The sequence below is a fragment of the Microcoleus sp. B4-C1 genome (genome assembly GCF_036705285.1).
Taxonomy (GTDB): Bacteria; Cyanobacteriota; Cyanobacteriia; order Cyanobacteriales; family Microcoleaceae; genus Microcoleus.
Genome location: NZ_JAUBUC010000014.1, coordinates 1 through 57671, shown reverse-complemented (window position 1 = coordinate 57671; position 57671 = coordinate 1). Strand labels below are relative to the sequence as shown.

Below are 57671 nucleotides of genomic sequence, written 5' to 3'. Positions count from 1 at the left end.
TAAATAGGCCATGACAGTTTCGCTGAGGGGACGCTGAAAAATCCCTTGCTGCTGCTGCCGTTTTGCTTGATAAGTAAAGCCGGCTACAAATACAATACCGTAGGAAATTAGCAGCGAAGCGGCGATAATTGCTAATTGCCTAGGTGGCGAAATACCTGCCGCTAGCATGGGAATTTCGTCTGTTGGGGCGATGTTGAAAGCAATGATCATCGCGCCGATTAAAGTAGCGCCGATATCTGCTAAAGTTGGGTTAATATTAGGTTCGCTGTCGCTGTCGGAACTTTGATAGCGATCGCCACTCAAGAAACCGTTGGCCAGGGCTACTCCTAACGCAAACGGCAGGCCTTCAAAGATGATTTTCCCCAAAGTTTCTTGCAGCGGAGTCTCCGGAGTAATTTCCCTGAGCAAAAACAGGACAAAAGCCGCGCAGACAATGCCAATGGCGATCGCTTCTACGGTATCGATTGCAGCATCTAGCCAGCGGATGTCCTTAGTTTTGCGAAAACCTTCTGTGCGAGTCAGCAAGAAAACGACGATAAAGGTAGTTGCGATCGCGATCGACATTTCCGCTGGTTTAGTATACGAACCAATCCACCAAACCTCCATCGTATAAAGCAGCGGAATCCCGAACAAAAAGCCACCCGATGCACCTCGAATGATGTCGTTTAGTTCATTTAACCACTGATTTTTACGCTGTTTTTTTCTCTGGTTCATTTTTCAGTTAAAAGGCCAATTAAAAATTATACAAAATTTCCCGTGCTTATAAATCTCTTTGCCAAATCTTGATAGTATTTTCATCACTTCCACTAACCAGAGTCTGCCCATCCGGGCTAAAAGCCACAGAGTAAACTCCCCATGAATGCCCCAAGAGACTGCAAATTTTATCTCTGGTATCGAGATTCCAAAGTTCGATAATACCAGGTTCCGTACTATCCTCTTCGCTGCCAGAATCCCACCCGCCACTTGCTAAAATTTTCCCATCAGGGCTAAAAGCTAAGCAGAAGTCCCCCATTGAATTTTTCGCAAGAGTATAGATTTCTATTCCCGTGTAGAGATTCCACAGCTTAATAGTTCCCACACAGTGCAAAGTCGCAAAAGTTTCTCCATCGGGGCTAACAGCGATCGCATAAACAGTACCCATACCCTCCTGCCAATTCTTGGTCCAGATTTCATCTCCAGTGGTTAAATTAAAAGCTACTGCACTTAGAGAAACATAATCATCTGCACTGCTACTAAGTAGAATCTTTCCGTCAGGGCTGAATAAAATAGCCAAACTATAAAATACTTCTACTGGCCACTTTAAAGTCCGAATTTCTTCTCCATTTCTAAGGTTCCAAAGTTTGATAGTTGTGTCTTCACTGGCACTTGCCAGAGTCTTCCCGTCGGGGCTGATAACTACAGAAGTAATTATGTCTGAATGTCCGGTGATGGTGTAAATTTCCTCTTTAGTGCTGAGATTCCAAAGCTTGATAGTTTTGTCCTTACTGCCACTAGCAAGAGTTTGTCCATCAGGGGCGAGGGCAATGGATGTAACCCCTTGTGAATGTCCCGATAAAGTGTGAATTTCTTGCCCTGTGTTGAGGTTCCACAGCTTAATTGTGCTATCAGAACTTCCGCTAACTACAGTCTGTCCGTCTGGAGTGATGACAACAGAAGTTACCGAGCTTGAATGTCCGTGAAGGGTGTGTACGCATTGCCAGTTAGTTTGAAGCATTTGATATTACTCCTAGCATTCATCCAGCAACCACATTTTTACTGATTGTTTTCAATGCCATTAAAGTGCAAGCTGAATCTCGGAAGATTCTCCCCAAGCTTCGTTGACAACAATCAGTTTTCCTTGACTATCCGCCCCTAATTGTTGATTGGCATTAAGTAATTCAATTCCATAAATAGTACCGTCTGGGGCAATATCCACATTCATTTGCTCGCTAACCTGGATAGTTTTTACCTGTGCGGTTTTTTCTTGCAGGTATATATAAGCTACGTTGTATCTCGGATCGTAAGTCAGTTTCACGGGAACCTCCTGCTAAAAAAAATTGACAATTACAGCGCTCATCATCCAGTCTTCGTCTTCCTTAGCTGCGATCGCCTCTACTTTCTTCATAGCATAAACTTTTCCCTGCCACTCAGCATTGAAGGAAAAGTTACGCCTAAATCTGGTTCTGCCAAATTGAGCCGGAAAAGTTGTGCCACTTTCAACAGTAGCAATTACTTCTGCCTCAGTTGCACCTCGCTCAATCAATCGCGATCGAGCATGGGGATGTAATCTAACGCTCACGTTGCTATTACCTCCTTTTTGCCTCTTTATTTTTGCACTAACTTAATTCACCACAGCCGCGCATCAGCATCAAAATAAAGGCATGAGTGTCCAACAACAACCTGATTCCATGTACTCCTTAAACTCTTCTAGCGGTTCGTCAAAATCATCGGACATCCAAACCATTCCTTTAGCACTCCCAGCTTTGGATGACCAGCGCTTCTTATTAGCTGGCGGTATTCCTACCCATTTTACAACAGGCTGGTTATCTTGAGTAATCGCCACTTCTTCGCCTCTCATCGCCACTTCGATTAATTCCAGAAGTTTTTCTTTAGCCTCAATAATGTCTACTTGATACATATTTCGTGCCTCCTTACTATCAATTTATAACATCACAATTCTAACTCAATTAAACAAATCCTCTTCCTCCAAATCAACAGACTGTAATTCCATATCACCAGACTGCAACTGAGCCGGAGTAGCAGGAATCGCTGCAATTATTGCATCAATTACCTTCGCCACCGGAATAATCTCCATCCCCAACTCCGGCACCGGTTGATTCTTAGGAATAATCGCCCTTTTGAAACCCAATTTCGCCGCTTCCCTCAGCCGCAACTCTAATTGGGAAACCGGCCGCACCTGTCCCCCCAAACCCACTTCCCCAAGCAAAACAGTGCGCGCATCAACCACCCGATCGCGAAAACTGGCCACAACGGCGATCGCAACTGCCAAATCCGCCGCCGGTTCATCCACCTTCAACCCACCCACCGTCGCCAAAATCACATCTAATTTAGATAAAGGAATCCCCACCCTTTTCTCCAAAACAGCTAAAATTTGCTGCAATCTAGCATTGTCCACGCCAGTAGTAGTGCGGCGCGGCGAACCGAAACTTGCAGGGCTGACTAATGCTTGAATCTCCACTAAAATCGGTCGAGTTCCTTCGCAAGTAACAGTCGTCGAAGTACCCGGAGAAAATTCATCTCTATTGCCTAAAAATAACTCCGACGGATTATCTACTTCTCGCAAACCGTTGGCTACCATTTCAAAAACACCGATTTCGTGAGTCGCGCCAAAACGGTTTTTCATCGATCGCAAAAGTCGATGAGAAGCAAAGCGATCGCCCTCAAAATACAGTACAGTATCTACCAAATGTTCCAAAACCCTCGGCCCCGCCAAAGCTCCATCTTTCGTAACGTGACCGACAATAAATAAAGTAATATTTTCCCTTTTCGCCACCTGCATCAAAGCAGATGTACATTCCCGCACCTGAGCCACCGAACCGGGCGCCGATGTTAAACTAGCAAAATAAATAGTTTGGATGCTGTCAATCACCGCCACATTCGGTTTCAGCGCTTCCAACTCCCGCAAAACAACTTCTAAATCCGTCTCTGGAAGCAAATAGAAATTCTCCGCTGAATTGTCCTCCGAATCCTTTTTAGCTTCCCCGTTACTGCCAGATTTATGCCCGCCGTTGCTTGACAATTCAACCGGATTAGCCACCCCCAAACGCTGCGATCGCAACTTCACCTGCTGGCCGGACTCCTCCGCACTGACATACAGTATCCGATCCTTGCGGGCCAACATATTCGCCACCTGCAACAGCAGCGTCGATTTCCCGATTCCCGGTTCCCCCCCAATCAACACCAGCGAGCCCGGAACAATCCCGCCTCCCAAAACTCGATCGAGTTCCCCGTAACCAGAAGGCCAGCGAGACTGAGTTTGGTCAGCAATCTGCGATAATCTGAAAGATACCCTTGGTTGACCCTTCGACTTATCAGGGGGCGAACCGCCCACTGTCTTAGTTGTCACCCCAGTTAAACCAGCCCGCGGCACACCAGCAGTAGGTTGTTCTAACTGCTCGTCAAAAGAATCCCACTTCTGACAGCTAGGACATCTGCCAAAATATTGTGGTGAATCATACCCGCATTCCCGACAAATATATTGTATTCGAGGCTTAGGCATTGTTTACTATGATAAATAGTCACCCTAACATTTAGAAAAGTCTGATTTAAAGCAATTATCAAGCTTTCAGACCGATCGCCGCCCATGATTCAATTTGTGTCCTCTATGATAGGGTACAAAAAAATAACATTATCTGAAATGTAACTTAAGGAGTGCTCGGTAACTTGGAAAACCATAAAGAAAAAATTCTGGTAGTCGATGACGAAGCCAGTATCCGCCGCATTCTGGAGACTCGCCTTTCCATGATTGGCTACGATGTCGTCACCGCTGCTGACGGCGAAGAAGCTCTCGAAACATTCCGCAACACCGAACCCGACTTAGTGGTTTTGGACGTGATGATGCCGAAGCTAGACGGTTACGGCGTCTGTCAGGAGTTGCGAAAAGAGTCAGACGTACCCATCATCATGCTAACTGCTTTGGGAGACGTAGCCGATCGCATCACCGGTTTAGAATTGGGCGCCGACGATTACGTCGTCAAACCTTTCTCTCCCAAAGAACTAGAAGCCCGTATCCGTTCGGTATTGCGCCGGGTTGACAAAAACGGCGCATCGGGAATTCCCAGTTCTGGAGTCATCCACGTCACCAACATTAGGATTGACACCAACAAGCGCCAAGTTTACAAAGGCGACGAACGAATTCGCCTCACGGGCATGGAATTCAGCCTGTTAGAACTGCTTGTCAGCCGTTCTGGAGAGCCTTTTTCGCGATCGGAAATTTTGCAGGAAGTCTGGGGATACACGCCAGAACGCCACGTAGACACCCGCGTAGTGGACGTTCACATCTCGCGGCTGAGGGCAAAGTTGGAAGACGACCCCAGCAATCCCGAATTAATTCTCACCGCCCGCGGCACCGGCTATCTCTTCCAGCGAATTGTCGAAATTGGGGAAGTAGGATAAAGTCAGTTGGCAGTTGGCAGTTGGCATTACTTAAATTACCAACTACCAATTACCAATGACTAATGACTAATGACTAATGACTAATGACTAATGACTAATGACTAAATCTGATCCCAATAAAGTTTTGCGGCAATTGCCCTTAGTTGCAGGAGGGTTAGCAGGTACGCTGCTAATGGTAAACCGGTTGCTGACAGAGCAAATTACAGATTCTCAAGCTCGATCGGACGCTTTGGGAGTAATTATCAGCGCTTTGCTGATTTTAACAGGTTTGCTGTGGCAGCAGGTGCAAGCGCGATCGCCCGATTCCGTAAAACTTATCGGCGAAGAAGGTTTTGAATTTGCGCCGGATTTGCCGGAGGCTGTGAAAATAGAATTAGCCTGGGCGTCGCGTTTGCTGTTGACAAATACCGCCACAAGGTCGATCGTAATTGTGTATCAGGGAAAAGTCCTATTGCGGCGCGGTATTTTAGGCATCAATCCCGAAGTCAAACCGGGGCCGATTTTGCAGCGAGTGCTCGACAAAAATAAACCAGTTTATTTAGTAAATCTCAATATTTATCCCGGCAAAATTGAATTTGACTATTTGCCAGAAAATACTCAAGGAGTCATCTGTCAACCTATCGGCACCCAAGGCGTTTTAATCTTAGGTGCTAACGCGCCCCGCAGCTATACAAAACAAGATGAAAACTGGGTAGAAGGCATTGCCGACAAACTAGAAAATACCATCAATCGATTTTAGATTTTAGATTTTAGATTTTAGATTTTAGATTGTGGATTTTAGATTTTAGATTGTGGATTTTAGATTTTAGATTGTGGATTTTAGATTTTAGATTTTAGATTTGAGATTGTGGATTGCACAATGCCAGCACTTTGACACTCCTCGACTATCAGGTACGAGGATTCTTCCTTCACCGGGATTCCGACGAATTTACCCTCAGAAAGCATCTTGACCGTATGCCCTACGGCTGCAAGTCCTCTAATAAGAACTACTTGAGCTGCTGCAATATCCCTATCAGTTGTGTAGTTACAACTTGAGCAGGTGTGGGTGCGCTCTGACAATTCTTTTTTGCCCGTTTCTACACCACAACTAGGACAAATCTGACTTGTTTTATGAGCGCTTACTTTCTGGAAGTACACGCCATGCTTAAAACAGGTTTGCTCTAATATTGTTAAGAACTGACCCCAGCTTGCCTCTAAGCAATGTTTACCTAGTATTGCTCTAGACAATCCTACTAGGTTCAAGTCCTCAACAAATATCATCCCCACATCTTTACAGAGTTGGTGAGACAATTTCCAGTGCCAGTCTTGGCGACAGTTTGCAATGTCCTCGTGCAGTTGAGAAACTTTCTTCTGAGCCTTTTTCCAATTATTTGAGCCTAACTTTTTCCGACTGACGCGCTGTTGCAGCAATTTAAGCTTGCGTTCGGCCTCAACAAAAAACTTTTGGCGCTTGACTAAAAGACCGTTAGAAGTTGCTATGAAATTAGTTAAGCCAACATCAATCCCAATCCCCTCGCCGTGTGGCATAACCGACGGCACTGACACGTCCCATTGTAGGGTTAGCATTACATACCAACCGCTGGCTCTCTTGACGATTCTGGCTTGTTTGATAGTTGCCCCATCAGGAATAGGACGCGATTGGTGAAGTTTAACCAATCCAATCTTGGGTAATTTTACTTTTCCATTCTGAACCGGATCAACCCCCAATTGAGGGAAGACAAAAGACCGCATTGTTCCCGCTTTTTTAAAGCGAGGAAAACCGTGCTTTTGTTCCCACATACTGACAAACGCTTTTTCAAGCCGTCTCAATGTTTGTTGCAAAACGTGTACGGCAACGGCACCCAAAGCCGATATACTTGCCCTGGCTGCGGTTAAGTTCTTGCACTGACTAGCATAAGTTGGTCGTTTTGTTTCGGCCCCAATAATAAATTCAGAGCGGATAGAGCAAGCGTTAACCTGGCAACTACGAGAATGAAACCAATGCTTGCGCTCTGCCAGCGCGTAGTTATAAACGCGACGACACTGTTCCAGCCAATCTTCAAAAATGGCTGCTTGCGCTGGCGTTGGTCTTAATTTGTACTCGTAGGTTAAGTTAAACACTTGCTCTATCCTCCTACTCTGATTATACAGTCGTGAAGAAAGGCCGGAACGCTTATTCACAAGTTTTAACTAAAGTCGCCCTAAAAGGGCGAGGCTTGTACCCAGTTTCTTGGTCAAGGTGCGTTCCTCTTCGAGGGCTGCGCTAACAACCGATTTGCCTCATTCTCGGTGTTGGCTATCGGCAATAAACAAGATTTATTACCGATAATATCTTTTGAAAAGAAGAAGAGGGAGCGCTGCCCCCAACGAAATTTCCAGGGTTTGAGGGTCTTTTTAACCACCAAGACGCGGGCTGCATGTACAGGGCAGGGCGCACCTTAGTCCTCAACAAGTCTCTCCGGGTGCGCTAGGCGCACCTTACTAGCTCAAAACTCGCAACTCAAAACTCAAAACTACTACCGAGCCCAGTCAGTACCGCGCCACAGCGTAAAAAACAAAACACTAGAAATCAGCGCGCCCAGCAGCCACTTAACAGCATTTTTAAATAACCCCACGCGCTGACTTTGCTGAACCGCAGCACTTTGCGTCTGTAACCGTTCCCTAGCCGGAGTAATTCTCGAAAGAATTTGCTCTTTCAATTGCTGTGGGTTTTGCGTATCCGCTTGTACCCCCAAACGGGTAAGTTCCCCCGCTAAATTCCTTAAATCTTCAGGACTACCCTTATTCAGCCGTTCTTCCACCTGCTGCAACTGAGCTAATTGTTGGTTTGCTTGAGTAGTAATTTGCTGGTTGTTTTGATTGTTGACGTAGATAGTGCCAAAAATTCCCAAAGGTAGCATCAACAGAAAAACCAGACCTAGCAGCAGACAAACCCAAGACAAAACCTTCAAAAAAAGGTCTTCCAAACCTCTGCGGTCGTACCCTTCTCCAAAAAATATCAGCGCCATTGCCAGTAAAGGAACTGGCACCCGTTCCACTACAGCCCCAATCGTTTGCAATTCCCAGAGGCGATTGCCAAAATTGGCTGGTATAAGAACTGCAATCGTATCTAATACAGACAAAATTAATAGACCGTAGCCAATCCAACGCAGTCTGTAGATAGAAAAACCTTGTTCGCCTTGTAAGTCATTCATAAAATAATCAGAGTTGTTGTTAAGAAAAATCTCTCTTGACGCCGCCCAAGAACGGATACAAGCCCCCGACCAAAGTCGTGGATAGTCAAACATTTTAGACTTTTGTTCAAGCTTCCAGATTCACCTGTGGATTAAATCTAAAAGCTAAAAGCTAAAAGCTAAAATCGACTGAATCGAGTCAAGGTTCGGGGAATCGCGGCTGCCACCACTCATACCAAGAAACCCAAGCATTCTCTAGAATTTTTTTGGCATCTTCTGGATTTGTTTTATCCAAAGGCACAGACATCTGAGTCCACAAACAGCGCCGGTCTTGAATATTTCCCCTACCCAACAACCAAAACAGAATACGGTTTGGCTGCCAATCTCGAGTATTTCGATTATATCTAAACTGTTGGGAAGTTACTGTAGCACTGCCATTAGGATTGATACACGAACTCAAATACAGTCGATTTTGCTGTTGCAAAATTCCGTGAAACCCCGCGCCTTGAGTGTTTGCCAATGCTAGTTTACCAGGAGACGACTTGAGAACAGTATGTCCCCTCATCATACCTTCCACATCCCCAATGGTGTCTACTGCATAGCGCATCTCTATTTCTAGAGCCATGCTATTTTTTTGATATTCATATTTCCTGGCAGCTTTGAATTCTGAATTTTCCTTGATTTCCAGAAGCGCGCTCTTGTTTAGTTTCCAATCGGCTAGAGGCACCGACTCGGGAAACTCAAACGGGGTTGCCACATTCTTGCCGTCCGATGGATAGAAAACCAACTTTCCGGCAACCAACAAAACCCCTCCCAAAGTAACAGCCAACAGGGAAAGCCTAAGTGGTTTCCAAGAGGTAATAGCCATTAGCAATTCTGTCCTTCCTGATTTGGGGGTTGGTCTTTCAAAATTGCAAACCAGCAGAATAACCCGAAAATAAATACAGCAATCATCGAAAATATTACCGAACCATTTCCTTCGTGCCAGTATTTAAATGCTTCGGGTTGAGATAGCGATACCAGCACGGCCAGGAGACCAACTCGCGCGGCATTCACTACAAATGCAGTAATTATTGCCACGAATGGCAATACCATTTTCTGACCCGTAGTGGTAGGAAACATCAGTAAGAAAACCAGAGATAGTCCTAACAATTGTAGCATCGCATTCACCCCGGAACAGCCGTGATTCACTTCCACGCTTCCCTTTTCTAGGATTAGAAAAACCCCTTTCCGCACTACTTCAAATCCTACATAGTGCAGGATGAAAGCTGAAAATTTAGCTGTTAATTTTGGAACATCAACAAATACTCCGATCAATCCGGGAGGAATAGCTGTATACGCAAGAATTAGAAGTTCCTGCCAATATTGTTTCAGTCCTTTTGTGCCGGAAGCCAGCAAGGCGAGACTGATTCCAGACAAAAAAGGCGTTGCTCGGATAAAAAAGTCGTATCCCGATATCGACGAACTTTTGAGCAATATTAAAGCAATTAACGCTGTCCCAAAAAAGCTGGCGAAAATTCCGCTTTCAAAATTTAAAGACTCGTGCCTTTCCCAAATTAGAAATGCTACGACTCCCCAAAACAGTAACATTGTACCGAACAGGTCAGTGTCGTTTGTTCTGGAAGTCAGAGTTAGGTGTATGGCAATCAAACCGGAGGCGATGCCTAACAGCCAGTATTTAGGTTCTTGGATGTGCTTGAGCGAGTTTATTTCGGTCATTGCTGCTTTTTGTTTTTCCTAAAAGCTTCTAAAATGCTTAAGCTTGTAACTCTATTAAAATTATCAGCTACAAACACTTAAATTTATGCGTTTGGGATGATTTTTCACTAAATCTTCACAAAGATTGACAAGAGCAAATATGTGTGATATCTACCTTCACCTAATTAAATCTGAAGTTAGGAGCAAAGACAAAAGAAAACAGGTTTTTTAACTCAGATCGATCGCACTCAACTAAAAATTTTCCTTTCTCTAACCCGGTTTCTGCGGCGAGAGTTTAAATGTAAAGCTTGAAGGCAAGACAGAAACCTTTGTTGGACGCACTCTTGAGCTGGAAAACCAGTTTTTTACTGGTTCTGGTTTTTTGTAGCCGGTGCGTCCAGGAGGAGATTAGTTAGAGTAGACTTTCCGGTAGTAAGTTTGATATTCCTCCGAAAGCAGGGGTTCCCACCACTCCCGATGGGCTAAGTACCATTCTACAGTCTGTCGCAAACCTTCTTCAACGGTTACTGAGGGAGTCCAACCTAACTCTGTTTTAATTTTGGTGGCATCAATAGCATAACGCCGATCGTGCCCGGCTCTGTCTTTGACAAATGCGATCAATTGTTCGCAAGGACGGGCGGGTAAATCAGAAGCTAATTCGTCCATTAGCTGACACAGCATTTTCACTAAATCGAGATTTTTTACCTCGTTGTTGCCGCCAACATTGTAGGTTTCCCCAGGCTGACCACGGTGAATAACGACATCTAAAGCGCGGCAGTGGTCGAGAACGTAGAGCCAATCTCGCACGTTTTGACCGTCGCCGTATACTGGCAGCGGTTTGCCCAATAACATATTGATGCACATTAATGGAATGAGCTTTTCTGGGAAGTGATAGGGGCCGTAATTGTTGGAACAGTTGGTGATAATTGTCGGGACGCCGTAGGTGTGGAAATAGGCGCGGGCGAGGTGGTCGCTACCAGCTTTGGAGGCTGAGTAGGGACTGTTGGGCGAGTAGGCCGTTGTTTCTGTGAAGGCTGGGTCATCGGGGCTGAGACTGCCGTAAACTTCGTCGGTAGAAACGTGGAGGAAGCGCATTTGGGTTTTGAGAGATGCCTCATCAATGGCTTCAAAATGCTTGCGGAAGGCTTCTAAAAGTGTGAAGGTTCCGACAACGTTGGTTTGAACAAAGGCGGCAGGCCCGATAATTGACCTGTCAACGTGGGATTCTGCGGCAAAGTGCGCGACTGTGGTGATGTTTTCTTCTTTGAGCAAGGTATCGACTAAGGTACGATCGCAAATATCCCCCTGCACAAATCGAAAATTTTCGCCTCCTTCCAAAGTTGCCAGGGTTTGTCTGTTTCCGGCGTAGGTTAAAGCATCGAGTACGACTACTCGATCGCCCGGATAGCTGCTGCACCAGTGATGCACAAAATTCGAGCCGATAAATCCAGCCCCGCCCGTCACCAACAATCGGCGAGGAGCTCGGTCAATGCCTTGATTCGCGCTGTCTGTCATAAAAATAAGAGTTTTTCCAATAACTAAGCCTTTACAAAAGTAGCCTTAAAAGTAGTTTGTCACCAAGTGTTTGCCGCTCTGTAATTAAAATTTCTACTGTCTCACCTCAGATTTTCTAATTTGGGCGCGCTCCAAGTATGGGTTCACAAAACTTGAACTTCTACCGATCTGTTAGCCCAAACGCTTACATATCAAGCATTGCAGATTTTTAAGCTGGCAAGTTTAAATTTGAATTGCGTGAGGCTATAGCTGACTTTTGCGATCGATCCGCGATATGGACGGCGCGCAGAGTTGATAGATTTGTAAAGAGCTGTTACCATTAATTTTTTAATTATCCTTTACAATCTCCCAAGCATCATGAAGAAGTTTCAAGTGTTAGCTGGCATTGCTTCCGTCGTCGCGATCGCAAGCAGCATCGCCATAGGTGACGCCGCATCTGCTTTCCCCTGTTCCTACAGCAAATCTAGCGCGTCTAAATCTGGTTCTGCGACAACCCTCCTAGGTTCCGGCGGCTCGGAGCGCATTAATCCGTGGAAATCCTACAAAACAGCAGCTCTCGGTTTCCTCGGTTTGGCTGGAGTTTTGGGTGGCGGTGCTGCTTACATGAGCTACCGTGCCGGCAAGCGCGCTTCTGCTGCTTGCGCTGCGATGACCGATAATTTTGAAGTTTTTGAAGAGTCGGCTCCGATCGCAGATGCAGGTGTTTCTGGACACTTGGAAGTTCCGGCGTTGCTCGATTTGGCGGCGGCGGGTGCTGTAGCTGAGTCAGCAAATGCGGTTGCAGTCGTTCGCGAACACCCAGAAGCTCCAGGTGGCGAGCTGGATTTGCCGGTTTCGCCAGTTGCTGAGTTGAGTTCTGAAATTGCGATCGAACAAGTCCAAAGCGCGATCGTCAAATAGTTATCTCAAACCAACGTATTCGCTTAGCGCACCTCCAATCTTGCAAGATTGGAGGTTTTTTGATTTGAAATTATCTACCCCTACAATTTCCTGTCATTGCGATCGCGAAGCACTGCAAACAATAGACAGATGAATCGATCGCACCAATATCATATTCCGGCTCAGCAAACGAGCGCTGAATTAATATCAATTAAAAAAACTCTTGCTACCATCATCAATCTCATAGCAATTATTAAAAGTCGCTGCTCTCCGTCAGGACAAGGCTGTGCGGTTTTCCTACTGTATTTGAACTGTATTTGATCCGATTGAAAACTGCTATAAAATTAGATGAGTCAAAGCGAGACAGTACGCTGCCGAGGCGATCGCTAAAAATACTCTTCAGATCAATCTGAGGGTAGACGGCAAGAGTTCAAATCCCCTGCTATCGTTGGAAATATAGCCCTACAGATTACAACTATTAGGTTATGAATGCTTGGCGCGATCGATTCAATCAATTTACAGGTAAAACTCGATTGGCAGTTTGCCGGGTGTTCGTTCACCTAACAGGCGAAGATGTTGCACCGCTGTTAGGAGTTCTCAACCGCACCGCCAGACAAGCAATTGATGCCGATGGCGACATAGCAGTTTTAGGAGAAGGTCTTGTAGAAATTTGCAATCACCTGTTGCAGTACGACAACTACTGGCAAGCAGCCGCCAATGAAGGCGATGTTTTTTGGAATGAAGGCGAAGCGGGCGATTATGTGGATGAACTTTTCATTGATTCAGCCGATCGCTATCTCAGCGAGCCTCAATACAGTACATCTGTTTACGATAAAAATTCCCCCTTGTCTTTGCCGGTAACTAGAAATGTGGTGGTGATGCTGACAGTTGCCTATGAAGGCGAAGTTCCGGCCCTAGAAACTGACCTTGCGGACATCAGCGCGCTGAAAGTCGGTTTAAAAGCACTGATTAATTTACATTACCAAGAAAGGCTCCGAGCTGTGCAAGTTCACTTTTCTCCCGCACAGTTGGGAGACGAACTTACCAACGACCAAGTGTTGGTCAATTTCCCCGAACTTATTCCCATTTAAGGAAAGAAGAAGGAAGAGGGAGAAATTACCAATTACCAATTACTACAGCACATTCCATGTATATCTAGTACACGCAATTTTCTAGTAAGCATCGGTGCGTCGCCACCCGTCAATCTGCAAGTTTTATCCAAGAGATCGCAGCGACGCACCTTACAGATTAACATCACACAATATATCTGCTACTGTATTTGTTCAAGATGGAATAGGCCGTATTTACTCATTACCAATTACTATTTATGATGCTGCGAAAACTGACAATTTATTTAATGGCTTTAACTTTTTTGTGGACGGCAACCGGCTGCGGTTCACCTCGCACACAAACTTCTACAAATCCTGCGGGAAATCCGAATATTAACACTGTGCGCCCTGCACCAAACAATAACTTGGCTCAAGGCCAATATCCCGTACAGCAAGTTACCTACAACGATGCTGATGGCGAATACAGTTTGATGTTGCTGAATACTCCCCCCGGCAGTCCCCCAGTTTACCGCACTAGGGATTTGCAAATGGCTCGCTTAACAAATGAAGAAATATCGGCAGGCAAGAAAAGTTATCTAAATGTGGAGAACAATCAAGCGGTTTTGCATTTGACAGAAGATTTTAAAATTGAGTACGTTCACAACGTTACCCAAACTGTTCCTAATCCTCAAACAGGTCAGCCACAAACCGTAGTAGTGCGGCAGCAATCTGGCTTCTGGGCACCGTTTGCTGGAGCTGTGGCCGGTCAGGCGATCGGCAGTTTGTTATTTAGACCGCGATATTATATGCCGCCAGTCTATCAGCCGGGAATTATGACAGGATATGGCGGGTATGGTAATACTTACAACCAAGCTGTTCAGCAATATCAAACTCGGTATCGAACTCCGCCTCCGGCTGTGAGAAACCGTCAAGTTTTAAGGACGACCGGCCGCTTGCGATCGCCCACCTACAACCAGCCAGTAAGACCCTCAGTACGTCCAAATGGCAATCGATCGACCGGTTCGGGCTACGGTGGCAGCACTTTGAGGCGATCGCCACAGCCACGTCAAAATCCAAACAAGCGGCAGCCAAGTTTTGGTAGCGGCAGGAATTCTCGTCAACCGAGTCGGACTCGCTCTTCCGGGAGTAGAAGGCGGTAAGAATGTAGGGTGCGTCGCCCTCGAATATCTGCGCCTTAGTGGGAAGTTTCCTGCAGCGACGCACCATACAACTACCAAGGTCGATCGAGTTATATTGTTACGCGGGGATTTTTACCGACTTATAGGGTTGGATGAGAATTTCAGCGGGAATCCCCAGTTCTTGATTCAACTTCCGAATCATCTCCAAGGTCAAGGAACGTTTACGAGATAAAACCTCAGACACCCTAGCCCGACTACCGAGACATGACTCTAAATCGCGACGAGACCATCCGCGAGTTTCCATGTAATAATAAATCGCTTCAATGGGATCGGGAATTGCGATCGGAATGTGTTTCTTCTCGTAAGCTTCCACCAAAGTGCTGAGTACATCTAATCGATCGTACTCAGGAGTGTTTGGGGCGGCATTAAACAGTAACTCGATCTCTCGAAGGGCTTCCTGATAGTCATTTTCATTTCTAATGGGGCGCAATTCCATACATTCACCATAACTAATTATAACGTATTTTCTTCACTAATTGGATTAATTGTTACTACTGCCAACCTCTTGGATTACAACTTGGTGAATAAAAGCAAACTGATTTACAACTTTTTCGTCTAAGGATCGCTGCTGATTATTTGAATCGTAGTATTCTGGATTATCTAGATTTGAGCCATAGATATTCCGAAGTAACTGATATATGAGACTAGGCTCTATATATTCAGCTAAGCTATTATATTGATTTCGTTCAAAATCCCATTTACGCGCTCTATAATCTGGGAAACTATACAGTGTCGGCAGATAACATTTCAGAAATTCAACTACACTTTTAGGATTCTCAGTTAAGGCTTCTAAAAGATACTGTTTTACTTCCTCTTTATCTCCCCAATGAGACCATACATATAATAAGCTGCTAAAATCTTCAGGAAATTGAAGATAGAGGGGAGATACTTGAGATATTTCTTTAATTTTATGACTGAAAGCTTCACCGATAATACGAGCTTGATCGACAGAAAGATGCCGTTCTATTTCCTCTCCTTCTTTAAGTGGAACCAGACATCTAAAGCATTTAATTGCAAATGCAATAGGCTTTGCATCTAAAACTATTTGCTTTGCAACGTCCACTTTTATTTGAGCGTCCGAAATATTTTCAACAAGTTTGCAGATAAGTATCTCAGCACTAGACAAATATTTGCTCAAAAAAGTCTTCTCCTTTGAAAAAATATCTCCACTCTGAGAAATTGCCAGGGCAAGATTTTTGGAAGTGGACGAAGAAAGCTTTTCTATTCTACTATTTAGCTTCAGGATAAATAGGTCGGCTCGTCGATCTCCAACAATTTGATGGATGTTCGATATAGTCGTTTCAACAGACTGATCCTCTATCTGAGATAGAAAGGACGTAATTTCTCCATCGGAAATATCATTATCTGAGATTGAGTAGGAGAAAAATCGGGAAAAATAGTGAGAAGAAGAGGCTCTTTGCTCTATATCCCATTCTCCTTTCCAACCACTAGAAATATAATTAATATTGCCAAGTATACCAGTCTGTTTTAGGCATGGAAACAAAGCTTTTAAGAGATTTTTAGCAGATTCTCCTTCATCAGTAGTTAAACCCTGAATCCCCTTGTTTATAATTTCAAGGCTGCGCTGTTTGGAATCTTCACGATTATAAGTAAACGGTGAAATTGAGAAAATCTCAGGATTATTTTTCACGACATCGTATAATACTGGATAGAAGAGTCGCATTCCCTCAATCAGCATTAAATCTGGAGAATTAACTTCTCCTTTCAATATAGGTAGAGAAAACGCAAGGGCATTTATATAGCGTTTTACCATTCTCGGTGTTTTAACCCGTATCTCTAAACCTTCAATGAAATGAGTAAGGAAGTGAGATCGAAATTCTTCCTCCGAAATTTGAATATTTGCATCTTTTAGAACCTCTTCTATTCCTACCATACAATATTCAAGCAAAGCTACTCGATCGGCCTTGGGTAAGTTTAACGGAACCTGAATTATCTTTTCTAAAAAATTTCTTCCCGCCTTAATATCTCCAGAGCCATACCTTTCACTAAGAGCAGAAGCTACCATTTCCTCATCAAAGGCTAAAACATAGGCTGTATAGTCAAAATCCGCCGATAATTTGACAAGTTTAAATACAGCTTGAATCTCGTTCTTCTCAAGCCTGTCTATATCATCCATTAGAACAACTACACGCTTCCCCTCATTTTTAAGAAGGTCCTCGATTCTCTTTTTCAATTCCTCTAGTTCAACAGATGAAAGTCCCTGAATACTTTGACTGGGATTAAATCGAAAACCAGGAAAATTGAAAGTGAACCCAGTCAGTCCAAGTCTACCTAAACGCTTGTCAAGCCATTTGCCTATCTTTTCTGGGTAGGAATCTATAGATTTTCCAAGCGCTTCCGCCAATGCTTGAAAAAATCCTTTGATCAAACTGGCTTCATCAGTAAATCGCCAAGGATTAAATTTGACACAAATGATTTCATCCGATTCTTGAAATTTTTTTTCAATAAAATTAAGAACTGTTGTTTTACCGTCACCCCAAGGACCATAAATTCCTATAACAATGCTGCTTGGATCGCTTCGAGAAGCAATCGTTTGTGCAACTCTTTGGGAAAAAGACCAGCGCTTAAACTTGTCTTGTTCCGGGTTGTTAACAGGAGCATCAATGGTATAGATATCATTTGGCTCCAGAACATTTGAATCGGGTGCACGAGCATTTACTTTATCTTGATGCTGTTGATTATTCACAAACAATCTCTTGAAAAACTTTTTCATACTACTTTAAAGTCTAACACTAATAGCCTCAGTTGGCTTAAGGTCTCATCCCCAGAATAGGTTGCACAGCAGCGCTTCGGATTTCGTTACGTCGTCCAGTGGTTCGCGATCGCGGCAATAGTGAGCGACAAACATTTTATCAGACAGTATAAAGCCCCTCAATCTACGATCGCTATGCTCTAATTAATAAAGCATCTGTCCTTTCACCATCGGATAGCTGACATGACCCAAAGCCTCAACCCCACAACATTACCCCCCGCCTTTCCCGATCACACCCAACTACCTGACTCCGACGGCACGTTTGTGAAAAACTTCCAAGAACATCCCCAGAGTATCCTACTCACCGACTCCCTGGAAACTACACTGCAAACCCTCCACCCGGACGGACAATATGCGATCGGGCAAGATAGCGGTATTTACTGGCGCGAAACCGACCCTCCAGAAAAGGGAGCCGAAGCGCCTGACTGGTTCTACGTTCCCAACGTTCCGCCCCTAATAGATGGGGAAATTCGCCGCTCTTACGTGATTTGGCGCGAGTATATTGTGCCCTTAATTGCGATCGAATTTGCTAGTGGTAATGGCTCTGAAGAACGAAACAATACTCCCTTATCTCGCTTACCAGAAGGTGTCAACCAGAAACCCGGAAAGTTTTGGGTATACGAGCAGATTATTCACATTCCTTACTATGCGATATACATCATTAAAACGAGCGAATTGGAAGTCTATAACTGGGTGAATACTCGTTATCGCCGTTTGCAACCGAACGATCGCGGACATTATCCGATCGACCTGATGGGAGTAGAGTTAGGTGTGTGGGAAGGTAGCTATCAAAATCAGCATCAGCGATGGTTGCGTTGGTGGGATAATGAGGGTAATTTGTTGTTAACTGGTAGCGAACAAGCTAGACTCGAACGCCTCCATACCGAACAGGAACGCCAAAGGGCCGATCGCGCAGAACAAACCCAACGGGATGCTATTCCCCAACTATTGGGAATGGGTTTAACTGTAGAGCAAGTGGCTCAGGCGCTGTCGCTGTCGGTGGAAGATGTGCAGAGATTGGCTTGACAGTTAACTTTGATGATTCAGAAACAAAATCTATTTTCTCGAATTGCTGGTATTTCTACGATCGCCCTTTGTGCCGCCACCGGATTATTTTTAGTTAAAAAACCCGTACAATCTATCCCCGCAAAACCAGCACCAGAGGAAATTGTACTAGATGCCGAAGTGCGATCGCTCCCCGGAAAACTCGACAACATCCCCCTCTTCAACAGCAACAGTCCCGAATGGGTCAAAAAAGAAGGCATTTTGCTCTCAACCTTTCCCCCAGACGGCAAAAAAGTCCCCGCAGCTCACCTGAACTTTGCCTTTCAAGGGCAATTCAACCTGTTTGCTCACCACTTTTCTCACACTCCGCTGAATTTGAGAACTTTGTATATCGGCGCTTTGCTCTACAATCCCAGCTCCGAACCCGTGACGGTGGAAGTGTTACAGGCAGCCAGTTACCTGATGGAACCAGACGCACCGTTCAAACAAAAACCAGCACTAAGTGAGAGTCCCAACGGCGAAGTATATTCCGGCCCTGGGATTCGCGCTGTCGATAACGTTTTGCGGGGAATGCGGCAGCCGGCTTTTCCCGCAAAACTGCTCATTGCACCGGGAGAAACCGCATTGTTGATGAATCGCCCTATTCCCGTGCGGGGTCTGGAAAAGCCGATAAATGGTCGTTCTACCTTTGTGCGGCTCAAAAGTAGCGGCAAGGTTTATGCCGCTACTTTGGCAATGTATGCACCTCAAAATGCTGATGGGGGCGAGCGCGCGCCAACTCTGGAAGAATGGCAGCAATTGCTGAATAATGGCGGTTTGGCAGGCCCCCGCGACAAAACCCCGACTCCCCCCGCCGCGACTTCGGGAAGCCTGATTTACGGCCGCGTGGCAGGGGTGCAGCAAGGTTCTGGATGGGAAGCGGAATTAGTCGATCGCGATGCTAAAAATCTGGCAATTCCCCAGACTGGAAAAGCGATATCCTATGCGATTTCTACCTTGCGCGGGGGCACTTTGGGAACCCAACAAGTGCAAGCCGGAAAAATGCTGGCGCGCTATCCCGACACCGCTTACGACGCCCACGGCAATTACGGCGTACACTACAATCTGATTTTGCCGCTGCATAACACGGCACAGAAACCGCAAACAATAGCGGTGAGTTTGGAAACGCCTTTAAAAGAAGATAAACTCTCAAAAAATGGCTTGCGGTTTCGCCAACCTCCGCTGGATTTTCCTTATTTTCGAGGTACTGTGCGGCTGCGCTACCAAGATGATGGAGGTTACGATGTAACTCGCTACGTGCATTTGTGGCAGCGTGTCGGTCAAGTTGTGGAACCGATGGTAAAGTTGAGGTTGGCTGTGGGAGAAACGCGATCGGTAAAAGTTGATTTTATTTATCCTCCCGATTCCACGCCGCCGCAAGTATTGACAGTGAGAACTTTGGAATAGTTGATTTAGTCTTCTCTGTTTCCCCCAGACCCAAAAAATATGTGATTTAATTTCTACATTGGTATGTAGGTGACAATATGTCTTCTTCACAACCCCCGTCAGGGGAAAGAAACCCTCTAGGATTGGATGAATTGATTGCTATCTTGGTTGCCTTCGGCACGATGGGAGCAATTTTATTTTGGGTAACAGGTAAAAATCCCGATCGATTGAATGCCAGAAATTGGCAATTTCCAGCCGTTTTTTCTCAGCCTGCTGTTACGCCCGCGAGTCCCGGAATATTAACGCCAGAATCGCCAAGTTCGGATTTGCGATCGCCCGCTACAACCCTGATTCCCTCAAAATCGGATGTCGCACCTGTGGGACCTTTAGGGCCGATTTTACCGCAAAATCCTCCCGTTGGTGTAATCGTTGTTCCTCCCAAGCCAATTGCGCGATCGACTCCCGATCCAATTACCCAACCGAAAGCCGATAAACCCAAAGCCGATAAACCCAAAGTTGGGCCCGTTAGATTCTCCGATGTTCCTGACAAATATTGGGCGCGTCCGTTCATTGTCGCTTTAGTCGATCGGAAAATCTTTACTGAGTTGACCGACAGCAAATTTCGTCCCGACGAACCGATGACGCGAGCCGAACTAGCCGGTTTGATTGAGCGAATGTCCGAGGACAAAAAGCCGATCCGAAAACCGATTGATTTTAAAGACGTAAAAGACAAGAGCTCTGCCGCTACTGCGATCGACCACACCGTCACAACTGGATATCTTAAAGGATACCCAAACAATGAGTTCCGTCCCGACAAAAATATTCCCCGCGTGGAAGTCATCGCAGCATTGGCGAGCGGTTTGAGGCTGAAACCATCAACAAAAGCAAGCAAAACTTTACAACTTTATACAGACAGGACAAAAGTGCCGAAATGGGCAGTTAACAAAGTAGCATCAGCCACAGAAGCTGGCATTGTTGTTAACCACCCGAAGCGCCAACTTTTGCAGCCTAATAAAACAGCAACTCGCGCTGAAGTAGCAGCCATGATTTACCAAGCTATGGCCAAAACAGGTCAAGTGCCTGCTAAGTCTTCTGAGTATGTTGTGAAGCCTTTAAAGTCGTCCAAGTAATATTTTAGGGGCGTTGCTCTGAGCAACGCCCCACAATAACATTTAATCGCTCTTGTTTGTAGTCAGGACGGAAGCATTCACTACGAAGCAGCTAAATTAATCTTGAAACACCATAATACTGCCCGAATAGCAAGCTACCCAAACCTGATTAGTTTCTGGATCGTAGGTAATGCCGATTGGGCTTGAATTAACCTTCACTGTTTGCAGCACTTTCATATCGCTCGTCCTAACTTTGCTAACAGTATTCGAGAAATAGTTAACTACATAAAGCAGTTTTCCCTGATCGGAAATTGTCATGCTGCGAGGTGCTCTTCCTGTCGAAACTTTGTCCACCACTTTACCAGTTTGTAGGTCAATTTTGGCCACATTTCCTTCACCATTTAAAGTGGCATAAAGATACTTTCCGTTGGGATCGATCGTCAAATGACGCGGCGCATTGCCAATATTTCTCAGCCATTCTACCGAAAAGTCGATGAGATTCACTTTCGCAATGTCGGAAGAACCCATGATGGCAACATAGGCATTTTTTGAGTCGGGAGTAACAACAATACCGCGAGGATATGCACCCAGTTTCACTCGCTCGATTTCGATATTTTTATTGATATCAACTATGCTCAAATCCCAACTGCACCAATTGCTAGCGAGGGCGAAGCGATTGTCAGGCGAAACAGCATTGAATTTCGGCACTGCACCTACAGGAATTACCTTTTCTATTTTCAAAGTTTGGGTATTGATGCGGTACAGAAAACTTTGGTCGTGTTTTGCGGCTGGAGAGCACCTGTCGGTTCCCGGATTGCTAAACCCCGAACCGTACATTTTGTAGTTGGAGACGTAGGCATATTTGCCATCAGTTGAAAAAGCAGCTTCTACGGGAGAGCCTTTATAATTGCCTTTGAATTTAGAAAAGCCGAACTTCGACAAGTTTACTGTATCGGGAATAGTCTTGACTAATTTAAAGTTCCTGTCGTAAACTGTGATTGTGTGACGGTACATCATGTTTTGAGCAAAAAACAAGCCGTCTCCCGAATAAACTATTGATTTTGGCGAGATGTTGCCGTAAATTGTTTTTTTCAAGGTCATTTTTCCTTGAGTGTTGTCGGGAGGATTTACTAGCCTTGTGGTTGGTGATTCATTTTTTTTATCCTCGGAATTTTCAGCTTTAAAAGGTGGCAAAGATGGTTCTTGAAATAGAGGTTCTGGGAGCTGAGTTTTAGTTTTATCTTCGAGTTCGTTTGTGTTTTCTGTGGCGGTAGGAGATGGCGAAGGTCGATCGACATTTGGCGCGATTTTTTCCGCAGCTTCAATACTCCCCTCTTCCGGCTTACCTTTCAGCGCTGACAAGGTTTTAGGGCCGACAATTCCGTCAACTTTCAGGTTGTTGTCTGCTTGGAACTTTTTCACAGCAGCCTGGGTGATAGAACCGTAAAATCCTGTAGCCTTACCGCGAAAATAGCCTGCGTTTTGTAGAGTTTTCTGAAGTTGGGCTACTTCCGGGCCTGAATCACCTTTTTTGATGGCGAGTGCGGGATTGACTAAATTTAAAATTGTGAGAGCGATCGTAAAGAAAAGTAAAGGAGCAGAGGCTAACTTTAGGTGCATTTTTGAGTTAGTTCTTTGAAGCAGACATCTTGTACCATTTTCATGAACAGGCAAGATGCCTGTTCCACAAGAGTTTAAGTTGTTGTTTGTGGGGAGTAGGGGTTGGGCATCTTGCCCGCCCTTGAAAGCCTGATTTGTAGCCGTTTCCCAAGTTTTAGCTAAATGTAGGTAGGCTAGTCCGTCCATAGTTTTTACCGGGTATTTTTGGTGCTATGATACACCAGTTAATACCATTTTAGATTTTAGATTTTAGATTTTAGATTTTAGATGGGGAATGACTTATGGAATATGGGTTTGCAGCTTGCCGACCGTTGCATTCTTTTTTCAAACTTGTATAACTTTGATTAAAGGAAAAATCTTATAATCAAACTTAGGGTAAAATATCCTAGCAGTTTTGAGAGCAGTTTTTAATGGTGTAAGCAAGTAGGAGCGATCGACAATGTGGAGTGGGGAACAAACAACCGCAGAATCAACGACAAAAGAATCCCGCCAGACGTTGCTGGGGGACGGTTACGGGGGACTATGCCAGCGGGCTTGGGTAGAAATCAATTTAGCAGCTTTAACTCACAATGTAAAACAGCTTAAAAAGCTCTTATCTCCTCACACACAACTGATGGCAGTTGTGAAAGCGGATGCTTACGGGCATGGTGCTGTTGCAGTCAGTCAAACAGCATTGCAAGCAGGTGCTAGTTGGCTGGGAGTGGCGACAATTCCCGAAGGAATAGAATTGCGAGAAGCTGGGATAGAAGCGCCGATTTTGTTGTTGGGGGCAACCCATACAGCCCCACAGGTAAAGGCGATCGCCCATTGGCACTTGCAGCCCACTATTTGTACTGCCAAACAAGCCTTAATTTTTTCGGAAGTTCTCGCAGGCATTAACCAATCTTTGCCAGTTCACGCTAAGTTAGATACGGGAATGTCTCGCTTGGGTACGCCCTGGCAAGAAGCAACAGAATTTGTGCAATTAGTCAAGCGGTTGCCCAATTTAAAATTAGCCAGTATTTACTCTCACTTGGCGACTGCAGACAGTCCCGACCCCACAGTTATGAGAGAGCAACACCAGCGGTTTCAACAGGCGATCGAGCAAATTAAAATAGCAGGAATTAACCCCCCTCGCCTCCACTTGGCAAACTCTGCTGCCGCCCTCGCTGACCCGGATTTGCACTACGATTTAGTGCGAGTCGGTTTAGCTACCTACGGTCTTTATCCAGCTCCTCACTTGCAGTCGAGATCCAATTTGAAGCCCGCAATGCAGGTAAAAGCTAGAGTAACCCAGGTGAAAACAATTGAAGCAGGAACCGGCGTCAGTTACGGCTATCAATTTATAGCTGAGCGGCAGACACAGATTGCCGTAATTGGTATCGGCTATGCAGATGGTATTCCGCGCAATCTTTCTAATAAAATGCAGGTTTTAGTCAGGGGTCAGTTCGTGCGGCAAGTGGGCGCGGTGACGATGGATCAATTAATGCTGGATGTAACTGATATTCCCGATTTAGAAGTCGGTGAAGTGGTGACTATTTTGGGCAAAGATGGGGAATATCACATTAGTGCTGACGATTGGGCCGCGACTTTAGGAACTATTTCGTGGGAAATTCTCTGCGGTTTTAAACACCGATTGCCCCGCGTAGCGGTACACTATTAACAATAGTCCGGCAGGGGTTTAAACCCCTGCCTCATAGCAAAAGTCGGTTGAAACCGACTCAAGAGTTTGAAGGATAAAATTATCGACTTTAGTCCTCTTCTAGAGGACTTCCGCTATGAGACAGGGGTTTTCAACCCCTGTCGGACTCTCCGACTTATGCAGAAGACTGAGACTGCAATTCTCAATTTCTAATTCCCAATTCCCAATTAACATGACAGTTATTCAGACGTTTTTACCAATAGCCCAAACCTTCTATTCTCAGCTAAATGCAGAAAGAACACAAGCCTTGGAAGTAGCCCAAGAATTCTCGAAAAGATTCGTGGAATTGGGGTTTAAAATTGTACCTCAACTGCTGTGGGCGATCGGCATTTTGTTAATTACCCGATTTGCGATCAACTTTGCGGGCCGCGTGACTCGCCGCGCACTGAGTCGCACCGAAGCCACGCTGCGGAAATTCTTAGTTCAAGCTGCTGAGATTACGATTTTGGTAGTGGGAGTAGTCGCCGCTTTGAGTCAGTTGGGAATTCAAACTACCAGTGTGGTTGCGGTGGTGGGTGCGGCGGGTTTGGCCATTGGTTTGGCGTGGCAAAATACTTTGTCGCACTTTGCTGCTGGGGTAATGTTGATTAGTTTGCGGCCCTTTGAAGTCGGGGATGGGATTGAAGCTGGTGATGTTAAGGGAGTGGTGGACAGCATCGGGATTTTTTCAACAACGGTGGTGACAGACGATCGCATAAAAATTATTGTCCCGAACAATCAGTTGTTTAACGGTACACTGAAAAATACAACGGCAATGGGAACGAGGCGAGTAGACTTGAAGATTGATATTGGCGATCGGCCAATTCGTCCAACTGTAGCTGAGTTATTAGAAATTGCCCACTCTCACCCGCTGGTGTTGGAGAATCCGCCCCCGACTTGTTTGGTGGTCGAGATTACTCCCGATACAACTATTTTATCTCTCCGACCTTGGTGCGCGTCGGTGGCCTACGAACAAGTGCGATCGCAAGTTCAACAATACGTCAAAGAGGCAATGGATGCCGACAAAAATCAAGAACAATAGATATAAATCTAAAATCTAAAACCCAACATTTATCCGAGGTATTTCCCATGAGCAAGTGGTATCCGCAGCAAATTTTGCAAGAACCCGGTGTCAGAATCACCGCAACCGAAAAACAAACAATTCTTAGCAAATTTCCGCCTCCCGACGACAACGGTCAAATCTATGCCGACGGCGTTTTTGAAGGCGGCGGCGTGCGCGGAGTTGCGTTTTTAGGAGCACTCAGGTGCTGTAGCGATTTGGGCATCCAGTGGCGAAAATTGGCAGGAACTTCGGCAGGTGCAATTACGGCAGCAGTATTGGCAACCGACTTGTCAATAGATGATTTAGAGGAAATTTTAGGACAGCTCGATTACAGCATATTTTTAACTCAAAAAAACAGTCCTCTAATTTTAAACGGCGACCCCGCCGACGACTTGCAATCTCCTGCTTGGACTCTACTTTTCTTAACAGTTAGCCGTCAGATGGGAGAATATTCGGCGCAACCGTTCCGGCAGTGGCTGGAAGCAATGCTCGGTCGAGGTAAATTGCACACTTTTGCGGATGTCAAACAAATCGTAAAAGAGCGGGAATTAAAAGTAGTAGTATCCAACCTCAGTCGCGGTGAAATGTTGGTGCTGCCCGACGACTTACACCGACGCGAATCTACCGATTCCGATCCTTTGTATGAGCAGTTGCGACTCAAAAGGGCTGAAGATTTTAGCGTTGCTGAAGCCGTTCGGTTGTCGATGAGTATTCCGCTATTTTTTGAACCGGGAAAACTCGGCGATGACTTAATTGTAGATGGCGGAATTTTGAGCAATTTCCCCCTGTGGATTTATGACAAACAATCCGTCGGTGCGACTCCTGCTATGCCGCGCTGGTTTACCTTTGGGTTTCGATTAGTCGATACCGGAATTGAGACTAAAGTTAAGATTGATACTCCGCTGTCGATGCTGGCGGCGATGTTCCGAACGATGATGAAAGCAAGAGACCGCTATCACCAGCGAGAAATGGATAAGGGCAGGGTGATTAATATTGATGTGACTGACGCTGGGGTGACGACGACGGACTTTAATCTCGATGGCGATCGCAAGGCTCACCTGTACCGCTTGGGGTATTTGTATACTAAGAGGTTCTTTTTGAGTTCCAATTTTAGTTGGGAAAAACACTTGAAGGCTAGGGGCTTTGGGGAAGAGGCTGGAGGTTGAGGTCGCGAAAAGTATACAGAGTAAGGGATTGAGGAATTTTTCAATTAGGGGTTGGCAAGAAGAAGATGTGTGTGCTATAGTTAGTTACTGTCATCTTGGAGAGGTGGCTGAGTGGTCGAAAGCGGCAGATTGCTAATCTGTTAAGGGTGTTAACATCCTTCGAGGGTTCAAATCCCTCCCTCTCCGTTTTAGAGCTTCTAGGAAAAAGTTCCTTTTAATCAAATTTTTGGACGGGCTAGAAGCCCATCCCACAAGAAAACTTTGTGGGATGGGCTTCTAGCCCGTCCAAATTATTTTTGCAGTTTAAGTCTAGTCTAGCCGCAATAATCAACTACTAAATCTAACTCAGTGTCTTCATCCCTTCGACAAATTGCCGCGATATAAATGGCAAAATCTCTTCATTCTTGCTATTCTCTTTCCCCTCGGTAAATACAACCAACAAATACGGCCGCAAGCCCTCTATTTCAATATAAGCAGCATCGTGACGCACTTGACTTGTCAGTCCGGCTTTTGACCACAATTTTGCTGATTCTGGCAATCCCCCGCCTAAAAAGCCTGTAACTTGATTTTCAGGATCTGCCTCTAATTCTGCTGGGTCTAAACTGCGTTTCATTAAACCCATCATTTCTTGCGATGCTTGGGCAGAAACAGCTACGCCGCCGATTATACTGTGCAGCAAACGCGCCGCTGCATTTGTGGTCAGCATATTTCTATTTTCCATTAATTCTCCCAGAAATGCTCGCTCGCGACCGTAGGGGCCGTCACACCAGGTTTTTTGATTGGCGTTAATATTTTGTAATTCCGGCCAATCTAATGATTGAAAGTAACGGTTGACGATGTTTCGCTGCTGTTTCCAAGTTTCAAAGGGGGCGGGTGATAATTCTGGGCCGCTGGTGGTGCCGGTGAGGGCGTCTACTACTAAACTGGTGGCATCGTTGCTGGAATCAACTATCATATCTCGGACGGCGCGTTCTAATTCTGGCGATGTTTTAATCATCCCTTTTTGCGCCCATTCCCAGATGGCAACGAGGTAGAATAATTTGACGATGCTGGCTGGATAAATGCGTTCGGAACTTCTGACGCTAAAACCTCGCGGTTGATATTTCCAAAATTCTTCGGGACTCAGGGCGCCGCCTGTATTGACTCGCACCGGGGGATCGTAGACTATCCAGGTCAGGGCTATACGATCGCGACTTAATCCTGTAAATTCTGACAATGCGGAGTCTATAATGCTACTGCCGAGGTTTTCTAATTGTTCGTCTTTGTGGAAAAATGTCATGGTTAATGGCTGACGGTTAACGGTTAACGGCTAGCAGCTAATGGCAATCTATCGTTAAATGCGAACAATAAATGCGAACAATTAACAGCACACAATGAGCAATTAGCAATGGCCAATTATCAATTATCTGATGTTGTGGAGTACCGAACCCGATCGCACATAAATATTTACGATTCCCCAAAGTGCGATCGATTGGCAACTCAAGCAGCCTTGGGGCGGCATTTGCGAGTAGTTGACCCCCCCCAGCCCCCCCTTATCAAGGGGGGGAGAAATGCCATAGACTCGGTTGTTGAGGGGGATACAACGGCTGTGATGGTGCGACTGTGCGAAGATGATTATCCGGGATGGCTGGATCTTCGAGATGTTGAGTTGCTCGATGTGGCAGAAACAGTGTATCATCCTCTGGTGGTTTCTGAGGCAGAAATCAAGGAAAAATTACCAATTGTAATTACTTTCGCTCGCGAGGCTATGCACCAATCCAATTATTATCTTTGGGGCGGTACAGTCGGGCCAAATTATGATTGTTCCGGCTTGATGCAAGCTGCTTTTGTGGCTGCGGGCATCTGGTTGCCGAGGGATGCTTATCAGCAGGAAGCTTTTACTAAACCGATTAGTATCAGTGCTTTAGAACCGGGGGATTTAGTATTTTTTGGTACGCCCGAAAAAGCAACTCATGTAGGATTATATCTCGGAGATAATCGCTACATTCACAGTTCGGGACAAGCACAAGGTCGCAATGGTATCGGTATCGATGTTTTGTCGGATGATGGCGATCGAGTCAGTCAAGCTTATTACCAGCAATTGCGGGGATATGGTAAAGTTGTGGCAAGTTATCAACCTAGTTAGTTGTTGACGGTTGACTGTTGACGGTTGACGGTTGACTGTTAATATTATCGAATAAAAAAATGGACGCTGCATTATTTTTGGAAAAATTGGCTGCACAGCAGGCTGGCGCGGAGGTTGTTCTCGACGTTTCAGTGGTGGTGCCGGTGTATAATGAGGTGGAAAGTTTGCCTCATTTGATTGAGGCGATCGCCTCTTCTATCCAACCATCTGGACTCAGCTATCAAATTATTTGTGTAGATGACGGTTCTAAGGACGGTTCGGGTGCACTTCTCCAGCAGTTAGCCAGCACTCGCGATGACCTTTGTGCTGTAATTTTGCGCCGCAATTACGGGCAAACTGCTGCCATGTCGGCAGGTTTCGATCGCGCTCGCGGTCGTGCTATTGTTACCCTAGACGGCGATTTGCAAAATGACCCGGCTGATATTCCGCTATTGTTGGAAAAGTTAGATGAAGGCTACGATTTAGTCAGTGGCTGGCGCAAAAATAGGCAAGACAATACTATTAGCCGGTTGATTCCTTCTAAAATTGCTAACTGGTTAATTGGTCGCGTTACAGGCGTAACTTTGCACGACTACGGCTGTTCTTTGAAAGCTTATAAATCCGAGTTGGTAGCAGACTTGAATCTCTACGGGGAATTGCACCGCTTTTTGCCAGCGTTGGCGTTTATTGAAGGGGCGAGAATTGCAGAACTGCCGGTGCGACACCACGCCCGCCGTTTCGGTCAAAGTAAGTACGGAATTTGGCGGACTTTTCGGGTGTTGATGGATTTGTTAACTATTTCTTTTATGAAAAAGTTCCTGACTCGACCGATGCACGTTTTTGGACTTTTGGGACTGGGTTCTATGACGTTGGGAACGGTTTTAGGGATTTATTTGACTTTCCTGAAATTTGGCCTCGGTCAAAGTATTGGCAATCGTCCTTTGCTGATTTTGGCTGTGGTTTTGCTGTTAACTGGCGTGCAGTTATTTTGTTTTGGTTTGCTGGCGGAAGTGATGATGCGGACTTATCATGAATCCCAGGGAAAACCGATTTATCGGGTACGTGAGGTGTTTGGTTCTAAGTAAACGATTAATACCAATTATACTCGGCGATTGAAATCGCTACTACACAAACAAAGTCCGCCTTCGCGGACTGAAGAAATAGGAAAGTTTTAATACCACATCCGGGTTTAAAACCCCCTTTATCTCTTAGTCCGCGGAGGCGGACTTCGTTTGTGTAGACGCGGTTTCAACCGCCGAATAATCTTTCTAACTCATTACTTTTTGAGCTTGTCGGAGAGATTGAATAGTTGCGATCGCGTGTTGGGAAACTGCATCTATTTCTGCTTCGGTATTGAACCGACCAATACCAAACCGAATTGAAGCATAAGCTAATTTGTCCGATCGCCCGATCGCTGCTAAAACATGAGATGGCGATATTTTCGCCGAAGTGCAAGCAGATCCAGAAGAAACTGCCGCCGCCGATTGCAAACCCAACATCAACGCTTGACCGTCAACGCCACCTACACTAATATTGAGATTCCCCGGTAATCTCTTCGTAGCGTGACCGTTGAGAACAACATCGCCCAATTCACTCAAATTTTCCCACAAACGCTGCCGCAAATTAACCACTCGTTCTGTTTCCGACGGCATTTCCGCAATTGCCAATTCTACTGCTTTAGCAAACCCAACTATTTGCGGTGGGTAGAGAGTTCCCGATCGCATTCCCCGTTCGTGGCCTCCTCCGTGCATTTGCGGCGCTAGCTGCACTCTCGGTTTGTTGCGCCGCACGTAGAGAGCACCGATGCCTTTTGGCCCGTAAATTTTGTGGGCTGTCAAGGACATTAGATCGATATTCATCTCCTCTACGTCGAGGGGAATTTTGCCGATCGCCTGTGCCGCATCTGTGTGAAAAAGAATATCATTTCCGCGACAAATTGCAGCAATTTCTGCGATCGGCTGAATGACGCCAATCTCATTATTTGCCGTCATCACTGAAACCAAAATTGTCTCTGCCCGAATCGCTTTGATCAAATCGCCTATATCAATCAGCCCGTCGCTTTTCACTGGTAAAACAGTAATGTCAAACCCCAATTTTTGCAAATAGGTACAGGGGTCGAGAATAGCATTGTGTTCGGTTTTTACTGTGATAATGTGCTTTCCTTTGTTGAAATAAGCTTCGGCGATACCTTTAATCGCTAAGTTATTTGCTTCTGTTGCACCGCTGGTAAAAACAATTTCTTCGGGGGAAGCATTGATCGCTTCTGCTATGATTTGTCGTGACTGTTTAACCGCTGCTTCTGCTTCCCAGCCGTAGACGTGGCTGATGCTGGCTGCGTTGCCGAACTGTTCCGTGAAATAGGGCAGCATCGCATCAAGTACCCGTTTGTCTACGGGGGTTGTGGCGTGGTTGTCGAGGTATATAGGACGTGCGGACATAGTGCAGTTTTGGTTGAAAAAAATGTTAGGTTTATTGTAGACGAGCCCCTTGTTATACTACAAAACTTTATAATTAACATATATTTGTGAAGATTTATGCGAGCTGACATTCAGGGATTAGAAATTACTGTCGGTGAACTCAAGCACCTCACCGGCGCGGGGCCCGATCGCGTATACCGGCCGCCGACAGCGACTAAGTTTGGCCGCGAAGCTTTAAAAACAGTCGGTTTAATTGTTTTGCTTCTAATCAGTTGTTGGCTAATGGTTGCGATATTTCCTAGGGCGTATGTGTGGTGGTTCACCCTCCACTTCGCTGCGATCGTCGGTTTAATCTTTGAGGATGCGTGGAAAATTCAGTGCAGCCGCCAAAACCAACATTTAATCAATCTTTTTGATGATGTCGATCGCTATAATGGTATAATCAAAGCCATCGAAATTAACGATAGGATAGAAGATGCCGGCAATGCGGCAGTCAAAATCGGCGATCGAGCCAAAGTAATTCAAGCTTTGCAGCTAATCAGAGAGGATTTAGTTCGAGCTTTGAAAACCGAGAGGATTCTCAGGGAAAACAAAAAATTTGTCGCTACTAACTCCGAATTGTTTACCAATAATTTGAAAAGTTTGAATTGCCTGCAAATTAGCGATCGAGCCAGCGAACAAGGACGATTGCTCAACGAAGCTTTGCAGGTAGCCGTGGGAGTTCAAGCAGAAATGAAAAAGTTGCAAGATCGAAATGCTGCTAATTAAAAAAATGGCAAAAGTTAGTAGCGTACACGGCGGAGGGCGCCTCTTACCCAGTAGCAATATGCAGCTTAATGAACCGCAACAGGCAGGATGCCTGTTCCACTCGAAGTCAAAGACATTTTTAAAATTATGAATGAGGAGAATTGTTAAAAAAATATCATAATTATTGTAAATTTTTTCCTGTTACGTAACAGGTAAGGATATCTTGGAAAGGTGACGTTAACAACCAGGTCAGTATGTCTTCTGCCAAACCCAAGATTATAGTTCTCGACGACGATCCCACTGGTTCTCAAACCGTGCACAGTTGCTTGCTGCTGACACGTTGGGACGAAGACACCCTGCGTTTGGGGCTGCGGGACAAGTGCCCGATTTTCTTCATACTGACAAATACTCGATCGCTAACTCCCGAAAAAGCAGCCTCCGTCACCCGCGAAGTGTGCCAAAATTTAAAAAAGGCGATCGCCACCGAAAAAATCGAAGACTTCCTAATAGTTAGCCGTTCCGATTCTACCCTGCGCGGTCACTATCCCATCGAAACCGACGCGATCGCCGAAGAACTCGGCCCCTTCGACGCCCATTTTCTAATTCCCGCCTTTTTTGAAGGAGGCCGAATTACCCGCCACAGCGTGCACTACCTAATAGTTAACAGTGTCCCGACACCAGTACACGAAACCGAATTTGCCAAAGATTCAGTCTTCGGGTACAGTCACAGTTACCTGCCAGACTATGTAGAAGAAAAAACAAAAGGTCGCATCCCCGCTGATGCAGTCGATCGCATTTTACTCGGAGACATTCGCTACGGAAGTTTAGATCGACTGATGGACATGACAGACAACCAATGTGCAGTTGTTGACGGCCAAAGCCAAGGTGATTTAGACAAATTTGCCACACACATTCTCAATGCAGTCAGTCAAGGCAAAAAGTTTTTATTCCGCAGCGCCGCGAGTATTTTAACATCCTTAGCTGACCTCGGCCCACAGCCAGTAGCAGCCGACGAAATGGCAAAATACGTCAGGGGCGGCAAACCCGGTGCCGTAATAGTTGGTTCCCACGTTAAGAAAACTACTGAACAATTGGAGCGCTTGTTAAAAGAACCCAATATAGTTAGCATTGAAATAGATGTCTCTCACTTGTTAGAAGATTCACCCGAGTATCGCACCCAAATGCTCGATGAAATTCTCGAACAAGTCCGCACTTCTCATGCCGATGGCAAAACGCCTGTAATTTATACCAGCCGCAAGGAACTCGAATTTGAAAATACCGAAGTCCGGTTAAAATTTGGAGAGGCGGTTTCTGCTTTATTGATGGATATCGTGCGGGGACTGCCTGCGGATATCGGGTTTTTGATTAGCAAGGGCGGCATTACTTCTAATGATGTTTTGAGTACAGGTTTGTCGCTGAAAAGTGTCAGGCAAATCGGTCAAATTATCGCAGGTTGTTCGGTGGTGAAAACCGAGGCTAATCATCCTCTGTTTCCCAATTTACCAGTTGTTTTGTTTCCGGGAAATGTGGGGGATAGCCATGCTTTGGCTACGGTTTACAAGCGGCTGAGCAAGTAGTAGAGCTCGTTGAATCTGAGATGTTGCACAATTCTCAATTACTTGTTTAGGAACAGGCTTTTCGGCCTGTTCCACAAGAAAATTCACTCTTTGTGGAACAGGCATCTTGCCTGTTCTTGAGAATGGTGCAAGATGTGAGTTGAATCGCCGATTAACCCAGATGAATGTAGCTTCTACTCAGGGAGGAGAATGTTCATCTGCGTTTCGTCGCTGGGTTTCCATGCTCGATCGAACTTTATGGCAATGACCACTGCACGGCCACTTCCACAAAAAATCTCTAGTCTACTTTTTCCTTGCCAAATCCACCCAAATATGATATCATAGAAAGTCTGTCTGTAAGTCAACGTGTCACTCAAGCCGATCGCCCCATCTCCAAATCCCCCCTCAGCAGTCGCTCTCAAAAAAATCAAATTTAGGAAAAAAAATTAAGGCAGAACTCTACATATAGAGCCAACAGCGCAACAGCTACTGCTATCAGTAGCGTTTCCAGCTTGTACCCGCCTAAATTTTAAAATTAAGTAGAAATTTCCACATAGTAATTTTCAGCTCAAAGGATTAGCATATAAGGGTGACAGAACATTATCATCCCCTAAACTCATTAAAAGATGGCCATTGGTTCAAGCTGATCTGTGGGGCGAGCTTTCAGCACCTACCGGCTGTACGGAATCTCACCTTGGCTTACACCCTAGCAGGCGCTGACTGTATCGATGTCGCGGCAGATCCCGCCGCCGTCGCCGCAGCGAAAGAAGCCCTACAAGTGGCCAGCGACTTACAGGCAAGAACTCAAAACCGCAGGTTTGGCGGCAAAGGGTTGCCGTTGCTGATGGTGAGTTTAAACGATGGGGAAGACCCGCATTTTCGCAAAGCCGAATTCAACCCAGCCGATTGTCCGGCGGACTGCTGGCGGCCGTGCGAAAAAATATGTCCAGCCGAAGCAATAGTTTTTCAGAGTGCTGGCAGTGGTTTTTCCGGGGTGATAGACCAGCAATGCTATGGCTGCGGTCGCTGTCTGCCGATTTGTCCGAGCCAACTGATTTATACTCGTTCTTACGTGTCTGCTTCCGCCGCGATCGCACCTTTAATCCTGCAATCCGGTGCGGACGCCCTAGAAATCCACACGCAAGTAGGCAGAGAGGCAGATTTTGCGCGACTTTGGTCGAGCATAGCTCCCTGGGTCGCTCAACTCAAGGTAATAGCAATTAGTTGCCCCGATGGAGACGGTTTGATTGATTATTTGCGGACACTCTATCAAATAATTTCCCCCCTTCCTTGTCCCCTAATTTGGCAAACCGACGGTAGACCAATGAGCGGAGATATCGGAACAGGAACTACTAGAGCCGCAGTCAAACTCGGTCAAAAAGTTTTGGCTGCCCAGTTGCCGGGATACGTGCAACTTGCAGGCGGCACTAATGCTCACACTGTCAGCAAGCTGAGAGCCGAGGGACTGATGAAGGATGCCGGGAAAAATTTGTCAGTTCCCCCTGTCCCATACATTGCAGGTGTAGCTTACGGCAGCTATGCCAGGGTTTTGCTATCGCCAATTTTAGAACAGTTAGAAACAATGCAGACCGATCGAGCTTATGCCGTTCCGGTGGCAGTCGCGCAGCCAGGAGCCGGAGTTCAAACATCTCGGCTACCTCAGCTCGAAGCCGTCCCAGAACTTCTCTCAGAGGCCGTGAGTTTAGCTAGTTCTCTAGTTTCCCCGCTCAAAGAATTTTAGTCAGTAGTCAGTAGTCATTAGTCATTAGTTAGTGGTTAGTAGTTAATTCCAACAACAACTGGCAACTGACACATAAAAACTGGCAACTGACAACTGACAACTGACAACTGACTAAAAAGTTGAAAAAGTCACCGAACACATCGAGGCGAATGCAGATTACAGACGACCTCAACAAATTATTAGACATCGTGCCAGATGAGATCCGGCAGCCCTTAGAGCAGCACCCGCAGCGCAACAATCTCATTGAGATTGTCATGGATTTGGGCCGCCAACCTGAAGCTCGTTTTCCATCCTTGGCCGAACCTCTTTCCCAAACGCCGATTACCAAGGCACACCTCAACTATTGCATCGAGCGAGTCGGCCACTTCGGCGGCGACAACCGAGCCGGTATCGAGCAAACCCTGCACCGAATTAGCGCCCTACGCAACCGCAGCGGCGAGATTATCGGCTTGACTTTGAGGGTGGGCCGCGCTGTGTTCGGGACGATCGGCATTATCCGCGATTTGGTGGAAACCGGTCAGTCAATTTTGATGCTCGGCCGCCCCGGAGTCGGAAAAACCACGGCCCTGCGGGAAATTGCCCGCGTGCTCGCCGATGACTTGGAAAAACGGGTGGTAATCATCGACACCTCCAACGAAATTGCCGGAGATGGAGATATTCCCCACCCAGCGATCGGCAGAGCTCGCAGAATGCAAGTTTCCCGCCCCGAACTCCAGCACCAAGTCATGATCGAAGCAGTGGAAAACCATATGCCGCAAGTGATCGTGATTGACGAAATCGGCACGGAGCTCGAAGCTTTGGCGGCTCGGACGATCGCCGAAAGGGGCGTGCAGTTGGTAGGTACCGCCCACGGGAACCGGATCGAAAACTTGATGAAAAACCCGACTCTGGCAGATTTAATTGGGGGCATCCAAGCGGTGACGCTGGGAGATGACGAAGCTAGACGGCGCGGTTCTCAAAAGACGGTTTTGGAGCGCAAAGCACCGCCAACTTTTGAAATTGCCATCGAAATGCTGGAACGCCAGCGCTGGGTAATCCACGAGCGAGTTGCAGATTCGATCGACACTCTGCTGCGGGGACGCGAACCGAGCCAGCAAATCAGAAGCGTCAGCGAGACAGGAGAAGTAATTATCGAGCGCGAGTCAGCCGCTCCCCCCGCGCGGTTTCCGGGGATGGCCGCTTCCAGCAGCACGGCTGCGGTATCAGCAATCCGGCCCGTCACACCGCTCTCTGGCTGGCGGAGTGCTGGCAAAATGGTGCCGATGCCCGCTCCAGGCGAGAACTTGGCTCCTAAAAGCGCGCCGGTTTCTGAGACTCGGTATTTCGAGCAACTGCTCGAAGAATCCCTGTCCGTCGAGCCGGTACCTAAGCCCGGACGTTTTTCCCAGAATGTCGGCCCTAACGGCGAAGATTTGCCCCTCCACGTTTATCCTTACGGCATACCTCGTCACCAGCTCGAACAGGTGATTTCGACGCTGAACCTGCCGGTGCTGCTGACGAAGGATATTGAGAGTGCTGACGTGGTTTTGGCTTTGCGATCGAACGTTCGGAACCAGTCGAAATTGAGGCACTTGGCCAAAACTCGCCAAGTTCCCCTGCACACAATTAAGGCCGCCACTATTCCCCACGTAGCGAGAGCTTTGCGGCGCCTGTTGGACATGGATGACCCAGGTACCCCGGAAGTGGCAGACCTCGCCTTATTTGCCCGCAGCGGTTCTTCTGACGAGCTCGAAGCTCTCGAAGAAACGCGCTTAGCAGTCGAGCAAATTGTCATTCCCAAGGGACAGCCGGTGGAACTCCTGCCCCGTTCTCCCAACGTCCGCAAAATGCAGCACGAACTTGTGGAACACTATCACCTGAAATCCCACAGTTTTGGGGAAGAACCTAATCGCCGCCTGCGGATATATCCAGCTTAAAGTGGGAGATTAGTGCCTTTGAAGGCAGAAGGTGGAAGGCAGAAGGGATAATTTTTTCCTGGGTTCTGTCTTTGACCTTTTGCCTTTTTCCTTTAAGTATCTGGCAAGTTTCTGATATGATATGGTGTGACACTGTTCTTGTTCAGGCGATCGGCTAAATTCCAGATTTCTAATTCCAAATTCCCCAATTTCCAATTATCAATACTTCTACTACACGAGCTTACAAGTTACCCAATTCCCAATAGTTCAGCTACGCACTTCCCTTCGGCTCCCTGCGGCTTTGCGAACCGACGAGCCGCAGGCTAGCAGCTATGCTCAGCCCAAACTCAGCAGCAGCTCAGTAAAAGTTGCCACTACCCAAATTATTAAATTAATCTACCTCAGTGGACATGAATGATTCCATAATTCAGCTATTTATCAACTTAATTACTACTGAGATGGGTGTGCGAATTAGGTCTCAAGATAGAGCTGGTTTGTCTCATAAAATCATGAGTAGGATGAGAGAAAAAAAAATTGCAGACCCAGAAAAGTATTATAAACTTTTAACCGCCAAAACTTTTGAAAGTAAAAATGAATGGGCGAAATTAGTATTGCTATTAACAACAACTGAAAGTTATTTTATGCGAGATAAAGGACAGTTCGCTCTGTTGAAAAGAGTAATTTTTCCTGAATTGATAGAGCAGAAAAGAAACTTGCACAAGACCTTGGGAATGCAGCCGACACTGCGAATATGGAGTGCGGGCTGCTCCACCGGTGAAGAACCTTATTCTTTAGCTATTGTTTTAAAAGAATTGATTCCCGATTGGGAGCAATGGAAAATATTAATTTTAGGTACAGATATCAATGAAAAAGTAATCAAAAAAGCGCCCCAGGGAGTTTACAGTCATTGGTCGTTTCGCTTGGTTGACCCGCAGATACAAAAGCAGTATTTTCATCAGAGGCAAAATGATTGGGAAATTAATCTAGAATTGCGCGAAAGTGTCAACTTTAGTTGTGTAAATTTAATCACAGATGACTTTCCTAATATTTACCAAAATCTTTATAACATAGACTTAATTTTATGCAGAAACGTTTTTGTGTATTTTGAACATAAGTATATTTCACTGGTACTGAAAAAATTTTCCAATACCCTGAAACCTGGAGGATATTTAATGACCGGTCATGCTGAAGTTTACGGTCAAATTATGAACGAGTTTGAAGCCAAGATTTTCCCTGAGTCGGTGGTGTATCAGCGTCGGAATGCAGTACCGGAGGAAGGCTGTCAAATAGAGTCTAGGGTTGCGACTGTAGGAGAAGCCAACTCGGCATTTCGGGAATTCCCGAAAGCAGATATTATGGACGATGATAGTGGTGAGTTGCTAACAGGGGAAACTATGCCACCTAGTTTTACTACTAACAGCAATTTTTCAGAGATAGAGATGCCTCCGGTATTAAAAATAAGTAATCCGCTGGGGAATATGCTGCCCTATCGCTATCTGGAGGACGGCTTGCCGAACAATGCCGTGTCAGTTACAGAAAAAACAATAGCAGAAAATACTCAAAATCAAACGCATCAAATGCTAATTTTAGAGGCTAAAAAGTTATTTAAAAATCAAGATTATGCTGAGGCAATCAACAAGGCACAAGAGGCAATAGAGTTGCAGGGCCCTAATTTTGATGCTTATTTTTTAATCGCTCAAGTTCAGGCAAATGCCGGCAATTATTCTCAGGCAATAGATTACTGCAATAGAGCGAGAAAAGTAGAGCCTGGATCAGTATATACTGATTATTTACAAGCTCAAATTGCTGAAGAACAGGGGCAATTAGAAACAGCAAAAAATTTATTAAAGAGGACTATTTATATGTGTCCATCTTTTGTTTCAGCTTATATAGAACTAGGGAATATATACCATAAAGAAGGTCAAGTAAAAAGAGCTCTTAAAATGTACAATTCATCTTGTGAAATCCTGAAAGCACTACCGCCAAACACTTCCATAGATTCCCAGGGTAAAATGACAGCTAGTCAAGTGCTGATGAATGTTAAAAAAAAATTGTTAAAATTATACAGTAAAGAAACTGTACACTAAAATATGGAAACTAAACCGTATCTTATCTTTGAACAGAACGGTTTTCTCTGCGGTATAGAAGCCTGCTACGTTCGGGAAATTTTCTTTCTGCCGGAGTTGACAGCAATTGCAGAAGCACCTCAAGATATTGTTGGGGCGATCGACCTTCGGGGCGAAATTCTGCCCGTGATGGATCTGAATCTTCGTTTTGGATACGTTTGGCAGGATTATGCTGTGACAGATAGTACGATCGTCATAGAGTGGCAAGAATCGAAAATCGGTATAATTGTCAATCAAGTTCGCGAAGTTAAGCAACTCTCAGAAGAGGCCATCACTCCGCAGCTATCTTATGGGCGAGAGAATTCAGAAGCCTCTCATTATTTTGTAGCTGGACTAGCCCGCAGCGAAGCCGATATTATCATGCTGCTGAATCTCGATCAATTAATTCGATATTCTCCCGAAAAGTCAGAGGAAAGCTGGCCTGTTTCTCCAAGCCATGCAGGTAGTGAAGCAGCAGCAGGTGAGGCAGAGACGGAAAATTTTCACGGGCTAATAAGTGCAAAAATGTTAGGAAAAAATCCTAAAAATTTGAGCAACCGTCACGTTTTTTGCCCGCAGGCTACCCCGGAAGAAAAAGCAATTTTTCAATCGCGCGCTAATCATTTGAGGCGGCGAGGCGAGGGGGAAAATGATGCTGCAATTAATATGTCCCTGGCGGTGTTTGTTTTGAATGGCGAATACTTTGGTATTCATTTAGATCTAGTGCGCGAATTTACTGACATTAGCCAAGTAACTCCGGTTCCTTGCACTCCAGATCGCATAGTGGGAAATATAAATTTACGGGGAGAAATTGTGACTTTAATTGATATTCGCAGTGTTTTAAATATGTCTTTAAATATGTCGGAGACTGCAAATTATCTCTCTAAGGCGATCGTTGTTGAAGTGACAGATTTGGTCGCTGGTATAGTTGTTGACGAAATATTAGATATTATATACTTAAATGTGTCGGAAATTGCGGCTGTTCCGGCAGCCCTGCATTCTGCCAACCGCGAATATCTACGGGGGACAGCTATTTACGGGGAAAAAATGATGGCTATTCTGAACTTGCAAAAACTGCTGACAAAAGGAGGAGTAGTTGTTGATGAAGAGGTTTGAATCCAGAACAGGACTTACGCAAAGTATATCTGTCATGAGTGCAGTGAAGCATCTAGCTGGATACTTCATTTCCTTCGCAATCCCGATCCAATGCAGAGATTAGGACTGGTAACGAGCGGGACTTAGCATGAGAGAATTATCTTGAAATGCGTCCAGCACTAAAGAAGTTAGTTATACCAAAATACGCTTGGGTTAAGCTCGATCACCCCGGCGCCAAGGGCGGGCACGGGGAGTAGGGGTCGCACCGCCCCTACAAAGGGGGAGTAGGGGGTGGACAAGAACTTACTCAAAGTCCTCGCAACGATGCGGGGGATGCTGCAAGGAATCTCTGAGGAATAAATAGTTTTAACCAAAGCGTATTCAGTTATACCAAATCTGCTTTTCAAGCCAGATTTGACGAAGCAATCTAATTCGTATATTCACGTGCTTAAATTAAGGAGAAAAATATGTTTTCTAAGTTAATAAAATTAAATATTAGAAATAGGATGCTGCTGGCATATGTAGCACCAGCAACTATATACTTGGGTTTTCCCGTCCTAGTTTATACAACTACTAATCAGGTTTTGAATAATTTTGCAGAAGTAGAAAGGATCGAAAATGTGATCAGACACACAAGTGATATGTCAGCAGGTGCTGAACAAATGGTACGGGGGATGCGCGGGTATTTAATTAATAAAAATCCGCAGTTTTTAAATGATTTTCAAACAGGTGCAGAATTAGCTCGCCAGTCGGGCAATAGTGCGGAGTTGAGGATGGAAAATCCTGAACAGAAAATTCGTTTAGAGAAGATGCTACAACTCTGCAACGAATATTATGAGGGTACTAATGAAATAGTTGCTTTATTACAAAAAAATAATAGAACTGCTGCCTTGGCTCTCTTTAACACCGGAAAACACACACAATTTGTGGATGAATTTGTGGAATTAAATAAGCAATTTCGCGAAGTAGAAGTAAAAGCGATTAAGCAAGCTACAGAAAAAACGAAGCAATCTTTAGTTTTTTTGATATCGGCATTGGTATTTGGTTCCGTGTTTTTATTGGTGTTAGGTGCGGTTATAGCTTGGCTGATTTCGTCAGGAATTGCCCAAACTATCGATCGCGCAATTAGCTCGATCGCCGCTTCTTCCACTGAGATTGCAGCCACCGTGGAAGAACAGGAACGGATGGCAAGTCAGCAAGCAGCTTCAGTAAATGAAACTACTACTACAATGGACGAATTGGGAGCATCTTCCAGGGCGACATCACAGCAGATAGAAACAGCCGTGGTTCAAGCAATGCAAGCTTTGAATTTAGCTGGAGGTGGCACAAAAGCTGTAGAACAAACTTTAGAAGCAATGGCCACTCTAAAAACTAAAGTTCAGGATATCCAAGGACAAATTATAGAGTTGAGCGAACAAACAGATCACATTGGTAATATCTCAACTGTAGTTAGCGATTTGGCAAATCAAACTAATATGTTAGCACTCAATGCTGCTGTGGAAGCCGTGCGGGCGGGAGAACATGGCAAGGGGTTTGGCGTGGTGGCGTCAGAAATTCGCAAACTTGCCGATCGCAGTAAAAAGTCAGGAACACAAATTAATCTCTTAGTTGCTGATATTCAAAAGGCAATTAACTCAACAGTAATGGTGACAGACGAAGGAACTAAAACAGTGGAATCGGGCGTGAATATTGCCTCAGAAACCGCTGCGGCATTTGCAGGAGTTGCCAATGCCATTAACAATGTGGTTTTGAGCTCTCAGCAAATTTCGCTGAATGCCAAACAGCAATCGATCGCGATCGAACAGGTAGTGCAAGCTATGAACTCCCTCAATCAAGCGGCAGCCCAAACCGCTTGCGGTATCAGTCAAACTAAAGTCGGCACTCAAAAATTGAATGAAGCAGCCTTAGATTTGAAGGCAGTTTTGTAGGAGAACGATGAATTATGAGTAGTTCCCCAAAAAGGCAAAATATATCCTTAAGAATTAAAGCAATTACTTGGGCGATCGATTTCCCTACCATTCCAGCCATATTAACCGGAGTAATAACTTGTTTATGGGCAAATGCAAATAAAAACCTAATATCAAATCAGCAGTGTAGTGAGTTGTGAGTTATTATTAGGGGGTTGTTATTTTTTCTTTACTACCACTTCCCAATTCCCAATACTTCGGCTACCAGATCCTACAGTTTTCCAATTCCCTATACTTAGACTATGCGAGCGTACAAGTTACCAGTAACCGATTCCCAGTAACCAATGATTAACAAATTTTTCCAAAAAATGCAGCACCGACTGTTGCTACTCCTAATTTTAAGTACCTTGATTCCAGTATCTATTGTTGGTTGGTATGGAATTTATTCTTCAACAGAAGCACTGCAAAAGTTAGCATTGATAACCCTTAGTGACAGTGTTAATTCTACCGCCAATCAAATGATTAACAAGTTTGAAAATCTGAGAGCAGATATTTTATTTCTCCGCAAAACTCCCCCTGTTCAGGGAATGATTAGAGCCAGGGCAGGAAATGGAGTAGACAAACAAACTAATTCAACTTATAAAGATTGGGTTTATCGAATGCAGCTCACATTCTTATCCATGATGGAAGCTAAGCCATATTATCTGCAATTGCGTTACATAGATAACAGCGGTAAGGAGATCGTGCGCGTAGATTCTGACGGCACAAATCTCCAAGTTATTCCAGATTCTCAACTACAAAATAAAGCAGACACAGATTACTTTTCGGCAACTATGAAGCTAAAACAAGGAGAAGTCTATGTGTCTTCCTTAAATCTGAATCAGGAAATGGGGAAAATAGAAATTCCTTACAAGCCAACAATTCGCTACGCAACTCCAATTTTTGATCCTAAAGGAGAAAGACAAGGCTTTATCATTACTAATGCTCTGGGTAACACTCTGCTCGATATGGTTAAAAAGTTCAATCCTGAACTATCAGACAAATCTTTTATCTTAAACCAAGATGGGTATTATCTGGCTCATCCCAATCCTAAAAAAGCCTGGGGACTTGAACTCAAAACTAAGGAAAATGTCAAAAATGATTATTCAGGAGACCTTGTTGCTAAAATACTCTCAGGTGGTCAGGGAAATATTGAAAATCGGGAGCTAGTGATTAGCTATAATACAGTTTTCCCCAGCAAACAAAATACCAATAATTTTTTAGTAATTGTGGATACTTCACCCAAAAAATTGTTATTTTATTCCATCGATTCTCTTCAAAAAATAGCAGCGACAATAGCTATTGTTTCCCTGGCTGTGGTGCTGGGATTTGGATGGTTTTTTCTGCAACAAATTGTTGCTCTCATTCGGGGGCTGATTTACCAAATCTCGTCATTTTCAATGCAAATAGAATCTAATATGAACAGGCAAGAACAAATAGCAGATAGGCAATTTGTTTCGGTTAACCAAACAACTATAACTCTCGAAAATTTGGGCCGCTCTTCTCAGCAAACAGCCGAGCAAGCTGAGTCTGTTGCCGTTGCTGCTCGCCAAGCTTTAAATCTAGCAGAAGAAGGTACTACAAAGGTAGATCAAACTCTCAATCAAATGCTGAATCTTAGAGAAGCTGTGGTGGCAATTTCTAAGCAAAATCATCGACTAGACGACAGCACGAGTCAGATTGGCAATATATCGACTCTCGCAAGTTTGGTTAGCGATTTAGCCAGCCAAACTAATATGCTGGCTCTCAACGCTGCTGTTGAAGCAGTCAGAGCCGGTGAGTACGGTAAAGGTTTTGCGGTGGTAGCAAGCGAAATTCGTAAGTTAGCAGATGAAAGCCAACAAGCAGCACAAAAGATTAATGGTATTATTCCAGAAATTAAGGGCGCGATCGACTCAACGGTGAAAGCAACTGAAGATAGTCGCAAAACGGTTGCAGAAGGGGTGAAAACAGCACAAGATACGGCAGAAGCTTTTACGGGTGTGAGGGAAGCTTGCAATCTGGTGTTTGCTAGCAACCAGCAAATTTCTTTTAATATTAAACAGCAGGCGATCGCGATTCAGCAAGTAGGTGATGCGATGAGTTCTATGAAGGAATCAGCGTCTCAAACAGTAAGCGGCATTACTCAAGTTAAAATCGGTACTCAACAACTGACAGAAGCTGCATTTAATCTTAAAGAAGTAGTGTAGTCATTAGTCATTAGTCATTAGTCATTAGTCCTTAGCAATCGACTGAGTATTCAACATAATTATCATTACCCATTACCCATGAGCAATGCTCAATTACTTATTACTAAAAAACATATATGATGATTGAAGATCAAGAACTTCGAGATGTATTTAAAGTTGCTAGTCAAGAACACTTACAAAAACTAGACGACGGATTGCTGTACTTAGAACAACATCCAAGCGACTTAGCTAAGTTAGAACAATTGTTGCGCGAAACCCATTCTCTTAAAGGTGATGCTGGGATGCTAGGCGTAAAAAATGTAGCATCTTTAGCTCATCAAATGGAGCATATTTTGGGTTCTGTCAAGCGGGGAGAAACTCAACTCAATTCCGATATTAGCGATCGACTTTCGCAAGGTTTAGACGCCATCCGCCAACTCGTTAACGAAGCAGTTACCGGCCAAGATTCCGGCGTTAATACTTTTTACATCCTTGCTAGCATGATGGGTGCTTCTAATCAGCCACAGCCACAGGCTGCCACCTCAATAGTAGAGCCATCATCTTCACAAGTACCAGAACAACCGTTGGTAGAACCGCAATTTCCTGAGCCTCCTACCCCAGAACTAGAAACAAATGTTGAAACTTCTGAAGCCCTTACCTTAGAGAAAAATTCCTCTTTTTTACCCCTACAATCCCAGCCAGAATTTCCACTGCAAGCTCAAAACTTGCCTGCACCTTCTGAACCCGCCCCTGCGTCGGCGCCGCCTTCGGCAGTTACTGCATCATCAACCTCATCTTATCGCATTGAAACCATTCGCGTTGCTACTCAAAATTTAGACGATTTAATGACTCAAGCAGGGGAACTTACTGTCACAAAAACTCGACTAGGACACCGAGTTGCAGAGCTCGAACAAATTACAACTTTGTGGGAAGAGTGGAGCCGAGAATATTTTGTAACGAGCTTGACTCTTGATCGGATGCAAATAGATGAAAACGGTATTAAAGCCAACGGTAAATTTAGCCAATTGCAGGATTACTATCAACGTACAGAAGAACGTTTAGAACGTCTCGGAACTTTAGTCAACTGCTTGAGAAATCGAGTTTATGAAGATACTGCCAGACTCGAATTAATCGCTGAGGCATTAGAATCAGGAATTCGCACTCTGAGACTGTTGCCTTTGTCTACTATTTTTAATTTATTTCCTCGAACTGTTCGAGATTTAGCAAAACGGGAAGGTAAAGAAGTTGCATTAGTGATTGAAGGAGGCGAAACTACAGCAGACAAACGCATTTTAGAAGAAATGAAAGACCCTTTAATGCACATGATTAGAAATGCGATCGACCACGGTATTGAAACTGTTGAGGAGCGGGAAAAACTAGGTAAACCTCCCGTGGCTACTCTCCGAATTAAAGGCTATAATATGGCTAGCAATATTATTATTGAAGTTGCTGATGATGGTCGGGGACTAAATCTAGAGAGCATTAAACAAACGGCTGTAAAACGTAATCTTTGTACGCTTGAACAACTGGCAGAAATGACCGATACTCAAGTACAATCTTTAATTTTTACTCCGGGTTTTTCGACCAAAAAATTTGTTACCGAAGTATCGGGGCGCGGGGTGGGTTTAGATGTAGTTCGCACTAATGTTGAAGCCCTTAAAGGTAGTATTAAAGTAGAGTCTTTACCGGGAAAAGGATGCACTTTGAGGCTGCAAATCAGCACGTCTTTAGCTACAGCAAATGTATTAATTGTCATAGTTGAAGACATTCCTTATGCTCTGCCAGTCGAGTTTGTAGACACGGCACAACAGGTGTCTCAGTCTGAGATATTTGCTATAGAAGGTAAGGAAACTATACTTTCAAAGGGTCAGCCTTTGTCAGTTGCTCATCTGACAGATTTACTAGAATTAAATAATAAAAAACTGTGGCAAAAAAATCGGTATTTGAGACAGGAAACCGGGAGAGAAAATCTGAAGGAGAATAAAAACTACTTCCGAAATTCAAGTTCTTCAAAAATGCCTTGTATTGTTTTAAAAGTTGGGGAGGAAAGATTGGGATTATTTGTAGATGCTTTGATAGACGAACAGGATGTGGTGATGAAACCTCAAAGTCAATTGCTGAAACGGGTGCGAAATGTTTCGGGTGCCACAATTCTCGCTACTGGGGAAGTTTGTATGGTACTCAATCCCCACGATTTGATAAAATCTGTACGCCAGCAAGTTTCGTCTCGTGGGGTTGGGAGTGCGCGATCGCAACTTGAGACTGCCAGCCGAAAACAAGTTATACTATTAGCAGAAGATTCGATCGCCACGCGCACTCAAGAAAAGCGCATACTGGAAGCTGCAGGTTACGAAGTTGTGACTGCGGTAGACGGATTGGATGCTTTCCATAAATTGAAAACTCGCGATTTTGATGCTGTGATTTCTGACATACAAATGCCAAATTTAGACGGTTTGGCCCTGACTATTAAGATTCGCGAGCAAAAAGAATACAGTGAGTTGCCGATAATTTTAGTGACATCTTTGGCATCGGATGAAGATAAAAAAAGAGGTGCTGATGCGGGTGCCAATGCTTATATTCCTAAAGGTACTTTCAATCAAGATGTGTTGGTAGAGACACTAAAAAGGTTAGTTTAGTCATTAGCTATTTGTTGTTAGCTATTTGTTATTAGCTATTTGTTATTTACTACCAATTAGCAAGGCCCAATGCCCTGTGTCTAGTGAAAAATTCCCCGTGCATGGATGCCGAATTTATCATTTCCCATTCCCCATTCCCCATTTCCGAGCAAACTGATGTTGTTGCCCATTAAACTATTGTTAGTTGAAGATTCTCCAGTAGTTACCATCGTTCTCAAACGAATTTTTGAGTCCTCGCCAGACATCCAAGTTGTAGGAACCGCTTGCAACGGATTAGAAGGACTAGAATTAATTCCCAAACTTCAGCCCCAAGTAATCTGTACGGATTTGAACATGGCACCAATGAACGGGTTAGAATTTACCGAAGAAGTAATGAAGAAATATCCGCTACCAATTTTAGTAATTAGTGCTTCAGTGCAAGCGAATGATACTCAGAATGTATTTCAAGTGTTAAAGGCTGGTGCATTGGATGTTTTTCCGAAACCGATGGGTGGGTTGGTATCTGATTACGATCGCCTAGCTAATCAATTAATAGCTAAGGTTAAAATCCTCTCAGGAGTTAAAGTATTTACACGGCATCCAAAAAAGATACCTACTGAAGATAAAAATCAAATTGTAAAACTCAACCAAGCACCAGTTCCTAATTACAAATTTTCTAACGAAAATGTTAAATCTCCAACTATTAAAATATTGGCGATAGGGGCTTCTACAGGCGGGCCGCAAGCACTGTACGCGATTATTTCTAAACTTCCAGCTAGTTTTCCCGTGCCTATAATTTGTGTCCAACACATCAGTGAAGGTTTTTTGCAAGGATTAGTTGATTGGCTGGGTTATGAATCGAAACTGCCTGTTAAGATAGCTGCTTTTGGGGAATTGCCACAAGCAGGGACTGTGTATTTTCCTCCAGAAAAACGTCATTTAGAATTGGATTCTCAAGGGCGATTTATTTATTCAGAAGCTGCTCATGCTGCGGGACACTGCCCTTCTGTAACGGTGACATTTAAGTCGGTAGCTAATTTTTATAGTCGGGCAGCAGCGGGGGTTTTGCTGACAGGAATGGGTAGAGATGGTGCTGACGGAATGTTGGAGATCGCTAGACAAGGGGGGTTGACAATCGCCCAAGACGAGGCTAGCTGCATTGTCTTCGGAATGCCCAAGGAGGCGATCGCCCTCGGTGCCGCCCAATATGTTCTACCTGTCAGTGCGATCGCTCCCCTACTCCTGGCAAAATTAAAAATTTAGGACTTACCTCGCAAATAGTGCAGAATGCCCCGCCCCTCGACTTGTTAAAGAAGTCGAGGATCAGAGAGCGCGATCGCAACTTTTTACTTCATTAATTACTCAAAACTGATTTTTGTCCTAAGTCCGATTATTTGATTTTGATAAACTTACCAATTACCTCGCGCAACTTATCAGCATCAAACGGCTTAGTTAAATACTCTGTTGCTCCCGCCAAACGCCCCTGTACCTTATCAAAGGCTCCATCTCGCGCTGTCAGCATTACGATCGGCAAATTCTGAAACTGAGGCAAGCTCCGCACCGTGCGGCAGAGTTCCAATCCGTCAATACCAGGCATCGAAACATCCAGCAACAAAACCGAAATTTGTTCGTGATAAATCGTTGACAAAGCATCCACTGCATTGTCGGTTACGAGAACTCGAAACTCTTTGCTTAAGGCCTGTTTAACAAGTCCTTGCATCACGACGCTATCATCAACTGCCAAAATAGTTGGTACTTGACTGCTACTTGCAGACATATTCTTCTCCCTGTTTATTTATAGTTCTTGAAAATACAAAACATACTTCGTTCAGTTATTTTTTGAGAGTTGCCTCTACCCAATAATTGTCAACTCCGTTGGAGCGTTAGTTGAAACTTTACCCCTGTTTTTTTACCTCAAACTCGAAAAAAGGGATTGGGAGAGTGGTCGATCGGCAATTACAACAGTTGCAAAATGTGCATCCGGGGCCAAAAACCCTAAAAGGTCGAGTTTGAACAACTATTGTTACAAAGTTTAACATCTTACCAATTTTTTGTAATTCATCTCCTCACTGTAGTTGAACTCCCGGCTAAGGCACAGCTCGGTAAAGGACACTGGTATTGTGGCACAAACCCCTGATTTAAATCTACCAGCAAGCCAGCTACCCACGATTAGAGAAGTCTGTTAAAATACAATTAAACTGATAAAAAAATTCTAGGTAAGCAATAGTCATATATTTTGGAAAGCTGCTTCCTCCCAACAGAGGCTCTTAGATTTAGAGAGTCCGAGGTATTAAAAAGCATAGTCAACTGGAAGTATAATTTATATAGTCTTAGATATGGGGTGCTCTAACTCCGATAACTCAAAAGTTTTCAGATCAGTCAAGAGGTTAGTCTGAATTCGGCGCAAGCAACCTGCGCCGAACTTGCGCCCCGAGTCTCCCAGCACAGAATTCATAGCTTGTTTTTCAAGGGAAGTATTGAGAAGGGCGGTTGCCAGCAACTAGACGGGCAGTTACACATGATGAAAGCACCCTTGCCTCTTGGTAAAAAAGTGTTCAAGCTCCATAACATTGATTTGTATCAGCTTCTTGGCTCTGATCCAGAGGCTTGCTTGGACAGTTTGGTCGGTTTGGCAGCTCAGATGGGCCGAACTCCTATTGCTTTCTTGAGCTTGATTGACGGTAATCGCCACTGGTTGAAGTCGCAGTTAGGTATCGATCGAACTTTGACCCAACGTTACCTGAATTTTTGCGCTCGCGCCCTAGACCCAACTCCCGAAGATTTCGCCCAGAGTTCAAACTCAAAGTCGGAATTTGACCGGGCAATTTCCCTGCAACAACCGCCAGTTGCTTCCGAATTTGCGATCGAACTTCCTATAAATTCTTTTAAAGAACTGCCTGCCGCCATTGTTCGAGACGCTTCCACAGATATGAGATTTGGCGATCATCCGCTGATCGTTTTCTACCCCTTCGTGAAATTTTACGCCGGAATCCCAGTTGTCAGCTCTGAGGGGCAGGTGCTGGGAGTGCTATCCGTCATGGACTCGGTGCCGCGAGACTTGACAAAAGAAACTATAGAAGCTATGCAAGCTTTAAGTCGGCAAGTTGCGAGTTTGGTGGAGCTGCGCTGGCAATTAGTCAAAGCCCAGAAACAGTTGCCAGAGGTAGAAGATATCACCTCGGACAGCCCGCAAATCTCGGAGTTAGTTTCTGGCTCGAACCGATCGAGCTTGTCTGCGGTACCTACGCCACAGAGTAGCAGGACAATATACGGCACAAAAAACCTCCCGACGCTGGGGGAAACAGGCACATCTCAATATGTGTGGGAAGCTTCAGCGGGCATCGGGCGCGCGGACGATACCCAACAAATCCGAGAAATCGTTGCCGGCCCGGGCGACACATCCGATCGCCAACTGACGGCAGCGTCCCTACAAGAGCGAGCTCGCTTGGGAACCCTGCAAGCTAAAGTCGGTGCAGCCCTCGGACAAGGCGGGAAAATATCGGTCATCCTCAATCGCTGCACCGAGGCAATGGTAGAGTACCTCGACGCCACAGGGGCGAGCATCTGGACTTTCAACCAGCAGACAGAGCGGTTAGAATTGCAGGCCAATTCAGGACTTAGGAGCCAAGATTGGGCAAAAGAAATAGAAGATTGGGTGCCAACAGAAGCGGGAAAACTCCAAACGGCTCCTGTGTGTCTAATGTCGAATCCGTCTCTGTGTACCATTACCTATCCGTTGATTGTCGAAGAGCGGCTGGTGGGAGTGATGGCTCTGTGCAGTAGCGCTTTGGCAAGCGAGGGAGCGCTAGAAGTTCTGGGTTGCATTGCTAACGCCATCGCCGTGGCGATCGATCGCCACGCAGCCCGAGAAGAATTGTTGAGCCGCCGGGAAGGCCTGCTCTTCGGCCTCGCCAGCCAGATGCGGAATTCCCTAGACCTCGACAAAATTTTAGATACGGCTGTGAACGAAATTCGCAGCTTGTTGCAGGTTGACCAGTGCTACTTTTTGTGGTACTCCATCTCGCGAGACGGTCAGCCCAGCTTTGCAATTACCCACGAGGCGGCAAATCCCGAACTCAAAGAGCGGCTCACAGAATACCCGATCGAACAAGTAACGCTGCTGGCCGAGAAAATTAGCCACCGCCAAACCCTCCGGATCGGCGACGCTGCCACAGCACTGTGCATCGAACCGGCCACGCGAGCTTTTTTGAGAAGTATCGGGATTGTTTCTAACCTGCTGCTGCCGCTCAAGACTCGCTCCGGTCAAATGGGTGCTGTAGTTTGCAACCATTACAGCAGCCACCGTTCCTGGGCGACGAGCGAAGTGGAATTGCTGCAAGCGGTGGTGGATCAACTGGCGATCGCGATCGACCAAGCCGAACTCTACGCCCAAACCCGCGCTGCCGCCTTAGCCGCCCAAACTCAAGCCCGCCAACTGACGGAAACTTTGCAGCAGTTGCAGCAGAAAGAAGCTCAGCTCATCCAAAACGAAAAAATGTCCTCTCTCGGTCAAATGGTCGCCGGCGTCGCCCATGAAATTAACAATCCGGTTAATTTTATTTACGGCAACTTGACTTATTGCAAGCAGTACATGAAAAATCTGCTGGATTTGCTGCACTTGTATCAAAAGCACTACCCCGAGCCTTGCCCCGAAATTCTCGACAAAAACGAAGAAATCGATGTTGAGTTCATAGTGCCGGATTTGCTGAAAATTCTGTCTTCAATAGAGATGGGAACTGAACGCATCCGCCAAATTGTCCTGTCTCTGCGGAACTTCGCGCGGCACGACGAAGCAGAGATGAAGCCGGTGGACATTCACGAAGGGATTGACAGCACGCTGCTGATTTTGCAGAGTCGCTTGAAGTCAAACGGGCTAGTGCCGGGAATTGAGGTAATTAAAGACTACGGCGACTTGCCGAAGGTAGAGTGCTATCCCGGACAGCTCAACCAAGTATTTATGAATATTTTGGCGAATGCGATCGACTCTTTGGAAAATCAGCCTCCACCCAAGACGATCAAAATCTCGACGGCGGTGGTGAACCCAGACTCGGAGGCTGATGAGTCAGGAAAGTCGAGGGGTCAAGTTGTGGTGATTCGGATTCAAGACAGCGGGCCCGGATTGCCCGAAAAAGCTAAATGCCACTTGTTTGACCCTTTCTTTACCACTAAACCTGTAGGCAAGGGTACGGGGCTCGGCTTGTCTATCAGCTACCAGATAGTGGTGGAAAAACACGGAGGAAGCTTGAACTGTATCTCGAAACCAGGACAGGGAGCAGATTTCAGGATTGAAATCCCGGTAGCTCGCCCCCGTGCGATCAAAGAATAAACCTGCGGGCGATCGGTCTCAAAAAGATTTTTAAAATTTTCTTGTCAAAATGCTTGACAGATTGCGGTGTTTGAATGCTAAGATAGTGAAGGTTAAGACGTTGGGGCGTCGCCAAGTGGTAAGGCAGCGGGTTTTGGTCCCGCCATTCAGAGGTTCGAATCCTTTCGCCCCAGTTAAATTGTGTCCGGTCAATCAATTGTTGAACTCATTGTTTCTATTCTGACCAAGGGCGACGAGCGATTAAAAGGGCGGGTTTTTGAGATTGTCAATTGTTGGCAGATATTTTTCGTGAACCCGCCCCTACCGTATTAGGGGTAATCGAGCGGAAATAATATCATAGGATATCAGAAACCGGGTTTATTCCTGCGGGTTTTACCTAAAATCCTAGATTTGTGGTCAAGAAATTGGTTTTTTTGGTGGCCATTGCCCATTTTTCGCAGAAACCGTTGTTTGTGCGTAATATCACTTCTGACTGCGCCGGAATTGTATAGCAGAAGGAAGAAGGAAGAAGGAATAAAATCAATCGTTTCACCCATTAACAACGTCCTAACCGTCTTGGCGGTTGCTATAAAATCGAGTTAACATTCAACACTCATATCAAATCCGGTTGCATTGCAATGATTAAACCGCTGTTGACGCCGAGAATACAGAGGAAGAGAACAGAGAGATGAATAATTCCGATGCTACCGGATTTGAGATAAACCATCATTCAGTTTTTCGACTAACAGTCAACACTCAACAGTCAACACTCAACAGGCCCTACTCCATATCACTGCAAAGTGCTGGGGCCACGAGCATTTAGCCGATCGAAAACGTATCGGGAAATTGCCGGAAATGTTGTTTCGTCCTTGGAATAAGCAGGATCGTCTGCGAAAACAACTAAGATATAAATCGCGCGATCGTCTAAAGTTCTGACAAATGCCGCTTCGCTGCGGGAACTAGAGGTATAGCCAACTTTGGAACCAAAATAAATATTAGTTGGTAAAGACTCGCCGAGAAATCCTTGTATCGAGTTGCTAGGATCATTTTTCCATGCCTTGGGGTCTAAGTCTCTCGTCAGCAAGTAAGCCATTTTGCGGCTGGCGACGCTGGAAACCGCTTGCCTAGTATAGATTTCATATATTAATCTGGCAGCTTGGTCGGTAGTTACTTGATTGCGAATCGGCTGGGAAGGATCGCCCCGCAATTGCAAGTCGCGACCGATTGGCCCTTCTTGTCTTAAATAGTATATGGGATAATTTTTGGTGCTTATACGAAGATCATTGTAGCCGGCAGACTGGAAAAATGTGTTAATTTGAGTGCGCTTTTTCAGCCAGCTTTGCAACTCTTCTCCTGCGAGCCGTCCGCCGGATTTTGTATCTGTGATTTTATCTAAAAGCCTGCTGGCTGCATCGTTGTTGGAGACGCGAATCATCTGTTCGAGGTCGTTTTTAAATGCAGATTCTCTTTGCGTAATGATGCCTTTTTCTATGGCTGAGTAAAAGGCTGCCATCCAAAATAACTTGGCAACGCTAGCGGGAAATCGGAGAGTTTGATTTTGATATCCGGCAAAGGTGTGAGCTGTGGAATTGCTGACATCAAATAAGCTAATTGATAGCCGTTCAGCAGGCAGTCCTTTGCTGGTTGCAATCTTCACAGCTTCATCAACAATCCCTTGCAATTCTTGAGAGTAAACTGGATTGGGAGGTGTTTTGATGTTGTAGCTAAAGGTAGGCTCGCTTTGACGATCGGCTAAATTTTCCGATGGTTCAATTGTCGGAGGCGAGAGTGTTTCTTGAGGCGAGATGGCCTGTTGAGCCAAGATGACTGGCGGTTCTGGGGCACGGCGAATTCTGAACGGTATTGTGACAATCCAACCGATCGCGATCGCCCCGGCAATTAAGCACAGGATGTTACGGTATTTTAAGCCAGAAAATTTCGTCCTGACTCGACGACGGGATTGGACAGGAGGCTGGCTGCTTTGGCGTCGCGGCCCGATTGGGCCTCGCGGATCGATTGGGCGTCGAGGTTGAATTGGGCGTGGGCGGCGTCGGCGTTCTACTTGCATTACAGTTTTGTGCTATCAAACTCGCATGATCAGTTTATAATAGGGCGGCATCTAAATGACAAGTGTATCGATCTAGTCCGCTGTTGCCAATTTTATCGGTCTACTAGGCTGATTGAGACTTCTAGTAATTGTAAAATTTTCAGGATAGCACTGAGTTGAAGCAAAATCCTTTGAAAAACATGAGAAATTTTTGGAGTCTGGCTGTTTTGGGATTTGGGATCGTCGGCGTGAATAATTCTTTGATACCTGATGTTTGGGCATTTCAGTCTCAATCTGCTACCGGATATGTTGTTGAGCGACAAACAGCAGCACAGGGCGCGGATCTAGCGTTTTCCTTGACGGGAGAAAGCGAAAATCTGGAGATAACAAACAAGCAAACTGTTTCCAGTTTTCCGAGTATGTTGTGGGACTTCAACAATTTAGCGGAAATTTCCTATTCCGAATTGCTGAAAGTGCTGGCGAGACGATCGGACTCCAATAATACCGAGAGAGAAACCGTTGCACAGCCTGAAGACATAGCACGTTTTGAACAGGTTGTACAGTATGCAAAACAACAAAATTTGCACGATCGCTCGATGGGAGAAATCGTCCAGGCGATCGCCGATAACTTCCTAGGGAAGCCCTACGCCGCTGGGTTGCTGGACAAATCCGGCGAAGAAAAGTTGATCGTAACTTTGAATAAATTTGATTGCGTTTTATTTGTAGAAACCGTTTTGGCGATCGCCAGGGGCGTAGCAGTACAAGATTACAACTATCAAAATTTTGTAAATCGCATAGAAGAACAGCGGTATTTAAACGGTAAAATGAACGGTTATTGCAGCAGATTGCACTATTTTTCCGACTGGATTAACGACAATCAAAAACGGCAAACTGTGGAAAATATTACCGCTGAATTAGGCGGCGTGCCCATGAATAAAACACTAAATTTCATGAGTCAGCACCGCAGCAGTTACCCGCAAATGCTCAAAGACGAAGCGACTTATCAGTGCATAGTCAGCCAAGAAACAGACTTAGCCAAAACTACTGTTAATTACATCCCGACAAATCGGATAAAAAGAGTTTATTCTCAGTTAAAACCGGGGGATATTGTAGCGGTAGCGACGGATGTTAAAGGATTGGATGTCACCCACACCGGTTTAGTCTACCGCAATGCTGACGGCAATATGGGTTTAATTCACGCTTCGCCGGCTGGGGAGGTGACAGTTGCTTACGACTTGCAGAGATATATTAGCAGAGTCGAAAGTGCGATCGGCATAGTAGTCGCTAGGGCAAAAACCCCTAATTAAATTAGTTGGTACTCCTAGGGTGAATCAGCTTGCATTATTTTAGCTGCCAATTCACAATTTCTGTACTGATATCAAATCCGGTAGCATCGTCCTGTATTCATCTCTGTATTCTCTCCCTCTGCATTCTCTGCGCCCTCTGCGGTTAAATCATTCCGATGCAACCGGAAACGATATGACGCACCCTACAAACTAAAGAAACCGGGTTTTTTGCCGAATTTGCGGATGGCAACCCGTCTTTTTGTAAAAAAACCCGGTTTCTGGGTGCCCATGCGTAAGCCTCAAATCAATTGACAATTTCGCTGCGAGATACCTTACTCTTTCTAGCAGGATTTGGCGTTAATTCCGGCGGCGAAACTTGAACACTTCCCCACTCATTCAAAAAGCTTTTCAGCAAAACCTCTTGCTGAGTGCGAAATGTCTCGACATTTGCCCCTCCATTCATAATCACAAACCACACAGTTTCTTGTTTTTTAGTTGGCAAAGCTCCGCCCAAAGCGCTAACATTATCCAACGTGCCAGATTTGACTACTGCTAATTGGGGTAGCGGCCGTTCTGATAGTATTCCTTCATCTTTCCCAACTACAGTTAAGACATCAGCAATTGTCATGCTGTAAGGTTCAAGATAGCGTTCTAAAGCGATAAACAACGCACAAGCAGCCCGGGGAGAAATGAGATTTTCTTCGCTCAATCCCGAACCGTTGACGAGTTGAATTTCTGCGGGAGGAACTCCGGTTGCTGCTGCTGCTTTTTGCGCGACTGTTTTAGCGCCACCGACAGTATCCGCTAGCATATCTGCCATGAGATTGTTGCTGTACTGATTCATTTTTTTGATGAGTTCAGCCAGGGGCAAAGAATAATGTTTGACTAAAGGCTGCACCTCGTTGGGAGATGCTGACAAAACTTGTACAGTACCCTCAATTGCTATTTGGGGTTTTGGCGTATTGGGAGGCAGTGTTTGATACTGGGCGGCGGCCTCGCTGGGCCAGATTTGACTGTTCAATCCTTGTTTGAGCAATTCTCCCGATTTTAGGGGATCGAGTTCAAAGTTCATGTAAAACTTATCGACAATTATCAAATTGCCACTGACTCGTTTGATGCCTTTTTGATTTAAGGCGTTACCGAGGGCGATCGCCTCTTCCCAGACAAACAACGGATCGGCGCTTCCCTGAACAATTAAAGATCCTTTTAATACGCCGTCTTCTATTTTTCCCGTTGTACCAATTAAGGTAATAAATTGATGTTCCGGCCCGAATTGTTGCAGCGCTACGAGAGATGTTGCTACTTTGGTAATAGAAGCGGCTGACAGAGGAACGGTACCTTGATGATTGGCTAGCAAAGTATTGCCCGATTGCATCCAGACGCCTTGGTTTTCTTTGGCAAAACCTTGGGCGGCCAACTCGTTGAGATATTGCTGGATTTTGGTATTTGTGGGGGTTTCGGGATTGGTAGCAGAGACTATTAAGGGCTGCTGAGGCTGACTTGGTTTAACTGGTGGCGGGGAGGATTCAGCTACAGGAGAGGGAGATGCAAGTTGAGGTGATTCAGTAGCTGCACATCCGGCAATAATTGTGAGAAGGGCGATCGAACTCGCAGCAGTCAAGTAGCGGTTTTTCAGCATTACCTTAATTTTTTTCATCAAATGTACGATCGTCTGTTCAGCACGCCCGATGGAAAGTTTAGCATTAGCCCGCGCGTTTTGGAGCATCCGCATCTGCGTTACCAGAATTGCGAACCCCTAACATTAGCTATCTACTTCTCCATCTTTCTTCGTGCTATACCCTAGGGGAACGGCTTCGCCGAACCCGCCTTCGTGGTTCGTTAAATAGATATTGTTTAAATACTGCGGGGTTTTATACCAATAGCCCGGACTGTTTTTAGTTCGTAATCTGAAACCCTGAATTTTCGTAGATCACATCTTGGATTATTCTCGCTTAACAGGCTGTCCGGCCTGTTCCACAACAAGTGCAATTTCTTGTGGGGATTAGGGGTTGGGCATTCTGCCCGGCCATAAAAAGCTTATTGAAAATGGTGCAAGATGTCAGTTGGTAGTTCGATTGCCGCAGATCCTTGCAACCCTGATTTTACGGTTGGTAATCAAAAACTGTTTAAAGTATGGTTATAGCTGGTAAAAGTATAGTCATTTATAGACATGGGAGGCTTCAAGTCCCTCCCCTTTCACTTTTACTTTGAGCGGA

The 57671-nt window shown here is 45.2% G+C and carries 45 protein-coding genes and 2 tRNA genes (1 of these 47 running past the window's edge); 28 read left to right on the top strand and 19 right to left on the bottom strand.

Annotated features, from left to right (window positions below):
* From QUB26_RS08180 to radA, 6 genes are all read right to left on the bottom strand, one after another.
* Positions 1-714: the 5' portion of a TIGR02587 family membrane protein gene (locus QUB26_RS08180; RefSeq protein ID WP_333317434.1), read on the bottom strand. It extends 144 nt beyond the left edge of the window; the window shows 714 of its 858 coding nt (coding positions 1-714); the start codon lies at positions 712-714; its stop codon lies beyond the left edge, outside the window.
* 46 nt (positions 715-760) lie between these two features.
* Positions 761-1714, bottom strand: a complete 954-nt coding sequence (locus QUB26_RS08175) for a WD40 repeat domain-containing protein (protein WP_333236731.1) — start codon at positions 1712-1714, stop codon at positions 761-763.
* Between the two features lie 60 nt (positions 1715-1774).
* Positions 1775-2014, bottom strand: coding sequence for a DUF2283 domain-containing protein (locus tag QUB26_RS08170; protein WP_333236734.1), 240 nt, complete (start codon positions 2012-2014; stop codon positions 1775-1777).
* A 12-nt stretch (positions 2015-2026) separates the two neighbouring features.
* On the bottom strand, positions 2027-2278 hold the full coding sequence (locus tag QUB26_RS08165; RefSeq protein WP_333236736.1) for a hypothetical protein: 252 nt from the start codon (positions 2276-2278) through the stop codon (positions 2027-2029).
* A gap of 69 nt (positions 2279-2347) precedes the next feature.
* On the bottom strand, positions 2348-2617 hold the full coding sequence (locus QUB26_RS08160; protein ID WP_333236739.1) for a DUF2281 domain-containing protein: 270 nt from the start codon (positions 2615-2617) through the stop codon (positions 2348-2350).
* 45 nt (positions 2618-2662) lie between these two features.
* Positions 2663-4219, bottom strand: coding sequence for a DNA repair protein RadA (radA, locus tag QUB26_RS08155; RefSeq protein ID WP_333236741.1), 1557 nt, complete (start codon positions 4217-4219; stop codon positions 2663-2665).
* 164 nt (positions 4220-4383) lie between these two features.
* On the opposite strand from radA, the gene rpaB reads away from it, so the two are divergent.
* Together rpaB and QUB26_RS08145 are read left to right on the top strand one after the other, a co-directional pair.
* Complete coding sequence (gene rpaB, locus QUB26_RS08150; protein WP_071587789.1) at positions 4384-5115, top strand: response regulator transcription factor RpaB; 732 nt, start codon at positions 4384-4386, stop codon at positions 5113-5115.
* Between the two features lie 97 nt (positions 5116-5212).
* Entirely contained in the window at positions 5213-5854 is a 642-nt protein-coding gene (locus QUB26_RS08145) for a cofactor assembly of complex C subunit B (RefSeq protein WP_333154030.1), read from the top strand.
* An 80-nt stretch (positions 5855-5934) separates the two neighbouring features.
* Here the strand turns inward: QUB26_RS08145 and QUB26_RS08140 are convergent, their stop codons facing one another.
* The 5 genes from QUB26_RS08140 to rfbB form a co-directional block, all read right to left on the bottom strand.
* On the bottom strand, positions 5935-7215 hold the full coding sequence (locus QUB26_RS08140; RefSeq protein ID WP_333236743.1) for a transposase: 1281 nt from the start codon (positions 7213-7215) through the stop codon (positions 5935-5937).
* Between the two features lie 395 nt (positions 7216-7610).
* On the bottom strand, positions 7611-8288 hold the full coding sequence (gene hpsJ-A, locus QUB26_RS08135) for an HpsJ-like protein, cyanoexosortase A-associated (protein WP_333236745.1): 678 nt from the start codon (positions 8286-8288) through the stop codon (positions 7611-7613).
* A 178-nt stretch (positions 8289-8466) separates the two neighbouring features.
* Positions 8467-9135 carry a cyanoexosortase A system-associated protein gene (locus QUB26_RS08130; protein ID WP_333058145.1) on the bottom strand — a complete coding sequence of 223 codons (669 nt, stop codon included), beginning with the start codon at positions 9133-9135 and terminating at the stop codon, positions 8467-8469.
* Positions 9135-9986, bottom strand: coding sequence for a cyanoexosortase A (gene crtA / locus QUB26_RS08125; protein WP_333236747.1), 852 nt, complete (start codon positions 9984-9986; stop codon positions 9135-9137). Before crtA ends, QUB26_RS08130 begins: the two co-directional genes overlap by 1 nt.
* 387 nt (positions 9987-10373) lie before the next feature.
* Positions 10374-11480: a dTDP-glucose 4,6-dehydratase gene (gene rfbB / locus QUB26_RS08120; protein WP_333236750.1), complete on the bottom strand. Its 1107-nt coding sequence runs from the start codon at positions 11478-11480 to the stop codon at positions 10374-10376.
* Positions 11481-11837: 357 nt separating this feature from the next.
* Between rfbB and QUB26_RS08115 the strand changes: the two genes are divergently transcribed.
* The 3 genes from QUB26_RS08115 to QUB26_RS08105 all read left to right on the top strand — a co-directional run bounded on the left by QUB26_RS08115 (position 11838) and on the right by QUB26_RS08105 (position 14568).
* Entirely contained in the window at positions 11838-12380 is a 543-nt protein-coding gene (locus QUB26_RS08115; RefSeq protein ID WP_333236752.1) for a hypothetical protein, read from the top strand.
* A 464-nt stretch (positions 12381-12844) separates the two neighbouring features.
* On the top strand, positions 12845-13450 hold the full coding sequence (locus QUB26_RS08110) for a DUF1517 domain-containing protein (protein ID WP_333058150.1): 606 nt from the start codon (positions 12845-12847) through the stop codon (positions 13448-13450).
* Between the two features lie 236 nt (positions 13451-13686).
* On the top strand, positions 13687-14568 hold the full coding sequence (locus tag QUB26_RS08105) for a hypothetical protein (RefSeq protein ID WP_333317432.1): 882 nt from the start codon (positions 13687-13689) through the stop codon (positions 14566-14568).
* 97 nt (positions 14569-14665) lie between these two features.
* Here the strand turns inward: QUB26_RS08105 and QUB26_RS08100 are convergent, their stop codons facing one another.
* Positions 14666-15043 carry a transcriptional regulator gene (locus tag QUB26_RS08100; protein ID WP_333317430.1) on the bottom strand — a complete coding sequence of 126 codons (378 nt, stop codon included), beginning with the start codon at positions 15041-15043 and terminating at the stop codon, positions 14666-14668.
* A gap of 45 nt (positions 15044-15088) precedes the next feature.
* Positions 15089-17314, bottom strand: coding sequence for a P-loop NTPase fold protein (locus tag QUB26_RS08095; RefSeq protein WP_333317428.1), 2226 nt, complete (start codon positions 17312-17314; stop codon positions 15089-15091).
* A gap of 249 nt (positions 17315-17563) precedes the next feature.
* Here QUB26_RS08095 and QUB26_RS08090 point away from each other — a divergent pair, with 249 nt between their 5' ends.
* The 3 genes from QUB26_RS08090 (at position 17564) to QUB26_RS08080 (ending at position 20940) form a co-directional block, all read left to right on the top strand.
* Positions 17564-18406, top strand: coding sequence for a Uma2 family endonuclease (locus QUB26_RS08090; protein ID WP_333317426.1), 843 nt, complete (start codon positions 17564-17566; stop codon positions 18404-18406).
* 12 nt (positions 18407-18418) lie between these two features.
* Positions 18419-19831: a DUF3370 domain-containing protein gene (locus tag QUB26_RS08085; protein ID WP_333317424.1), complete on the top strand. Its 1413-nt coding sequence runs from the start codon at positions 18419-18421 to the stop codon at positions 19829-19831.
* A 77-nt stretch (positions 19832-19908) separates the two neighbouring features.
* Positions 19909-20940 (top strand): S-layer homology domain-containing protein, encoded by a 1032-nt coding sequence (locus QUB26_RS08080; RefSeq protein WP_333317422.1) that lies wholly within the window; start codon positions 19909-19911, stop codon positions 20938-20940.
* Between the two features lie 96 nt (positions 20941-21036).
* Here QUB26_RS08080 and QUB26_RS08075 read toward each other — a convergent pair whose 3' ends face one another.
* On the bottom strand, positions 21037-22539 hold the full coding sequence (locus tag QUB26_RS08075; RefSeq protein ID WP_445299592.1) for a peptidoglycan-binding protein: 1503 nt from the start codon (positions 22537-22539) through the stop codon (positions 21037-21039).
* Positions 22540-22978: 439 nt separating this feature from the next.
* On the opposite strand from QUB26_RS08075, the gene alr reads away from it, so the two are divergent.
* The 4 genes from alr to QUB26_RS08055 all read left to right on the top strand — a co-directional run bounded on the left by alr (position 22979) and on the right by QUB26_RS08055 (position 26614).
* Complete coding sequence (alr, locus tag QUB26_RS08070) at positions 22979-24181, top strand: alanine racemase (RefSeq protein ID WP_333317418.1); 1203 nt, start codon at positions 22979-22981, stop codon at positions 24179-24181.
* A 211-nt stretch (positions 24182-24392) separates the two neighbouring features.
* The gene (locus tag QUB26_RS08065) at positions 24393-25241 is read left to right on the top strand and encodes a mechanosensitive ion channel family protein (RefSeq protein ID WP_333058160.1); all 849 of its coding nucleotides are present in this window, start codon (positions 24393-24395) and stop codon (positions 25239-25241) included.
* Positions 25242-25288: 47 nt separating this feature from the next.
* Positions 25289-26428 (top strand): patatin-like phospholipase family protein, encoded by a 1140-nt coding sequence (locus QUB26_RS08060; protein ID WP_333056420.1) that lies wholly within the window; start codon positions 25289-25291, stop codon positions 26426-26428.
* A 97-nt stretch (positions 26429-26525) separates the two neighbouring features.
* Positions 26526-26614, top strand: a tRNA-Ser gene (locus QUB26_RS08055).
* A 154-nt stretch (positions 26615-26768) separates the two neighbouring features.
* Here QUB26_RS08055 and QUB26_RS08050 read toward each other — a convergent pair.
* Positions 26769-27707 (bottom strand): serine hydrolase, encoded by a 939-nt coding sequence (locus QUB26_RS08050; protein WP_333317416.1) that lies wholly within the window; start codon positions 27705-27707, stop codon positions 26769-26771.
* A gap of 108 nt (positions 27708-27815) precedes the next feature.
* Between QUB26_RS08050 and QUB26_RS08045 the strand changes: the two genes are divergently transcribed.
* Positions 27816-28553: a C40 family peptidase gene (locus QUB26_RS08045; protein WP_333317412.1), complete on the top strand. Its 738-nt coding sequence runs from the start codon at positions 27816-27818 to the stop codon at positions 28551-28553.
* A 59-nt stretch (positions 28554-28612) separates the two neighbouring features.
* Positions 28613-29617, top strand: a complete 1005-nt coding sequence (locus QUB26_RS08040) for a glycosyltransferase family 2 protein (protein WP_333246631.1) — start codon at positions 28613-28615, stop codon at positions 29615-29617.
* A 183-nt stretch (positions 29618-29800) separates the two neighbouring features.
* On the opposite strand, the gene QUB26_RS08035 is transcribed toward QUB26_RS08040, so the two are convergent.
* On the bottom strand, positions 29801-30970 hold the full coding sequence (locus tag QUB26_RS08035) for an IscS subfamily cysteine desulfurase (RefSeq protein WP_333317410.1): 1170 nt from the start codon (positions 30968-30970) through the stop codon (positions 29801-29803).
* A 96-nt stretch (positions 30971-31066) separates the two neighbouring features.
* Between QUB26_RS08035 and QUB26_RS08030 the strand changes: the two genes are divergently transcribed.
* The 11 genes from QUB26_RS08030 to cheB all read left to right on the top strand — a co-directional run bounded on the left by QUB26_RS08030 (position 31067) and on the right by cheB (position 48080).
* Positions 31067-31717, top strand: coding sequence for a hypothetical protein (locus tag QUB26_RS08030; protein ID WP_333317408.1), 651 nt, complete (start codon positions 31067-31069; stop codon positions 31715-31717).
* 233 nt (positions 31718-31950) lie between these two features.
* The gene (locus QUB26_RS08025) at positions 31951-33273 is read left to right on the top strand and encodes a four-carbon acid sugar kinase family protein (RefSeq protein ID WP_333236777.1); all 1323 of its coding nucleotides are present in this window, start codon (positions 31951-31953) and stop codon (positions 33271-33273) included.
* A 106-nt stretch (positions 33274-33379) separates the two neighbouring features.
* The gene (locus QUB26_RS08020) at positions 33380-33520 is read left to right on the top strand and encodes a hypothetical protein (protein ID WP_333291407.1); all 141 of its coding nucleotides are present in this window, start codon (positions 33380-33382) and stop codon (positions 33518-33520) included.
* A 321-nt stretch (positions 33521-33841) separates the two neighbouring features.
* On the top strand, positions 33842-34993 hold the full coding sequence (ldpA, locus tag QUB26_RS08015) for a circadian clock protein LdpA (protein WP_333246810.1): 1152 nt from the start codon (positions 33842-33844) through the stop codon (positions 34991-34993).
* A gap of 149 nt (positions 34994-35142) precedes the next feature.
* Positions 35143-36909: a R3H domain-containing nucleic acid-binding protein gene (locus QUB26_RS08010; RefSeq protein ID WP_333056412.1), complete on the top strand. Its 1767-nt coding sequence runs from the start codon at positions 35143-35145 to the stop codon at positions 36907-36909.
* A gap of 389 nt (positions 36910-37298) precedes the next feature.
* Entirely contained in the window at positions 37299-38975 is a 1677-nt protein-coding gene (locus QUB26_RS08005; protein WP_333236781.1) for a CheR family methyltransferase, read from the top strand.
* Positions 38976-38978: 3 nt separating this feature from the next.
* Positions 38979-40109 (top strand): chemotaxis protein CheW, encoded by a 1131-nt coding sequence (locus QUB26_RS08000; protein WP_333317406.1) that lies wholly within the window; start codon positions 38979-38981, stop codon positions 40107-40109.
* A gap of 446 nt (positions 40110-40555) precedes the next feature.
* The gene (locus QUB26_RS07995; RefSeq protein ID WP_333236785.1) at positions 40556-42016 is read left to right on the top strand and encodes a methyl-accepting chemotaxis protein; all 1461 of its coding nucleotides are present in this window, start codon (positions 40556-40558) and stop codon (positions 42014-42016) included.
* A gap of 323 nt (positions 42017-42339) precedes the next feature.
* Positions 42340-44223 (top strand): methyl-accepting chemotaxis protein, encoded by a 1884-nt coding sequence (locus QUB26_RS07990; RefSeq protein ID WP_333236787.1) that lies wholly within the window; start codon positions 42340-42342, stop codon positions 44221-44223.
* Positions 44224-44342: 119 nt separating this feature from the next.
* Positions 44343-46838 carry a hybrid sensor histidine kinase/response regulator gene (locus QUB26_RS07985; protein ID WP_333317487.1) on the top strand — a complete coding sequence of 832 codons (2496 nt, stop codon included), beginning with the start codon at positions 44343-44345 and terminating at the stop codon, positions 46836-46838.
* A 156-nt stretch (positions 46839-46994) separates the two neighbouring features.
* A complete protein-coding gene (gene cheB, locus QUB26_RS07980) occupies positions 46995-48080 on the top strand; it encodes a chemotaxis-specific protein-glutamate methyltransferase CheB (RefSeq protein ID WP_333236851.1) in 1086 nt (361 codons plus the stop codon).
* Positions 48081-48207: 127 nt separating this feature from the next.
* Here cheB and QUB26_RS07975 read toward each other — a convergent pair whose 3' ends face one another.
* Positions 48208-48594 carry a response regulator gene (locus QUB26_RS07975; protein ID WP_015175702.1) on the bottom strand — a complete coding sequence of 129 codons (387 nt, stop codon included), beginning with the start codon at positions 48592-48594 and terminating at the stop codon, positions 48208-48210.
* Between the two features lie 741 nt (positions 48595-49335).
* Between QUB26_RS07975 and QUB26_RS07970 the strand changes: the two genes are divergently transcribed.
* Both QUB26_RS07970 and QUB26_RS07965 read left to right on the top strand, forming a co-directional pair.
* Positions 49336-52143 (top strand): GAF domain-containing protein, encoded by a 2808-nt coding sequence (locus QUB26_RS07970; RefSeq protein ID WP_333236789.1) that lies wholly within the window; start codon positions 49336-49338, stop codon positions 52141-52143.
* 101 nt (positions 52144-52244) lie between these two features.
* Positions 52245-52316 (top strand) — tRNA-Gln (locus QUB26_RS07965).
* A 596-nt stretch (positions 52317-52912) separates the two neighbouring features.
* Here QUB26_RS07965 and QUB26_RS07960 read toward each other — a convergent pair.
* Positions 52913-54190, bottom strand: coding sequence for a serine hydrolase (locus tag QUB26_RS07960; RefSeq protein ID WP_333236791.1), 1278 nt, complete (start codon positions 54188-54190; stop codon positions 52913-52915).
* Between the two features lie 179 nt (positions 54191-54369).
* On the opposite strand from QUB26_RS07960, the gene QUB26_RS07955 reads away from it, so the two are divergent.
* The gene (locus QUB26_RS07955; RefSeq protein ID WP_333236793.1) at positions 54370-55476 is read left to right on the top strand and encodes an N-acetylmuramoyl-L-alanine amidase-like domain-containing protein; all 1107 of its coding nucleotides are present in this window, start codon (positions 54370-54372) and stop codon (positions 55474-55476) included.
* Between the two features lie 283 nt (positions 55477-55759).
* Here the strand turns inward: QUB26_RS07955 and QUB26_RS07950 are convergent, their stop codons facing one another.
* Complete coding sequence (locus QUB26_RS07950) at positions 55760-57094, bottom strand: D-alanyl-D-alanine carboxypeptidase (protein ID WP_333236853.1); 1335 nt, start codon at positions 57092-57094, stop codon at positions 55760-55762.
* Between the last annotated feature and the right edge of the window lie 577 nt (positions 57095-57671).

Bases quoted from the DNA above. Each gene is read 5' to 3' on its own strand.
- QUB26_RS08175 (WP_333236731.1), bottom strand. From the start codon at position 1,714: ATGCTTCAAACTAACTGGCAATGCGTACACACCCTTCACGGACATTCA.
- QUB26_RS08160 (WP_333236739.1), bottom strand. From the start codon at position 2,617: ATGTATCAAGTAGACATTATTGAGGCTAAAGAAAAACTTCTGGAATTA.
- radA (WP_333236741.1), bottom strand. From the start codon at position 4,219: ATGCCTAAGCCTCGAATACAATATATTTGTCGGGAATGCGGGTATGAT.
- QUB26_RS08145 (WP_333154030.1), top strand. From the start codon at position 5,213: ATGACTAAATCTGATCCCAATAAAGTTTTGCGGCAATTGCCCTTAGTT.
- hpsJ-A (WP_333236745.1), bottom strand. From the start codon at position 8,288: ATGAATGACTTACAAGGCGAACAAGGTTTTTCTATCTACAGACTGCGT.
- QUB26_RS08130 (WP_333058145.1), bottom strand. From the start codon at position 9,135: ATGGCTATTACCTCTTGGAAACCACTTAGGCTTTCCCTGTTGGCTGTT.
- crtA (WP_333236747.1), bottom strand. From the start codon at position 9,986: ATGACCGAAATAAACTCGCTCAAGCACATCCAAGAACCTAAATACTGG.
- rfbB (WP_333236750.1), bottom strand. From the start codon at position 11,480: ATGACAGACAGCGCGAATCAAGGCATTGACCGAGCTCCTCGCCGATTG.
- QUB26_RS08115 (WP_333236752.1), top strand. From the start codon at position 11,838: ATGAAGAAGTTTCAAGTGTTAGCTGGCATTGCTTCCGTCGTCGCGATC.
- QUB26_RS08110 (WP_333058150.1), top strand. From the start codon at position 12,845: ATGAATGCTTGGCGCGATCGATTCAATCAATTTACAGGTAAAACTCGA.
- QUB26_RS08105 (WP_333317432.1), top strand. From the start codon at position 13,687: ATGATGCTGCGAAAACTGACAATTTATTTAATGGCTTTAACTTTTTTG.
- QUB26_RS08100 (WP_333317430.1), bottom strand. From the start codon at position 15,043: ATGGAATTGCGCCCCATTAGAAATGAAAATGACTATCAGGAAGCCCTT.
- QUB26_RS08090 (WP_333317426.1), top strand. From the start codon at position 17,564: ATGACCCAAAGCCTCAACCCCACAACATTACCCCCCGCCTTTCCCGAT.
- QUB26_RS08085 (WP_333317424.1), top strand. From the start codon at position 18,419: ATGATTCAGAAACAAAATCTATTTTCTCGAATTGCTGGTATTTCTACG.
- QUB26_RS08080 (WP_333317422.1), top strand. From the start codon at position 19,909: ATGTCTTCTTCACAACCCCCGTCAGGGGAAAGAAACCCTCTAGGATTG.
- QUB26_RS08075 (WP_445299592.1), bottom strand. From the start codon at position 22,539: ATGCACCTAAAGTTAGCCTCTGCTCCTTTACTTTTCTTTACGATCGCT.
- alr (WP_333317418.1), top strand. From the start codon at position 22,979: ATGTGGAGTGGGGAACAAACAACCGCAGAATCAACGACAAAAGAATCC.
- QUB26_RS08065 (WP_333058160.1), top strand. From the start codon at position 24,393: ATGACAGTTATTCAGACGTTTTTACCAATAGCCCAAACCTTCTATTCT.
- QUB26_RS08060 (WP_333056420.1), top strand. From the start codon at position 25,289: ATGAGCAAGTGGTATCCGCAGCAAATTTTGCAAGAACCCGGTGTCAGA.
- QUB26_RS08050 (WP_333317416.1), bottom strand. From the start codon at position 27,707: ATGACATTTTTCCACAAAGACGAACAATTAGAAAACCTCGGCAGTAGC.
- QUB26_RS08045 (WP_333317412.1), top strand. From the start codon at position 27,816: ATGGCCAATTATCAATTATCTGATGTTGTGGAGTACCGAACCCGATCG.
- QUB26_RS08040 (WP_333246631.1), top strand. From the start codon at position 28,613: ATGGACGCTGCATTATTTTTGGAAAAATTGGCTGCACAGCAGGCTGGC.
- QUB26_RS08035 (WP_333317410.1), bottom strand. From the start codon at position 30,970: ATGTCCGCACGTCCTATATACCTCGACAACCACGCCACAACCCCCGTA.
- QUB26_RS08030 (WP_333317408.1), top strand. From the start codon at position 31,067: ATGCGAGCTGACATTCAGGGATTAGAAATTACTGTCGGTGAACTCAAG.
- QUB26_RS08025 (WP_333236777.1), top strand. From the start codon at position 31,951: ATGTCTTCTGCCAAACCCAAGATTATAGTTCTCGACGACGATCCCACT.
- QUB26_RS08010 (WP_333056412.1), top strand. From the start codon at position 35,143: ATGCAGATTACAGACGACCTCAACAAATTATTAGACATCGTGCCAGAT.
- QUB26_RS08005 (WP_333236781.1), top strand. From the start codon at position 37,299: ATGAATGATTCCATAATTCAGCTATTTATCAACTTAATTACTACTGAG.
- QUB26_RS08000 (WP_333317406.1), top strand. From the start codon at position 38,979: ATGGAAACTAAACCGTATCTTATCTTTGAACAGAACGGTTTTCTCTGC.
- QUB26_RS07995 (WP_333236785.1), top strand. From the start codon at position 40,556: ATGTTTTCTAAGTTAATAAAATTAAATATTAGAAATAGGATGCTGCTG.
- QUB26_RS07990 (WP_333236787.1), top strand. From the start codon at position 42,340: ATGATTAACAAATTTTTCCAAAAAATGCAGCACCGACTGTTGCTACTC.
- QUB26_RS07985 (WP_333317487.1), top strand. From the start codon at position 44,343: ATGATTGAAGATCAAGAACTTCGAGATGTATTTAAAGTTGCTAGTCAA.
- cheB (WP_333236851.1), top strand. From the start codon at position 46,995: ATGTTGTTGCCCATTAAACTATTGTTAGTTGAAGATTCTCCAGTAGTT.
- QUB26_RS07975 (WP_015175702.1), bottom strand. From the start codon at position 48,594: ATGTCTGCAAGTAGCAGTCAAGTACCAACTATTTTGGCAGTTGATGAT.
- QUB26_RS07970 (WP_333236789.1), top strand. From the start codon at position 49,336: ATGATGAAAGCACCCTTGCCTCTTGGTAAAAAAGTGTTCAAGCTCCAT.
- QUB26_RS07960 (WP_333236791.1), bottom strand. From the start codon at position 54,190: ATGCAAGTAGAACGCCGACGCCGCCCACGCCCAATTCAACCTCGACGC.
- QUB26_RS07955 (WP_333236793.1), top strand. From the start codon at position 54,370: ATGAGAAATTTTTGGAGTCTGGCTGTTTTGGGATTTGGGATCGTCGGC.
- QUB26_RS07950 (WP_333236853.1), bottom strand. From the start codon at position 57,094: ATGCTGAAAAACCGCTACTTGACTGCTGCGAGTTCGATCGCCCTTCTC.